This is a genomic window from Ruegeria sp. B11 (assembly GCF_056539785.1).
Map to the genome: position 1 here is coordinate 223,584 of NZ_JBQFVO010000004.1, position 54,933 is coordinate 278,516.

Consider the following 54,933-nt stretch of genomic DNA (forward strand, 5'->3'; position numbering starts at 1 on the left):
GGTTCTGGATTTCCCTGAACTGACTCCGCCCACCACGATTGCGCGGGATTTGCGAACCATCAAGGCGTTCAAGGAAAAGCATGGCGATATCATCCTCAAGCCGCTTTACGGCAACGGAGGTGCTGGCGTATTCCGTCTTGATGCGAATGACCGCAACCTGACATCGCTACATGAGCTGTTCACCGGCTTTTCTCGTGAGCCTCTGATCGCGCAGAAATTCCTGCCCGATGTGCGCAATGGCGACAAGCGGGTCATACTTGTCGATGGGGAGCCAGTGGGCGCCATCAACCGGGTTCCGGCTGAGGGCGAGACCCGCTCGAACATGCATGTGGGCGGGCGCCCCGAGAAAATCGGCCTGTCCGAGCGAGATATGGAAATCTGCGCTGCGATCGGACCGTTATTGAAGGAACGTGGTCAGATCTTTGTGGGGATCGATGTAATTGGCGACTACCTGACCGAGATCAACGTGACCTCACCCACTGGTATTCAGGAGCTTGAGCGGTTCAATAGCGTGAACATCGCCGAGAAAATCTGGCAAGCGATTGAGGCGAAACTTTAAGCTCCTGCTTTGGCGCTGATGCGAAAGCTCAGCGCCTCGGCGACATGGGGGCGGCGCACATCCGGCTCACCTTCGAGATCGGCAATGGTGCGGGCCACGCGTAGGATGCGGTGAAAGGCGCGGGCCGACAGGCCAAAGCGTTCCGCGGCTTTCAGTAATAGTTCTTTGCCCTGGGCATCAGGGGTGGCGATTTCTTCCAGCACATTGCCTTCGACATCTGCGTTTTGACGGGTATTTGGCGTGTCGCGAAAGCGATCTGCTTGTATGGCGCGCGCCGCTTCAACCCGCTCTGCGACGGTCGCAGAGCTGTCGCCGGTAGGCGGCAGGTCGAGATCGGTAAATCCGACCGGAGGGACTTCGATGCGCAAATCGAACCGGTCCATCAACGGCCCTGAGATACGCCCCAAGTAATCCTCACCACAGACCGGCGCGCGTGAACAGGCGCGGGACGGGTCCGTAAGGTATCCGCATTTACACGGGTTCGCGGCGGCTACCAGCATAAAGCGGCATGGGTATTTCACATGGGCGTTGGCGCGGGCGACCATTACCTCGCCGGTTTCAATAGGCTGGCGCAGGGTTTCCAAAACGGTACGCGGAAATTCGGGGAATTCGTCCATGAACAGGACGCCGTTATGCGCCAGTGATATCTCTCCGGGTTTCGCGCCTTTGCCACCGCCCACGATCGCGGCCATCGAAGCGGTATGGTGCGGCTCGCGAAACGGTCTGGCGCGGCTGATGCCACCTTCGTCCAGTAAGCCGCAAAGCGACTGGATCATCGATGTCTCTAAAGCTTCGACCGGGCTCAGAGGCGGCAAAATACTCGGCAGACGCGCCGCCAGCATGGATTTGCCGGAACCCGGTGTCCCGATCATGATCAAATGATGCCGCCCGGCGGCGGCGATTTCCAAGGCGCGTTTGGCGCGCTCTTGCCCCTTCACGTCCCGCAGGTCCCGTGCATTGGGTGATAGTTTCACTTCGCCCGGTGTCGCAGCGGGCAGCGCAGACTGACCGGTAAAGTGCCGCACCACATCCCCAAGCGAGCCCGCTCCGATCACCTGAGTGGCGTCAACCCACGCGGCTTCGGCGCTAGAGGCGCTGGGACAAAGCAAGCTGCGATCATCGGCGGCTGCTGTCATGGCAGCGGGCAGCGCGCCGACGACGGGTACCAGAGAACCATCCAAAGACAACTCGCCCAACGCGACAGCGCCCTCAGCAGCATCCGCTGGAATGATTTCCAACGCAGTCAACAAAGCGACGGCGATAGGCAGGTCGAAATGGCTGCCCTCTTTGGGCAGATCGGCAGGCGAAAGGTTAATCGTGATCCGTTTCGACGGCAGCGCGATCGCCATCGAACTTAGCGCGCTGCGTACCCGGTCCCGTGCTTCGGAGACTGCCTTGTCCGGCAATCCCACGATGGAAAAGGCCGGAAGGCCCGGTGAGACGGCGCATTGCACCTCGACCGGGCGGGCATCGACCCCTTGAAAGGCAACGGTGTGAGCACGGGCGACCATGGCAATCCTGTCCTTGGTTAACAGGACGTTGCTGCCATGGCTGCAGTTTAAGAATCGTTAACGTCAGCAACCATCGCCGTAAATTTCGGCCACGCCTCAGGGTCAGAAACGGTCTTGTCTCGGCAAAACGGATTACAAAAGCCCCAAATCTTGCCATCGAGTTCCAGATAGTCTTGTACAGGCTTGCCGGAATAGGGGCAGGCTGTGTTGACCGAGGGGCCTGTGCTGACTGCCAATGCCCCTGAATCCCCGCCAATTGGCCAGCTGTGTGCGGGAAGGTCTTGCGGATACGGGAAGGGCTCATACGCGACCGTCATGCCCATGGCGCGCCATTGTCGAACTGCGATATCCGAGAGCAGGTGCATGCAGTATGCGCGATTGTCTTCGGAGACTGGCAGTCCGTAGCCAATAATTCGCGCAGCGACCGGCGTGTAGAAAACATCAGCCAGAGAATAGGCACCAAACAGCGGGCCCGACGCGGCGCCAGAGACCTTCCGTGCATGGGCCCAGAGGGTTTCGATCCGCTGCAAATCAGTCATCGTTTCAGGTGAAGGTTTGAACCCTTCCCAGCAATGTTTCAACTGCATGGGGCATTGCCCCCGTAGCGCTGTGAAACCGGCAACCATTTCAGCACAAAGCCACCGGGCTGTGGCGCGGGCGGAGCGGTCTGACGGCCAAAGCCCTGCTTCGGGATGGCGTTCTGCCAATGTCTCTGCCATCGCGAGGCTTTCGCCGACCACGGTTCCATCTGGAAGACGCAGCGCAGGAACAAGGCGCGCCGGGCCCAGTGGTTCCATATCTGCCGCCATGGTGCCGGAATAAAGGCCAATCATGTGGGTGCGGTATGGCAGGCCGAATTTCTCAAGCATTAGCCATCCGCGCATGGACCAGCTGGAGAACAACCGGTCACCGATAAAGAGATCATATGTCATACAGCAACGATGTCGGACAGAGACGCGTCGGTAAATCAGAGATTTGTGCGCACACTTATCACGGTCGGTGATTAATCCGACCTACGGTCCAACCATCGTTATGGCGCGTGATCTCGGTGACGGACAGGTTGTCGATGCGGTGACCAAACGCGTGTTGGGCGTCTACGTCCAGAGCGCGTTGGACCTGAGTCAGGATCACTCCGAAATGGGCGACCAGGACTAGGTCACATCCGGTATGGACCGCGATCAGGGTGTCGACGACCCTATCGACACGCGCGCGGACCTCATTCCAGCTTTCCCCGTTTGGAGGCCTGACCTCGCCCGGATTATCCCAGTAGGCAAAGCAAAGCTCGGGATCTTCCGCCTCGATCTCGGCGAAGGGGCGCATCTCCCAGTTGCCGAAATTAATTTCGCGCAGATCGCGGTGGTGCGGAAGGCGGAGTCGCGTGCCTTGAATGGCGCTGGCCGTATCGCTGGCGCGTGACAAGTCTGATGAGATTACGACGGCATTGGAAGGCAGATGCGCATCAAGCCGTGCAATCGCGGCCTTATCACTCAAGTCGGCAGGAAGGTCGGACCAGCCTACCATAGTTTTAGCATGGGTGGGGCCGTGCCGTACCAAATGCAGGCGCGTCATAGGGGTTGCCCTTTGAGAACCAGCGGCAGCCCGGCCGTAACCTGCACCACCCGCTCTGCCTGCGCAGCCAGAGCGATGTTCAGCCGTCCCTGCGCCTCGCGGAATCGACGGGACAAGGCGTTGTCGGGGACGATCCCGTGGCCGACTTCGTTTGATACCACGACGATCTGGGCGGCACAGGTCTTCATCGCCTCAAGCAGTCCGGCCTGTGCTTCCTCTAGGTTATTCTCTGCCAGCAGGTGATTTGTCAGCCACATGGTTGCACAATCGATCAGGCAAATCTGATCATTTGTCAGCTTGGCGAGTTCCGGCGATAGATCAAATGGCGCTTCGATCGTCGTCCACCCACTGCCGCGTTGTGCAATATGTTGCCTGATTTTTAGGCGCATCTCGTCATCAAACACTTGTGATGTCGCAAGGTAAACGCGACTTTTCCCATTTGAAACAGCAAGTTGCTCCGCAAAAGCAGATTTTCCGGATGCAGCGCCGCCTAGGATAAAGGTTAAATCGGCATGCACTTTTATTACCTTTCTGGTGATCCACCCGGCTTTGTCCTGCGTATCGACCACAAGTCGGCAAGGCAAGCCCGGCCCATCGCCTGTGATAAAAGGGGAGAATTGCATGGCACTCGACAACGCACATGATTTTTCGATGTCCCGTAAGGCAATGAAGGCCGAGTTGCTGGATGCCGAGACAGAACTGAAACTGGCCTATGCCTGGCGCGATGAACGCGATGAACAGGCGCTGCATCGCCTCATTACGGCTTACATGCGGCTGGCGATATCAATGGCGGCGAAATTCAAACGCTACGGCGCGCCGATGAATGATCTGATTCAGGAGGCGGGACTGGGCTTGATGAAAGCCGCCGACAAGTTCGATCCGGATCGGGGTGTGCGGTTTTCAACGTATGCAGTGTGGTGGATCAAGGCCAGCATTCAGGATTACGTGATGCGCAATTGGTCGATGGTGCGCACTGGTTCGACCTCCTCCCAGAAATCGCTGTTCTTCAACATGCGTCGGGTACAGGCGCGTCTGGAGCGCGAAGCCGCGACTGAGGGGCTGGAGCTGGATCGCCATCAGCTGCATCAGAAGATTGCCGCCGAAATCGGAGTCCCGCTGCGTGATGTCGAGATGATGGAAGGCCGTCTGGCAGGGTCCGATTTCTCGCTGAATGCGGTGCAGTCTGCAGATGAGGACGGGCGCGAGTGGATTGATGCGCTGGAAGATGACAGCGAACAAGCCGCCGAGGTAGTAGAGAACAGCCACGACAACCAGCAACTGCGCGAATGGCTGGTGGCGGCGATGCAAGCTTTGAACGATCGCGAGCGGTTTATCGTTCGCGAAAGAAAACTGCGTGAGCCTGCCCGGACGCTGGAAAGTCTTGGGAAAGAGCTTGGCCTGTCGAAAGAGCGTGTGCGCCAGCTCGAGGCGGCAGCGTTCACAAAGATGCGCAAGAACCTTGAAGCGCAATCGCGCGAGGTGCAACACTTCTTCGCATGAAACCTCTTGCGATTCTTACAGCTTTTGTGTTGCTCGCCACTTTGCCTCAAACGGTTCGAGCTGCTGAATTTATCCCTCAGGACGTGTTGGCCGACATGCGGGCCGCGGATGTCGTCATTCTGGGCGAGATACATGACAACCCTCAGCATCATCTGGTCCAAGCCGAAGCAGTTGAGGCAATCACGCCCACGGCGGTTGTCTGGGAGATGGTGACCGAAGAAGGTGCTCAGCGGTTGGCTCAAAAAGCGGCAACCAATCCCGAGGAGCTGTCCCGAATTCTGCGCTGGGCAGAATCCGGCTGGCCGCCTCTCAGAATGTACTACCCCATTTTTCAGGCCGCGGATGTGCCGGTGTATGGCGCGATGGTTCCGCGTGAGGCGGCCCGCGCTGCTATGGAACGCGGGGCGGCCACAGCGTTGGGGGCTGATGCGGCCAGATATGGATTGACGGTACCCCTGTCGGATGAAGATCAAGCCGCACGCGAGGCTGATCAACTGGCGGCACATTGCGACGCATTGCCCGCTGAAGTTCTACCGCAGATGGTAGCCATTCAACGTCTGAGGGACGCTGTGTTGACCCGAGCCATTCTGCGCGCCACCGACGAAACTGGTGGGCCTGTCGCGGTCATCACTGGCAATGGCCATGCCCGTAAGGATCGCGGAATTCCGACTTTTCTGTCGCGACTGCGCCCCGGTTTGAAGGTCTTTGTACTTGGACAATCCGAAGATGGGGTCGTGAGCGGGGATTTTGATGCTGTTATCGATAGCCCCACAGTCGAGCGAGAAGACCCCTGCAAAGCCTTTGAGGTGCAGAATTAACTGCTGGAACTGCCCGCCAGCGTTGCCTAATGTCAGGGCCGACCGGGACGGGAAGGGCGAGCCATGCTGTCATCGAAACGTATTTTGCTGATTATCGGCGGTGGGATTGCGGCCTACAAGTCGCTGGACCTGATCCGGCGGTTGCGGGAACGTGGTGCGGCGGTCACGCCGGTTTTGACGCGTGCTGCCGAAGAATTCGTAACTCCGTTATCCGTGTCTGCCCTGGCCGGTGAAAAGGTCTATCGAGATCTCTTTGATCTGACCGATGAAGCGGAGATGGGTCATATTCAGCTTTCCCGTTCGGCTGATCTGATCGTGGTTGCTCCGGCAACGGCCGATCTGATGGGTAAGATGGCAGGCGGGTTGGCTAATGATCTGGCCTCGACCCTTTTGATGGCGACCGATACGCCGGTTCTGTGTGCGCCTGCGATGAATGTCCGCATGTGGGAGCATCCCGCAACCCGGCGTAACCATGCGCAACTGGAAGCAGACGGCGTGCGTTTTGTCGGCCCGAACGAAGGCGATATGGCTTGCGGTGAATACGGTCCGGGCCGCATGTCGGAGCCACTTGAAATTGTCGCGGCGATTGAGGCGCAGTTCGGGGATGGGCCTTTGGCTGGCAAACGTATTCTGGTGACATCGGGTCCGACACATGAACCAATTGATCCGGTACGATACATCGCCAACCGATCATCGGGCGCGCAGGGAACAGCTGTTGCACGCGCGCTATCTGCATTGGGGGCCGATGTTACATTTGTTACGGGTCCGGCTGACGTGCCTCCGCCAGACGGCATAAAGGTCGTGCGTGTAGAGACCGCGCTGCAAATGTCGGATGCGGTCGACGCGGCGCTTCCGGTGGATGCGGGGGTATTTGCAGCTGCAGTGGCCGATTGGCGGGTATCCAGTGCCTCGGACCGGAAGCTGAAGAAAAGCCGCGACGGGGTGCCCGCGCTAGAGTTTGCCGAGAATCCCGACATTTTGAAGCGCATCGCGCGAATGGGAAGTGGCAGGCCCGATTTGGTGGTGGGTTTTGCCGCCGAAACAGACAACGTGATCGAACATGCTACGGCCAAACGTGCCCGCAAGGGATGTGACTGGATCGTTGCGAATGATGTCAGCCCCGCGACAGGTATCATGGGCGGTTCTGAGAATGCGGTGATCCTGATCTCAGAGCAAGGTGCCGAAGAATGGCCGCGTATGGGCAAGGATGATGTGGCAAAGCGGTTGGCAGCCAAGATCGCCGGCGCGTTGACCAGATAGCAGCCATAAAGACAAGAGGTACAGGTATGGTGGCAATTCGCGTGATCCGAGAGGAGGGGGCTGACCCGTTGGTGCCATTGCCTTCCTACGAAACCGCGGGTGCTGCCGGGGCGGATGTGCGCGCCAATCTGCCGGATGGTGAGTCTGTTATTCTTGAACCGGGCCGTCGTGCGCTGATACCGACAGGCCTTAGGATCGAAATTCCGCAGGGGTTCGAGGTTCAGGTGCGTCCACGATCGGGCCTTGCCTTGAAACACGGGATCACCTTGCCCAACACTCCGGGTACAATCGATAGCGACTATCGCGGGCCATTGGGCGTGATCGTGATGAACGCGGGTCAGGAACCGTTCGAGATTACGCATGGCGAACGTATCGCGCAACTGATCGTCGCACCGGTGGTGCAGGCCATGTTCCAGGACGTTGAGGCACTGACCGAGACTGATCGCGGCGCGGGCGGGTTCGGTTCAACCGGGCGGGGCTGATGCTGCTGGTTCTGATCCTTGCTGCCGGGCTATGGGGTGTTGGCTATATTGCCGGGGTGTCGCGCAGCGCGCGGCTGGTTTCTGTTGGCGCGCTCCTGACAGGCGTGATTATTGCTCAACTTCTGCTGCCCGAGGGTAACCCGTTGCGTCAGGCAACCGGCGGGTCGGCAGCGATGTGGCTGATCCTCGCTGGAGCGGCTGTGCTGGTGCTGCTTTATGGGCGGGGTTTGAAGGCGTTGCGAAATCGCGCCGCGTCCGGCCAGACGTCGGAGCCCGCCAAGCCATCCGATCAGTTCAGCGAGACCGAGCTTGAACGCTATGCCCGCCACATCGTTCTGCGTGAACTGGGCGGTCCCGGCCAAAAGCGAATGAAACAGGCGCGGGTGCTTGTGATCGGGGCCGGGGGCCTTGGCGCACCCGCCCTGCAATATCTGGCCGCCGCCGGAGTGGGAACAATCGGCGTAATCGACGATGACGAGGTCGAGAACGCGAACCTGCAGCGGCAGGTTATTCACCGCGATGCTGATATCGGTATGCCCAAGGTGTTTTCAGCCCAGCAGTCTATGTTGGCGCAGAATCCCAATGTGATTGTCTTGCCTTATCATCGCCGTCTGACCGAAGAGATTGCAACAGATCTGTTCGCTGATTTCGATTTGATCCTTGATGGCACTGACAATTTCGATACCCGCTACCTGGCCAACCGAACGGCCGTTGCGTTGGGCAAACCGCTGATCTCGGGGGCGCTTTCGCAATGGGAAGGGCAGCTGAGTGTGTTCGATCCCGCCACAACCGGCCCGTGCTATCAGTGCATTTTCCCCGAAGCGCCTGCCGCCGGCCTTGCACCTTCTTGCGCCGAAGCTGGAGTAATCGGCCCACTGCCGGGTGTGGTCGGCTCGATGATGGCGGTTGAGGCGATCAAGGTGATCACCGGCGCCGGGCAGGCATTGCGAGGTGAGATGTTGATCTACGATGCGCTATACGGCGAAAGCCGCAAGATCACCCTGGCGCGTCGCACCGATTGCCCGATCTGCGGGGCATCTCATTAAGGTGGGCTCAAATTTTCGGGTAGCTCTGGATCATTTCGACGGACGGTCTTAGCTATGAGGCCAAAGGAGACCTCAATGACCAATCCGATCCTTTCTGACTGGAACACGCCTTTCGAAATCGCACCGTTTGACACAATCTCGGATGATGATTTTTCCCCCGCGCTGAAACAGGCGATGCACGCACATGATGCCGAGATTGAGGCGATAGCAGCGAGTCCGGACACGCCCACATTCGCCAATACGATCGAAGCGCTGGAGGCTGCAGGCGAGCAGATGGATAAGGTTCTGTCGGTCTTTTTCACCGTTGCAGGTGCGGACAGCAACCCCAAGCGTGAAGAACTGCAACGCGAATTTTCGCCCAAGCTGGCGGCACACTACTCGCGCATCTCATCAAACAAAGCACTGTTTAAGCGCGTGGCGGATTTATGGGACCGGCGCGATAATCTGGACCTGACCGATGAACAAGCGCGCGTTTTGATGCTGTCTCATCGCGGGTTCGTGCGGGCGGGGGCGGCGTTGACCGGCGACGACGATGCGAGAATGCAAGAGATCAAGGCCCGTTTGGCGTCTCTGGGCACGTCCTTCACGCAGAACTTGCTGGCGGATGAACGCGACTGGTTCATGGATTTGACCGAAGAAGACCTGCAAGGCTTGCCGGACTTTGTTATCGATGCAGCGCGCGCAGCGGGTCAGGAAAAGGGGGCGGATGGCCCGGTGGTGACCCTCTCTCGGTCGATTATCGTGCCCTTTCTGCAATTCTCGCCCCGCCGGGATTTGCGTGCAAAGGCTTATCGCGCGTGGACTGCACGGGGGGCAAATGGAGGTGAGACCGACAACCGCGAGATTGCGGCGGACATCCTGCGCCTGCGCGAAGAACGCGCCAAGCTGCTGGGGTATGCCAGCTTCGCCGCCTACAAGCTTGAGACCGAGATGGCCCGCACACCAGATCGCGTGCGAGAGCTGCTGCTGGATGTGTGGGAGCCCGCCAAATCCCGCGCCGACGCAGATGCCGAGGTGCTGACGGCAATGATGCAAGAGGATGGCGTAAATGGCCCGCTGGAGGCGTGGGATTGGCGCTACTATGCCGAGAAACGCCGCAAGGCCGAACATGATCTCGATGAAGCGGCGCTGAAGCCGTACCTGCAACTGGACCGGATGATCGAGGCGTCTTTCGCCTGCGCCACACGGCTGTTCGGGCTGGAGTTCGCGCCGCTTGATGTGCCGCTCTATCATCCCGATTGCCGTGCATGGGAGGTGACCCGTGACGGGCAGCATATTGCGGTGTTCATCGGTGACTACTTTGCACGCGGATCGAAACGGTCGGGTGCATGGTGCAGCGCAATGCGCGGGCAGGCGAAATACCCGAAAGAACAGGCTCCGGTCGTGATCAACGTCTGTAACTTTGCCAAAGGTGAACCAGCGCTTTTGTCCTATGATGACGCCCGAACGTTGTTTCACGAGTTCGGCCATGCCCTGCACCAGATGCTGTCCAATGTGACCTATGAGAGTATCTCGGGCACCTCGGTGGCGCGTGATTTCGTTGAACTGCCCAGCCAGCTTTACGAACATTGGCTGGAAGTGCCCGAGATATTGGCTGAGTTCGCCACTCATGCCGAAACGGGCGCATCGATGCCGCAAGAGATGTTGCAGAAGGTGCTACAGGCCGCCAATTTCGATCAGGGGTTCCAGACGGTGGAATATGTTGCCTCGGCCCTGGTCGATCTGGCGTTTCATGAGGGGGCTGCCCCCGCTGATCCGATGGAGAAACAGGCCGAGGTGCTGGCCGAAATCGGCATGCCTCGGGCCATTGGAATGCGCCACGCCACCCCGCATTTCGCCCATGTCTTTGCGGGCGACGGTTATAGCTCGGGCTATTACAGTTATATGTGGTCCGAAGTCATGGATGCCGACGCCTTTGCCGCCTTTGAAGAAGCGGGCGGTGCGTTTGATCCCGAACGCGCCAAGGCACTGGAGGAACACATCCTGTCAACTGGCGGATCCCGCGAGGCGGAAGAGCTGTATCTGGCCTTCCGTGGACGTCTGCCTGGCGTCGAAGCCTTGCTCAAAGGCCGCGGGCTGATCGCGGCCTAGTACCCAAGCTTTCGGTCGACGAGGTGGAGAAAGGGTTCACCCGCTTCACCTCGGCGAATGTTCTCGCAGATCACCTGAGCCGCGGTAACAGGTCTGGTTTCCGAGGCTATATGTGGCGTCACCGTCACACTGGGATGTGCCCAATAGGGATGCTCGGTCGGCAGGGGTTCGGTGCGGAAGACATCCAGCGTGGCGTGCCCGACCTGCCCTGAATTCAGCGTGGCCAGCAGGGCCTCATCATCGATAAGCGGCCCGCGACCCGGGTTGATGATCTTGGCCCCTTCCGGCAACAGCGCCAGTGTTTCGGCGTTGAGCGTGTTTTCGGTCGCCGGAGTATCTGGCAGCAGCAAAACCACTATCTCGGCCTGGGACAGTGCATCGCGCAGCCCGTTCTTACCATGCAGACAGGTCACGCCGGGAATAGTCTTGGCGGTACGGCTCCAACCGATGACATGGAAATTCAACGCTGCCAACGCGTGGGCCGATGCTTCACCCAATGCGCCCAAACCCAAGATGCAGACGGTGCGTTGCTGGGCCAGTGGTGGCGCATCAGGTGTCCAGACCCCATCCTGTAGCGTAATGTGTTGGTCCATCCCAAGGTGATAGCGCAGCACATGGCCCACCACCCATTCCGTCATGCCTTGCGTTAACCCCCCGTCAACCATACGCGCCAGCGGAACGGTCAAGGTTTCATTGCCCGAGATTTTCTCAACCCCCGCCCAGAGGCTCAGCACTGCCTTGAGCCGTGTGAAGGGGGTGAAATCCTGCACCCCTCCGTTCGGGGCGTAAACGATGTAGTCGACCTGATCTGCAGGGATGTCCGTGGCCAGATGAAAATCTAGCCCTGCGTCCGACAAGTATTGATGCATCAGAGCTTCATACTCAGGCCACAACTCAGGGCGCGCGGAAAACAGGACATTCACGGGCATGGAAAACCTTTCAGCGGGGACGATGTATATGGGCGCTTTGAACGATGCCAAAGGCGGCCATCAGGACCAGCATGGCCGAGCCGCCATAACTGACCATCGGCAGCGGTACTCCGACCACAGGGGCCAGCCCCATCACCATCGACATATTGACGGCAAAGAACAGGAAGAAATTCAGCGCGATCCCAAGTGTCACCAGAGACGAGAAACGATCCTTGGTCGACAGCGCCGTGACCATGCAGAAGATCAGGATCAGACCGTAAAGGATCAACAGTGTGATGCCGCCGACAAAGCCGAACTCTTCGGCCAAGGTGGTGAAGATGAAATCGGTGTGTTTTTCGGGCAGGAAGTTAAGACGTGATTGCGTTCCCTGCATGAAACCGCGCCCATTCCAGCCCCCCGAACCCAGAGCGATCTTGGATTGCGTGATGTGATATCCCGCTCCCAACGGATCGGTTGAAGGATCCAGAAACGTATCGATGCGTCGGAACTGGTAATCTTTGAGCAACTGCCATTCTGTCCCTCGGCTGTTGAACACCGCAGCTATCAGGCCAACCCCCGCTGCAATCACGGCAGCGAAATAGGCCCAATGCACCCCGGCAAGGAACATCAGACCACCACCAGCAGCCAATAACAGGATCGATGTGCCTAGGTCGGGCTGGCGCAGCACCATGAATGTCGGGATCAGAATCAAAATGACCGGGATAATCACCCAGAGCGGGCGCGACGTTTTGTGCGCCGGCAGCCAGTCGTAATAAGCGGCCAGCACCATCACCAACGCCACTTTCATTACTTCTGAGGGTTGCAGCCGCATGAAGCCCAGATCAATCCAGCGCTGCGCCCCCATGCCGATCGTTCCAAACAGTTCGACCACGATCAGTAGACCGATCGCGCCCAGATAGGCCACAACCGACATGTTCCGCCAGAACCAGATAGGCACAAGCGCGATGATAAACATGGCTGCCAAGCCCAGACCGAACCGTTCCATTTGCGGTTCCGCCCACGGCATCCAGGATCCACCCGCGACCGAGTAGAGCATCAGGAACCCCGCGCTTGCCACGCTGATCAGCAATAGGGTGAGCGGCCAGTTCATATAAAGGAACTTGCGAAACCCCGACGGCGTGGATTTGACGGCATATTCAAGATAGCTCATGCGCGATCCTTCTCGTCAGGACGCGCTTTGGGGCGACGGTCACCCTCCAGCCGTTTCTGTTGTTCTTTGATGCGCTCTCGGTCTCCGGCCGGATACGCCTCGAGCGGTGGCGTGCCATCGTAGAGTGCCTGCAGCATGATATCGCGCGCCACTGGCGCCGCGGCTTTGGAGCCGCCGCCGCCGTGTTCCACCACCACAGCCACAGCGTATTTCGGATTGTCATAGGGGGCGAAGCTGACGAACAGGGCATGGTCTCGACGCTCCCATGGCAGGTCTTCGTTTCGGATCACACCTGCGGCGCGTTCTGCCTTGGTAATATTGCGCACCTGACTGGTGCCGGTTTTGCCTGCCATGCGGAACTCATCGGCGATGATGCGACTGCGATACGCGGTGCCACGCCTGTTATTCGAGACTGTGAACATGGCTTTGCGCACTTGCTCAAGGTTGTTGCGGTTCACCTGCAGCGGTTCACCCGCGCCCGAGGGCTGTTCAACCCCATTGATTGTTCGAACAAGGCGTGGTTGCACGGCGCGACCTGTCGCCAAACGCGCCGTCATCACGGCCAATTGAAGCGGTGAGGCAAGCATGAACCCCTGACCGATCGAAGCGTTTGCAGTGTCACCCACCAGCCAGTCCTGTCCGTGAACCCGCTGCTTCCATTCCTGATTGGGGGCAAGCCCGGCAGCAACGGCAGACATCGGAATGTCATGTTTGATACCCAGTCCGAAGGTGCGTGCCATCTCGGAAATCCTGTCGATCCCGACACGTATTGCCACGTCGTAATAGTAGACGTCGCAACTGCGCTTCAGCGAAGTTTCAAGGTCGACCGTCCCGTGCCCGCCGCGTTTCCAGCAGTGAAAGCGGCGGCTGCCCACTTTCATGTGACCCGGACAGTACACCGTGCTGGAAGGGCTGATCACCCCGGCTTCGAGCGCAGCCATGGCTGTGATCATTTTGAAAGTCGATCCAGGAGGGTAGGTGCCCTGTACTGTCTTATTGGCAAGCGGGCGATACTTGTCCTGCGTCAGCATCTGGTAGTCCGCCACCGAGATCCCACGCACGAACAGGTTCGGATCGAAGCTGGGGGCCGAGCTGATGGCGCGGATGTCGCCGGTTTCGCAATCGATCACGACCGCAGCGGCGCTTTCCCCAGCCAATCGCGCCTGCGCGTATTGCTGCAGATTGGCGTCGACTGACAATTGCAAATCTGCCCCGGCTTCGCCGACCTGGCGGTCCAGCTCGCGCATCACCCGGCCTGTGGCGTTGACCTCAACCCGCTTGGCCCCGGCCTTGCCGCGCAAGGTGATCTCTTGCTTGGCTTCCAGCCCGACCTTGCCGATCTGGAACCGTGGGATGCGCAGTACCGGCTCGGGGTCTTCAATCTGGCTCAGATCATAGTCGCTGACCGGGCCGACATAGCCGACCACATGGGCGAAATCTTCATAGCGCGGATACTGGCGTGTCATGCCGACCTCGGGCGTGACACCAGGCAGTGCGGGGGCATTGACCGCGACTTTCGAGATATCCTCCCACGTTACTTGATCGGCCAGCGTGACCGGCAGAAACGGGGCCGATCGACGCATCTCGGTTTTGGCACGTTCGATCTCATCCTCGGTCAATGGGATCAGTTCCGAAAGCTTGGCGATAACCTTGTCGATATCGCCTGCATCCTCGCGCACGATGACGATGCGATAGGACTGAGAGTTTAATCCTATGATCTGCCCGTTCCGGTCATATATCCGGCCCCGGGTTGGTGGGATCAGACGGATGTTGATCCGGTTTTCTTCGGCCAGCAGACGGTATTCATCCGCTTGATCCACCTGCATGAACCGCATCCGGGCTGCCAGCCCCCCGATAAAGGCCGCTTGTAGCCCACCGAGGATCAAGGCGCGACGCGGCAAACGTTTGTAAGCAAGGCCCTTGGGCTTTGGTTTGCGCTGCTTCATGACCGCACCCGTGGCATCGTGCTGTCGGCAACAGATTTGCGCCTAACGCCAAACACAGTTTGGCTCATCAAAACCATCACAGGATAGATTGCGATTGTCAGAATAACTTGCACCACTACCGGTCCCAGAGTTGCCTGTTGCACCGAGAGGATAGCAAGAATGAGTCGATTGAGCACAAACACAACCGTGATCACGGCCCCGACGGTTGCCCATTCGCCCACAAACCCGCTGTCTTTCATGCCAGCTGCAGTGGAATGAAGATAGGCTGCACCCAGAACCACTAACGCAGCAAGCAACCCCGGTGGGCGTTGCAACAGCAAATCGGCCATGAACATGACCATGGCAATGATCAGGATCGGAATATATTCCGGCCGCCGCAGCACCCATGCGTAGGTAAGAGCGATCAGTAGGTCAGGAAAGGGCAGGCGATCAGGTTTTGTATCCAGCGGCAACAGGTGCAGAAACACCACAAATACCGCCAGCGCGACATAGAGACCGCGCTTGGCCCACAGATTTGAGACCGACCTATCCATCATTGACCTCGGATGGGGTCAAGGATGCTTCGGGTTGACGGGGGCCGACGATATCACCGGATTCCGTGATCGGTGGGGCCGACTGATAGCGTAGTACGCGCAGAAACTCGAGCCGCTCGAAATCTGCCGACAGCCGCACGCGCAACCTGCCACCGGGATCAACCGTGATTTGACCGATCAGCAAGCCACCGGGGAACACGCCACCATCGCCTGATGTAACGACCCGGTCGCCCGGTCGCACGAGTTCCCGGTTTTCCAGAAACTCCACTGCAGGGGCCGAAGTATTGTCACCTGCGATCAGCGCCGTCTGCCCCGAAGGCTGGATCGTCGCCGGGATCGCGCTTGAGGCATCGGTCATCAGGATCACGCGCGCGGTATCCGGGCCCACGCCCGAGATGCGCCCGACCACTCCGATCCCGTCCATCGTTGCCCAACCATCCACGATCCCGTCACGCTCGCCTACGTTCAACAGCACAGATTGCCTGAAGGGTGAGCCGCTATCCGCCATCACCACCCCGGTGACATAGGTCAGGCGCGGATCGAGCCGTACGTTGTTGAGATCCAGCAGGCGGGCGTTTTCCTGTTCCAGCTGCAGCGCGGCCTCTTTCCAGGCGCGCATCAGGCGCAGCTCGCTGCGCAATTCCTGGTTCTGCTCGCTGAGCCGCTGATAGCTTTGGAAATCACGAGACAAGTTCACCAGCGCAGTGACCGGAACCATTGCCCACTCCATCGAGGGGACAACCGTATCCACCACCTGCGCGCGGAACCGTTCGACGCGCGGGCTGTCGATGCGCCAGATCAGGAAGATACCCAGCAGGCACAGGACCACGATCCCCAGCAGCAGGCGGCGCAAAGGGGTCGTGTATTCATCGCGCTGTGATCGGTCCTTTGCCACAGGTTACCTTCCCGTGCTGCTCGTGCCCGAGTTCTCACCCCATCAGGGTGCGCGCCTTAGCTTTCGTAGTCAATCGCGTGGCGCAGTTGTTTTTCGTATTCGAGTGCTTTGCCCGTGCCCAAAGCCACACAATTCAGGCTTTCATCAGCAATAGAAACTGCCAAACCGGTTTGCTCGCGCAGCGCCAGATCCAGATCACCCAGCAGCGCACCGCCACCGGTCAGCATCACGCCCCGGTCCACGATGTCCGCCGCCAGATCGGGCGGCGTGGTTTCCAGCGCGGTCATCACCGCCTCGCAAATCTGCTGCACGGGTTCAGACAGCGCTTCGGCCACCTGAGCCTGGCTGATCTCGATTTCCTTGGGCACACCGTTCAGCAGGTCGCGACCCCGGATATGCATCGACTGGCCACGCCCGTCGTCTGGCATCCGTGCGGTACCGATGGTGGTCTTGATCCGTTCCGCAGTTGATTCACCCACCAGCAGGTTCTGTTGACGCCGCAGGTACGAGATGATCGCTTCGTCCATCCGGTCTCCACCCACGCGGACCGAGCGGGCATAGACGATGTCGCCCAGCGACAGAACTGCAACCTCGGTGGTCCCGCCGCCGATATCCACAACCATGTTGCCAGTTGGATCGGTAATCGGCATTCCTGCACCAATCGCAGCAGCAATCGGTTCGGCAATCAGGCCGGCGCGGCGCGCGCCTGCAGACAGAACCGATTGGCGGATTGCGCGTTTTTCAACCGGGGTTGCGCCATGAGGGACGCAAACGATGATCTTGGGTTTCGAGAATGTCGAGCGTTTATGCACCTTGCGGATAAAATGCTTGATCATCTCTTCGGCGGTGTCGAAGTCCGCGATGACACCCTCGCGCATCGGACGGATGGCTTCAATGGAGCCCGGGGTCCGGCCCAACATCAGCTTGGCGTCCTCGCCAACAGCAAGGACTTTCTTGACCCCATCCTTGACGTGGTAGGCAACGACCGAGGGCTCAGATAGGATCACTCCACGCCCTTTGACATAAACCAGCGTGTTCGCTGTTCCAAGGTCGATAGCCATGTCCGCTGTGAACAGGCCGCCCAGATTGCCAAAGATGCCCATATTTCCCTGATCCCGTTTGTCAGAATTTCCACTGCCCGCGACTCGACGGTTCCGGGACGGATGCCTTATAGGGTGCCAACTCGCCCGGTTAAAGGGCTGATTCCGCGACAGTCAGCACCTTTCCGCCTTATTGATGGGGACTTTAGAAGGCAAGATGCTCTCATATCAACACATTTACCACGCAGGAAATCTGGCTGATGTACAAAAGCACGCTTTATTGGCGTGGACGCTGCGTTATTTGACCCAAAAGGACAAACCCCTCAGCTATATCGAAACGCACTCCGGGCGTGGACTATATCACCTTGACGCGGCTGAGGCGGTTCGAACGGGTGAAGCTGTCGCCGGGATCGGGCGCGTCAGGCGCGAAGGTTGGTTTGATTCCGATCATCCAATGGCGCGGGTGCTGGATACCATACAGGCCAGTCACGGCGTGCAAGCGTATCCCGGTTCACCTCTGATTGCGGCCAACCTGCTGCGAAAACAGGATAGCTTGCATTTCGCCGAGCTGCATCCGCAGGAACATACGGCACTTTCACTGGCGCTGTCTCCTTTCGGGGCGAAGGTCTATCGGCAGGATGGGTTTGAGTTGGCCCAATCGTTGCTGCCTCCGACCCCGAGGCGGGGCATGATGCTGATCGATCCCAGTTATGAAGTGAAAGCCGAGTATGACCGTTTGCCTGGGGTGATCGCGAAGCTGCACCGCAAATGGAATGTGGGTGTGATCGCACTTTGGTATCCAATCCTGACGGATGCACGTCACAAGGCTATGATTTCGTCTCTGAAATCCGCTGGATATCCCAAAACGATTTGCCATGAGGTCACGTTCCCTCCGGCGCGGGAAGGTCATCGCATGGTCGGATCAGGTATGTTCATGTTGAATGCACCCTTCGGGATCGAAGACGAAACGCGCCGCTTGTCGGAGCTGTTCGCTCAGCTTTGATAAGCAAGAATTACGCAGGGAAAGCTCCCGTCCTGTTTGCCCGCATCAAAGATGCCGTCAAACGCGTTGGGCCCGGCAGAGCGCCAGAGGCGAGCTGCCGGGCCCAAAACCCAAGAAGGGTCGGCGAAGCCGGGCCGCCGCGGGTGCGGGAGCCATTCGCCTTACCCTTCAATCAGGTCAGGTCTTTGTAGCTGATCTCGCGTGTATCTGCCCCCGGACCGGCCTTTTCACGACGCATGATCAGGCGGTTCAGCGCGTGGATATAGGCTTTGGCCGACGCAACCACCGTATCTGTATTTGCAGACTGACCGGTGGCGATCATACCATCCTCTTCCAGACGGACCGAAACCGTGGCTTGCGCGTCCGTGCCTTCGGTTACCGCATGCACCTGATACAGTTGCAGCCGCGCAGTGTTGGGATAGATCGCCCGGATCGTCCGGAAGGTTGCGTCGACTGGGCCGTCACCGTTTTCCGTGGCGATCCTGTCTGCACCCTCTACTTCCAGCTCGACCGTCGCTTCGGCCTGACCTCCGGTACCGCAGGTCACTTTCATCGACACCAGTTGCAGGTGATCGTCCGCTTCGTCGTCGACGCTCATCAACGCGATGAGGTCATCGTCAAAGACTTCTTTCTTGCGGTCGGCCAGATCCTTGAAGCGCACGAAAATGTCTTTGAGCTGGTTGTCACCAACCTCATACCCCAGCGTTTCAAGCTTATCGCGCAGTGCAGCGCGGCCCGAATGCTTGCCCAGCGGCAAAGAGGTGCCAGAGAGCCCAATGTCTTCAGGGCGCATGATCTCGAAGTTTTCGCGGTTCTTCAGCATGCCATCCTGATGGATGCCGCTTTCATGGGCAAAAGCGTTCTTGCCGACAATGGCCTTGTTGAACTGCACCGGAAATCCGGCCACGGTCGCGACCCGGCGCGAAATATGCATGATCTTGGTGGTGTCGATGCCAGTATGCCACGGCATGATGTCGTTGCGTGTGCGCAACGCCATCACAACTTCTTCCAGCGCGGTGTTGCCTGCGCGTTCACCCAACCCGTTTATGGTGCATTCGATCTGACGCGCACCACCTGCGACAGCTGCCAGAGAGTTCGCTGTCGCCATGCCAAGGTCGTTGTGGCAGTGGGTGGCAAAGATTACCTCATCCGCGCCTGGAACCGTCTCAATCAGGCGCTTGATCAGATCTGCAGACTCGACCGGGGCAGTATAACCGACAGTATCGGGGATATTGATCGTGGTGGCGCCAGCCTTGATTGCAATCTCGATCACGCGGCACAGATAATCCCATTCGGTCCGGGTCGCATCCATCGGCGACCACTGCACGTTTTCGCAAAGGTTGCGCGCGTGGCTGACCGTTTCGTGGATCTTGTCGGCCATCTCGTCTTGCGTCAGATTTGGTATCGCCCGGTGCAGCGGAGAGGTTCCGATAAAGGTGTGGATCCGGTTCTTCTCGGCGTGTTTCACCGCCTCCCAACACCGATCGATATCGGCGAAATTGGCGCGGGCCAGACCACAGATGCGGCTGTTCTTCGAGCGCTCGGCAATCTCGGACACCGCTTTGAAGTCGCCTTCCGATGCAATGGGGAATCCGGCTTCGATGATGTCGACGCCCATCTCATCCAGAAGCTCGGCAATTTCGAGCTTTTCGTTGTGGGTCATGGTCGCGCCGGGGCTCTGCTCGCCGTCGCGCAAGGTGGTGTCGAAGATCACGACGCGGTCTTGATCGGTCACGTTTGTCATGGGGTTCTCTTTCTTCTTCTGTCCTAAAGCCTCTTGGCGCGCGGGCGTCCTCCTCTGAGCGGGCGCGCCGGATGGCACGCTCAGAGGCGGATTAGGATCAGTAGACCACGCAACAACGCACCGCTGGGTGCGGCGTTTGCAAAAGCGATATCTGCGCGGTTGATCATGGAGATCAGCTTATACAGGGCGCGCGGCGAATGAAAAGCGGGAAATTTACGGGGGAACAAAATTGACGGTGGAGTTGAAGCGATGAAGCTTTCGGCTAACTTCTCGTGCATGAAAACTGCATTAATCATCGGAGCTTCTGGCGGTATCGGGCGCGCTTTGAATGACCACCTGACAACGGATGGTGTCAAAGTCACCCGACTGGCCAGATCAACGGATGGGTTTGACCTGACCGACCCGGATGGCGCAGAGCGTATGCTGGCGTCCCTTTCTGATCCGTTTGATCTGATCCTTGTGGCCTCAGGGGCGCTTGAGATTAACGGTATGGGTCCGGAAAAATCTATGCGCACCTTGTCGGCGAAGGCGATGATGGACCAGTTTGCACTGAACGCAGTTGGCCCGGCCTTGGTGTTGAAGCACGTGCACCGCCTGCTGCCACGCGACCGCAGATCGGTGATCGCCGTGCTGTCGGCCCGGGTTGGTTCAATCGGGGACAACCGGCTGGGTGGGTGGGTCAGTTATCGTGCGGCCAAGGCGGCTGTGAATCAGATAGTACATACGGCTGCCATCGAATTGGCGCGCACGCACAAACAGGCCATATGTGTCGCTTTGCACCCCGGAACAGTCAAAACGGCCTTTACCGAAAAGTACCTTGCCCGCCACCCGGCTGTTGAACCCGTTGAGGCCGCGGCCAATCTGCTGTCCGTCATCAATGGACTCACCCCCGCTGACTCGGGCAGTTTTTACGATTGGGCTGGCAAGCGCGTGCCCTGGTAGGGCTGATTTAGCCGTCGTTTATATCCGGGTCTGTCGCGTCAGGGGCGGGCGCGTCGGGGGTAGAGTCTGGCTCAGTGGTTTCAGCACCCGCAGCGGGGGTTTCGGGGGCAGTCTCTGTTTCGGTCGCCAGCGTGTCATTTTCCCAGACGCCGATCTCAACCTCGCCGCCCGCGAAACGCATCGTGCCGTCACCGTGGCGTTTATTTTCCAGAAAATTGCCCTCATAGACATCACCGGTCTCATAGGTGGCGGTTCCAAATCCAGTGATCTTGCCGTTGGCCCAGTCGCCTGTGTAGCTATATCCGCCCGGTCGGGTCAGTGTTCCCTTGCCGTGACGCTTGCCATTCAGAAAATCGCCTTCGTAAATGATCCCGTCCGGAAACGTAGCCTTGCCCTTCCCCTGTCGGACACCGTCTACCCAATCGCCATCATAGCGATAGCCATTTGCAAAGGTCAGAATACCTTTGCCGTCGAAGCGGGCGTTTTTGAACTGGCCCGTATAAGCCGTTCCGTTGGGATAGGTTGCCGTGCCGGTGCCCTCAAAAATCCCGGCGATCCAGTTGCCGTCGTAAATTGATCCGTCGGGGTATGTCGTTTGCCCCTTGCCATGAGGCAGGTCATCCAGAAAGTCGCCGATATAAACCGAACCATCGGGATAGAGCATCTCACCCAGGCCCTCAATCTGGCCCTTTTGCCAGGCACCTGTGTACGCAAACCCGTCGCTGCCCTTGTAGGTGCCCTGACCATGGCGCTGGTCGTCAGAATAGTCGCCTTCATAGGTCGCACCGTTGGCGTATATGGACTTGCCTTTGCCCTGTCGGCGATTTTCGACCATTTCGCCTTCGTAGACATCTCCGTTGGGTTGAACCAAACGGCCTGTTCCGGCCATCTGATCGTTGGCCCATGACCCGGCATAGGTCATGCCGTCGACCCAGACTTGACTGCCCTGACCATGCCGTTGCCCGCCATTCAAGTCGCCCTCATAGGTACTTCCATCGGCGTAGGTGATCTTGGCGCTGCCGGTTTTCTGGCCGTTTACCCAGTCGCCCTCATAAACCGAGCCATCCGGGCCGGTCAGCACGCCGTGACCGTGATATCTGGCGTCCTTGAAGCCGCCCTCGTATCGCGAGCCGTTGGAATATGTCGCAATACCGGTTCCGTTTATCGTGCCGTTGGCCCACTCGCCCTCATAGGACTGGCCATCAGAATAGACGATTTTGCCGCGCCCTTCTGGTTGGCCCTTGGTGAATGTCCCTTCATAGACAGAGCCATTGGCGTAGCGCGCGGTGCCTTGCCCTTGAATCTCGCCCTCGACCCATTGACCGGAATATTCAAAACCGTTCGGCAGGCGGTAAGTGCCGGTGCCATGGCGCAGCCCGTTTTCGAACGTGCCCTCGTAGACACCTCCGACATCATCATCAGCGATGACAATCTGACCGTCCTGTTGGGCGATCACAAAAGATGCCAGCATTGTAAGCGTTGCAGCGGTAAGGGATGTGCGGATCGCTTTCATTTTTGTACCTGCCTGCGGTGTTTGTGTTGGCGCAAAACTAAGATACCGCCGAGGGCAGAGCAACGGCTTTTGGCGCATTTGCCTTTCACTCGCGGTGTGATCTGCTAAATCCCTGAAAGACATGAGGGCAAGAGGGCAAAAATGGCCGATCGTTTCCGCATCACTCTGGCGCAATTGAACCCAATGGTTGGGGATATCGACGGTAATGCCGCCAAGGCTGCTGCAGCCTGGCAGCAAGGGCGCGCGGCGCAGGCCGATCTTGTGGCGCTGCCCGAGATGTTCATAACCGGCTACAATACCCAGGATCTGGTGATGAAGCCCGCGTTTCATCGGGCCGCGATGAATGCGGTGCAGGCGTTGGCTGAAGACTGTGCCGACGGCCCGGCGTTGGCCATCGGCGGTCCTTGGGTTGAAGATGGGAAGCTTTATAACGCCTACCTGATCCTTAAAGGTGGGCGGATTGTCAGCAAAGTTCTTAAACATCATTTGCCCAATGAAACCGTCTTTGATGAAGTACGCCTTTATGATGCGGGTCCTATGGGCGGCCCTTATGCGGTTGGAAATGTTCGTATCGGTAGCCCGATTTGCGAGGATGGGTGGCACGAGGATGTCTCCGAGACACTGGAAGAAACCGGGGCCGAGTTTCTGCTGATCCCCAACGGCTCGCCCTATTTTCGAAACAAATACGATATCCGGTTGAACCACATGGTGGCTCGCACGGTCGAAACGGGTCTGCCGGTAATCTACCTGAACATGGTCGGCGGGCAGGATGATCAGGTTTTCGACGGTGCTACGTTTGGATTGAACCCGGGTGGAGAGCTTGCGTTCCGCATGCCCGTCTTCGATGAGGCCGTCAGCCATATCGATCTGTCGCGCCAAGATGACGGATGGCGTATTGTGGCTGGTGAAGTCGTGCCGCAACCCGACGAATGGGAGCAGGATTATCGCGCGATGGTGCAATCTCTGCGCGATTACATGGGCAAGACGGGGTTTGGCAAAGCTGTGCTGGGGTTGTCGGGCGGCGTCGACTCGGCGCTGGTGGCCGCAATAGCCGTGGATGCGATCGGTGCGGAAAATGTACGCTGCGTAATGCTGCCTTCGGAATATACAAGCCAAAGTTCTTTGGATGATGCCGAAGCCGTCGCCAAGGCGCTGGGCGTGCACTACGACTTTGTGCCGATCTCTGAGGGACGCGCAGCGGTAACCAACACTTTGGCTCCGCTTTTTGCAGGGCGGAATGAGGACCTGACCGAAGAAAATGTCCAGTCTCGCCTGCGCGGTCTTCTGCTAATGGCGATCTCGAACAAGTTTGGCGAGATGCTGCTGACCACCGGCAACAAGTCCGAGGTCGCAGTCGGCTACGCCACTATCTATGGTGACATGAACGGTGGCTATAACCCGATCAAGGATCTGTACAAAACCCGCGTGTTCGAGACCTGCCGCTGGCGCAACGCCAATCATCGCGATTGGATGATGGGTCCCGAGGGTGAGGTCATACGCCCTTCGGTGATCGACAAGCCGCCAAGTGCTGAATTGCGTGAAGACCAGAAAGACAGCGACAGCCTGCCGGACTACCCCGTTCTCGATGCGATTCTTGATATTTTGGTGGATCAGGATGGCTCAATCGCCGACTGCGTTGCAGCCGGATTTGACGAGGCCGAGGCCCGGCGGGTCGAACATCTGATTTACATTAGTGAATACAAGCGCTTCCAGTCCGCGCCTGGCACACGGTTGACACCGCGGGCCTTCTGGCTGGATCGCCGCTATCCGATTGTAAATCGCTGGCGGGATAGAACGTAAGCACCGCTCTGATTGAAGAATTTACCATTGTTTCGAAAGTGCATGGTAATGTGGATTTCTGCGGCAGTTTGTTTATCCATTTCAGCCAGTTGTGCGATGAAAAGACTATGTTTCGCTTGTACGTGCGTCCTTTTTTTGCCACATTTACGACAGGGGTCTGCCTCATATGGGGCGGATGTGACGCAATCCGGTAGGTTGGCCTGCCATTTTCAGAGCCGATGACCGGGATTGTGGAACTGGGAAAAGGCATCCGTGTTTGGGATGTCAGTAAAGGTATTGGTGGTCAAATGACGAATGGATACGATAAGCCGCTTCATTCTCCGTTGCAGTTGAAGCCTATGGAATCAGCGCCGCGCAAGTTGGATGAACAGGCGCTGGATGCTGCGATTGCAGACATTATGAGCCAGGAAGAGCCGACGCCCGGCGCGGTGGCAGGCCCGGTTCCGTTGCGATCGGAATTTCCGGTGTTGCAGCCACAGGAATCGCTTGCATCAAAGTCCGATCCCAAGCTCAGCACGGTACTGCGCCAGAAATGGGCGCAACTTTCCGGGGCGGCGTAATCTGAACGCATCTGCGCGGCGTTATTCGCCGCGCATTGGCCAATTGGCCACAGGTTCCGGCAATTGCCCGGGACCAACCGTTTTCTACATTGCCAGTGAAATCGCCTTCAGGCTGGATGTCGCTCCGATGAACGAGCACCGAGCGGTTAATGCCAGGCCCCACACCGACACCCGTCGAATCTGATCTCACACTTCCCAAACACGTAGATGTTGTCGTCATAGGTGGTGGAATCATCGGGGCTTCGGCAGCCTTCGAGCTTGCTGAGCGAGGTGCTTCCGTTTTGTTGTGCGAGAAGGGCCGGATTGCGGGCGAGCAAAGCTCGCGCAATTGGGGCTGGGTGCGCCTTGGGACACGTGATCCGCGCGAGATCCCCCTGATGCAAGAGGCGCTTAGAATCTGGCAAGGGCTGGATGCGCGATTGGGACGCGCCACAGGCTATGTTCAATCAGGAATCGTGTTTGGCGCATCTGGCGCACGAGACGATGAAAACCTGACGCGATGGCTGGACCATGTTGAAGGGCTGCAAACAGGTGCTCGCATGGTATCCGGCCCTGAACTGGACGGGTTGCTGTCGGATAACAGTATGAAACTGCGCTCAGCGCTTTACATGCCGCAGGACGGGCGAGCCGAGCCGCAATGGGCGGCCCCCGCATTCGCCGAGGCGGCGCGCGACCGTGGGGCCGCGATCATGACGCAATGCGCGGTGCGAAGTGTCGATGTTGCTGCGGGCCGGATCGCAGGTGTTTTCACCGAACGCGGCCGCGTAAGGTGTAGTCAAGTCGTACTTGCAGGCGGAGCCTGGTCTCGGCTGTTTGCGGGGAACGCTGGAATCGCTCTGCCACAGCTCAAAGTGCTCAATACGGTCATGCGGACCTCTCCGGTTGCAGAAGGGCCAGAGGTGTCGCTTTGGAGTGATGATTTTGCCATTCGAAAGCGCTCGGACGGGGGATACACCATAGCTTCGGGTCACGAGAATACGGTGGATATCGTTCCCGACAGTTTCCGACTCGGGTTGCAGTTTCTGCCCGCATTCCGGCAAGAGTGGCGGTCCTTAAGGTTTCGCCTTTCGAGACGCTGGATGGTCGAGGCGAATGAAGACCGAAGCTGGCTGCCGACCGATGTGACACCGTTTGAACATTGCCGAGTACTCGACCCGGAACCTTCCCAGAAAGTGATGCGAAGGGCGTGGGCCAACGCCCGCAAGGCGTTGCCTGCGCTTGATAGTGCGGAGATCGTGCAAAGCTGGGCCGGCCTGATCGATGTGACCCCGGATGCGATCCCGGTCATCTCGAAAGTGGACGCGGTGCTGGGCCTTCATATTGCGACCGGTTTCTCCGGCCACGGTTTTGGCATCGGTCCTGCCGCAGGTCGATTAGTGGCGGACCTTGTTACGGAAAGCACGCCTTGCGTTGATCCGACCGCCTTTCGCCTGTCCCGTTTCACGGATGGGTCAAAAGTGCGGCCGGATGCTGGTTTTTAGCTCCTAGCCCATCATTTGATAGCTGACCGGCACGAACCGGAACCCGTCGCCACGGGATTCGACATAACCAGCGGCTGGGAAAGGCATGTGATAGCCGATCATAGGCACTTTGTCCGCAGCCAGCATGCCCAGCACATTCCGGCGCGATTCCGTTGCAGCGGCTTTGTCCATGTCGAATCGCACTTCCCATTCAGGATGTGCAAATGACCAGACATAGTGATTTGCAAGATCCGCCGTCAGGACCAGACGCTGACCGTTGCTTTCTAGGTGATAGACCATATGGCCCGGAGTATGCCCAAACGCTGCCATACCGGTGACGCCGGATGCGACTTCACCACCATCCCCGATAAAGGTCATCTTCTCTGCCATCGGGGTGACTTTGGCTGCAACCATATCACCCACTCGGTTGCCCGCGTCTTGCGCTGACCAAAAGTCGTATTCGGGTGCTGCTGTTACATAACGCGCATTGGCAAAAGTCGCGGCATCATTGGTTGTCATACCACCGATATGATCGGGATGCATGTGGGTAATGACCACCACATCGATCTGATCAGGCGTTACGCCGGCGTCGGCCAACGCGGCCTGAATTCCACCTTGGCCAAGCCCAGTATCAAACAAGATCATCTCGGACCCCGTATTAACCAGCGTTGGTGTGAAGAAGAACTGCGCAACATCTGGCGAGATGAAGTTGTCAGCCGATACACGGGCGAAATCTTCATCCGAGGCGCCGCCGCCGAAAATGTCTTGCGCACCATCACGAGGCAGGCTGCCATCCAACAAGGTGGTGACGGTGAAATCGCCCAGTTGAAACGATCTTGCTATTGTAGAGTTGGCTTTGGTCTCGGTACCTGCGGCCAGAACAGGCGAAGTAGCTGCCGCAAGCGGCAGAGCCGCAACCGTTCCAAGCGCCGCCCGGCGAGTCAATCTGATGGTCATGGTCGTTCTCCCTGTCAGAGCATGTTTGACTGAATTAGGTCAGTCTGGGCCTGTGGCCATACTATGGCACTGTTATATGGGCTGCGTGGTTGAACATTACGTGTTAATTTTTGTTCATGCCGCGATCTGCGAATAAAACCGTACCCACCGAGCAAAACGTTGCTGATTTTCTGGCGAGTATTCAGCCGACCCGCAAGGCGGAGGAGGCGCACGTGCTGGACAGGCTGTTTCGTGAAACCACAGGTTATGCGCCAGTAATGTGGGGCCCGTCGATCATTGGCTATGGTCGATATCATTATCGCTATGCGTCAGGGCGCGAGGGCGACTTTCTCGCAACTGGGTTCTCTCCGCGTAAGGCGGCGCATTCCATCTACATCATGCCAGGGTATGCCGACTTCGGAGATATCTTATCGAGACTGGGCAAGCACAAGCTGGGTAAATCCTGCCTATATGTGAATAAGCTACCGGATATTGATCTCGACGTGCTTCGTGAACTCATCAAAGCCGGGCTCGAACGCTTAGATGGCATTTGGCCGGTTGAACCGACCTGAAAGCCCCTGCTGGACAAAATCGCGCCCATGTGAGATGAGCCGCGCCAACAGGAGACTTCCATGACCACGACCCGTTTTGCCCCGTCGCCCACCGGTTACATCCATGTGGGCAACCTGCGCACCGCCCTGATGAACTATCTGATCGCCCGCAAGGCTGGCGGTACGTTCATTCTGCGCATTGATGACACCGATCCCGAGCGGTCTAAGGAAGAATATGTCGACGCGATCAAGCAGGATCTGGAGTGGTTGGGCCTGCATTGGGACCGGGTTGAGCGACAGTCGGAGCGTCTGGACCGCTACGCCGAGGCCGCCGATAAGCTGCGCGAGATGGGCCGGTTCTATGAGGCGTTCGAGACGCCCACCGAGCTGGACCTCAAGCGCAAGAAGCAACTGAACATGGGCAAGCCGCCGGTCTATGACCGTGCAGCGCTGAACCTCAGCGATGCCGAGAAAGAAGCCCTGCGCGCTGAGCGTGGCAATGGCGTCTGGCGGTTCAAACTGAACCACGAGCGTATCGAATGGAACGATGGCATTTTGGGCGACATCTCGATCGATGCAGCTTCAGTATCCGACCCGGTGCTGATCCGGGGCGATGGTCAGGTTCTCTATACGATTGCCTCTGTGGTCGATGACACCGAGATGGGCGTAACCGATGTCGTGCGCGGCTCGGACCATGTCACCAACACCGCAACGCAGATTCAGATCATCGAGGCGTTGGGCGGCACCTGTCCGCGTTTTGCGCACCACTCGTTGCTGACTGGCCCGCAGGGAGAGGCGTTGTCGAAACGCTTGGGCACTCTGGCCTTGCGCGATCTGCGAGAGCAGGGCGTGCAGCCAATGGCCTTACTGAGCCTGATGGCGCGTCTGGGGTCGTCAGATCCGGTTGAGTTGCGCTCGGATATGTCAGAGTTGATCGACGGCTTTGATGTTACACGCTTCGGTGCGGCCCCAACCAAGTTCGACGTGCAGGACCTGTTCCCGCTGACCGCGAAGCACCTGCAATCGCTACCGCTGGCCGATGTGGCCGATGCCGTTGCTAAAGCAGGTGTACCTGCTGAACTGGCCGAGCCTTTCTGGACCATGGCGCGCGAAAACATCACGACGCTGAGCGATCTCGAGGGATGGTGGGAATTGTGTCGTGATGGGGCCGAACCCCTGATCGCTGACGAGGACCGTGAGTTCATCGCTCAGGCTGTCTCATTGCTGCCCGAAGGCCCATTCGATGGGGAAACTTGGGGCACATGGACCAAGGCCGTGAAAGAGGCCACAGGCCGCAAGGGCAAAGGCCTGTTCATGCCGCTGCGCAAAGCGCTAACGGGGATGGAGCGCGGGCCCGAAATGGCGACCTTGCTGCCGCTGTTGCAGGTGATCCGCGCTCGCGGCTGACTTCAGGGTCAGAGCTTTAGAACACGAAGGAGGCAGGTAAATCACCTGCCTTTCTTTGTTCTCCGGGTCGCAAAACTTGCGCCGAAACGCGTTGCAGGCGGTCATCCACGAATTCGGTCTCGGCCTGCTTCAATTGTTGGTGACGGGGATAACGGGGCTCGGCGCGGTCGTTCAAAATCGGAGCATCCCAACCATCGGTTGTTGCAAAGAAGCGATCGGCGCCCTCTGGTCCAAAAGCCCGCAGATACCCTTGCACGACAACATCAATATAGCTGAGCAATAGGGGATGGTGATTGCTGGGCGCGGTGTGTCGATCATGCGGGACTGCGTAGACAGCGATTTCCACCTCTTGCGTCAGAGTGTGCGTGACCGACCGTGTGGCTGGAACGCGGTCATAGGCCCATTCTCTTTCATCCAACGCGGCCCAGTCGTTTTTAGGAACATGGGCGATCATACCATCGATCTCGGAATCAGCATCCGGCACAGCGGTCAAAAACGCCACCGGGCGCAGATCCGTGTGCCGCCATGCGCGTCGCCAACCTTTCAGTCGCGCTGGGCGCGGGTCGGGGAAATCATGCGTCGACAGGTTCACGAGGCTGCCATAGCCGAAGAAATAAGGGTCTGCCATGCGGGTCGCGTCCTTCTTTGACGATTGATGTATGTCAAACAGTCTTTTTACGAGACATGCAATAAAGCTTCACCTTGAGATTCGGGAGGCCCTAATGCGGATTACCAAACGGACGAATATCGCGGTGCGTGTTTTGATGTATTGCGCCGCACATCAGGAACGGCTGGTCACGAAGGCCGAGATCGCCGATGTCTGTAATATTTCAGAAAACCATCTGGCACAGGTGATCAACCAACTGAGCCAGCTAGACTATCTCAGCACACAACGCGGCCGCAATGGCGGCATGACGCTGGCACGCCCGGCGGATCAGATCCGGGTCGGGTCCGTGTTTCGCCATGTCGAAGGCGGGTTGCCGATTGCCGAGTGTTTTGCGGATGCTGACAACACCTGCCCACTGACCGATGCCTGCCGCCTCCGGTTGGCGCTGCAAGATGCGGCTGAGGTGTTTTATGCGTCGCTGGACGAAATCACGCTCGATGCGTTGGTTTGCGACAATGACCAATTGCTGAAAATATTGCAGCCTGTCGCTTGTATGCGCTGAACTCAGTCGCTGGCGCGCAGTATACGCGCAGGGCGTACTGAAAGCGGGCGCAGGGCAAAGACCATCCCCGCGCCTAAGGTAACGCCAACACCGGCGATGACGATCCCAAGCGCGGATGGCCAGATGACCGCGAACTCTGTGTCGAATATATAAGTAGCCACGGCCCAACCGCCCAGAATTCCGGTCAGCAAAGCAACGCAACCTGCGGCTGCTCCCAAAAGGATTGCCCGCAGGGCAAAGCTGCGCAATATGCGCCCACGGTTGGCACCCAGAGTCTTGAGGATCGCTGCCTCGTACCTACGCGCCGGTTCGCCCGCTGCCGCCGCACCGATCAACACTAAAAACCCGGTCAACAGAGAAACCCCTGCGCCATATGACGTGGCTGCTGCAAGCCCTGCCAGCAGGCCTGATACCCGGTCGATGGCGTCTCTGACCCGGACTGCCGTGATGTTGGGGAATTGACTGGCCAAATCACGCAGAATGGCGGCCTCGGCCTGTTCTTCGGCATAGACGGTAGCGATGAAGCTATGCGGGGCACCAGCCAAGGCAGAGGGGTTCATCGACATGACAAAACCCATTCCTGCAGTGGAGAAATCAACTTCGCGCAGCGATGTGAGTTCAGCTGTGATATCGCGGCCCAGGATATTAACGGTCAACTCATCGCCCAGTTTCAGGCCCATCTCGTCGGCCTCTTCTGCGGCAAAGCTGACTTGCGCTGGGCCGCTGTAGTCCTCTGGCCACCAAACCCCGTCAGTCACGCGGGCATTCCGTGGGGGGCGGGCAGAGTAGGTTACGCCTCGGTCGCCGTCCAGAACCCAGTGATCGCCTGCAATCTCGCGCGCGGGTCGGCCATTGATTTTGGTAATGATCCCACGCAGCATCGGAGCGCTTTCTACCCGACTGACGGCAGGGTCGGTGTCGAGACGTTCGCTGAACCCGGGCATCTGATCCTTCTGGATATCGACGAAGAAATACGAGGGTGCGACCTCGGGCAAGTTGCCCGAAATCGCATTGCGTAGCGTGCCGTCGATCTGCCCCACCGCCGCAAGGACCGAAAGGCCGAGCCCAAGGGACAGGACCACCGATGCTGCGCCTTCGCGTGGGTCAGAGATGGCGGACAACGCCCACCGCAGGGCTGGACGCCCTCTGGCCCAAGGAGCGCCCGCGCGGGCCAATTTGCGAATGGCAATGGCAGAAAAGGTCAGCAAAGTGAGCGCCCCCGCCAGACCTGCGCTTGTCCAGAGGGTCAACCGGGTTGAACCGCTGAACCAAGCGGCGGCTCCGATCAGTACGGCCAGGCCAATTGCAGTCGCAATTACATAGATCAAGCGCGGGAAGCTGCTTGCCGAAGTCAGCGCATCCCGGAACAATGTTGCCGCACGCACCTCCTCGGTTCTGGCCAGAGGCCAAAGCGTAAACAGGAACGCGGTTAGCACACCATAAAGTGCGGCCTCGAACAGGGGCTGCGGATATAGCGAGAATACAGCAGGGATCGGCAGTTGGGTTTCGATAACCGGTGCCAGCAGCATTGGAAGCGCCGCGCCCAGGGTCAAACCCATGACGATACCAACGCCTGAAAGAACGGCGATCTGGATCATGTATGTCTGAAAGATTGTGGCCCGATCAGCGCCCAAAGTCCGCAATGTCGCAATGGTTTCCGTTTTCTGGGACAGATAGGCGCGCACGGCAGCCGATACGCCGATCCCCCCAACCGCCAATCCGGACAGACCAACCAGCACCAGAAACGCGCTGAGGCGCCCTACAAACTCGGATATCCCGGGCGCACCATTGCGGGCATCAGTCCAGCGCATGCCGGTTCCCTCGAAGGCCTGCCTGGCCTGCTGCGACAGCGCCTCCAACTCGGCGGTTTGCGGCAAGTTCATCCTGTATTTGGTGGAAAACAAAGTACCCGGAGCCAGCAGGCCCGATGATTGCAAATCCTCGGTTCGAACCAACGTGCGCGGTCCCAGCGAGAACCCATCTGCCGCACCATCCGGTTCGTGTTCCAGCGAGGCCATCAAAACGAACCTCTGCGTGCCGAGATCAAATTGGTCCCCAATCGCAAGGTTCAGGCGGTCAATCAGGGACGGAGCCATCACGGCGCCGGGCAGCCCATTGGCGCCCGCCAAGGCCTCGGGCAAAGAAACTGCGGGTTCCAGAGCCACCGATCCCAACAGCGGATAGGCCCCGTCCACGGCCTTCACCTGAGTTAACGCCCGTTGCGCGCCTGCGCCATCACCCGTGACGGCCATGGACCTGAAATCGACGACCTCCGACACTGCTTGCGCGGTGTCCGCCATCCAGTCACGTTCCTCATCGTTTGCAAAGCGATAGGTGAACTCCAACTGGGCATCGCCGCCTAAGAGCGACGCGCCCTCTTGTTGCAATCCGGTCTGAATGGCTTGGCGCACCATGCCAACCGCAGCAATTGCTGCAACACCCAAAGCCAGGCAGGCCAGAAACACCCGAAACCCGCGCAACCCACCGCGCAGTTCGCGCCGGGCCAGGCGACCGGCCAGACGCAGGCTCATTCGGCGGCCTCACGCTGGGATTCCTCGGCGATACGCCCATCGCGCAAGCGCACAACGCGGTCGCATTTCTGAGCCAGCGTATGGCTGTGCGTGACCAGAACCAGAGTTGCCCCGTGACGGTCCCGCAGTCCGAATAACAGATCAATGATTGCTGAACCGTTGGTTTCATCCAGATTTCCCGTTGGTTCATCTGCCAGTAATATATGCGGGCGCGGGGCCGAAGCGCGGGCCAGCGCCACACGCTGTTGCTCGCCGCCGGACAACTGCGCCGGGTAGTGATCGATACGATGTGAAAGGCCCACGGCCTCCAACTCGGCCGCGGCGCGCTGGAAAGCATCTTTGTGTCCAGCGAGTTCTAACGGGGTCGCCACGTTCTCAAGCGCGGTCATCGTCGGAATCAAGTGGAAATTCTGAAACACTACGCCCATGGCATCTCTTCTGAACCGTGCCAGCGCATCCTCGCTCATTTTCGTCAAATCTTGGCCCAATGCGGTAACGCGTCCACCGGTTGCCTGTTCTAAGCCGCCCATCAGCATCAGTAGCGAAGACTTTCCGGAACCAGAGGGACCGATCAGCCCCAGAGTTTCACCCTTGCTCACAGTCAAAGTGATGTCGTGCAGGATATCCACTCTTCCGGCATTGCCATCCAGCGATAATGCGGCATCTTGGAGGGTGAGAACGGGTGTCGTCATCGATCAGGCCATCAAGAGGGGTACAGTCCATTGGGATATGGCGCGATACAGAAGCTGCGCAAGGGTTTGATGTCAGGCGTGTTCATCTGTTGCGGATTTGCCGCGACGGCTGAGCCGGTGGTGATTGCGGCGCTCGGAGATTCCCTGACACAAGGATATGGACTTCCGCAACAAGACGGGTTTGTGCCCCAACTGCAACGCTGGTTGCAGGAGGAAGGGGCGGATATTCAGCTTATCAACGCCGGTGTTTCCGGGGATACGACCGCAGGAGGAGCCTCCCGCGTTGATTGGACTCTGACGCCAGAGGTCGATGGCATGATTGTAGCCCTCGGCGGCAATGATCTGTTACGCGGTATCGATCCGGATGTGTCGCGCGCCAATCTTGAGGCAATCCTGAACACCGCTGAAGCTGCGAATGTCGAAGTTCTGCTGATCGGCATGCAAGCCCCCGGGAACTATGGGTCGGATTACAAGCAAAGTTTCGATGCCATGTATCCGGAACTGGCGCAGCAGTATGGCGCGATCTATGCGGAAAGCTTCTTTGACGGGCTCACGACCGAGGGCGATCCTGCAGTCGCGCGCCAGTTCATGCAATCTGATGGCATCCATCCAAATGCCCAAGGCGTTGCGCTGATCGTTGACGCGCTAGGACCTTTTGTACTGGCTTTAGCGGAGCGCGCTACCGATTAGGAGGGGTCCTATGCCAGGCCGGTTTTTTCTCACACGACCAATTGGCGAGATAGTTAAGTTCCTGAATGTGAAAGATAACGTAGGGCCTCAGCCCCCGCGCAGAAATATTCAACCGGGTCAGGAGGTGACGGTATTGACCGGTGAAGGCTTGAAGATGATGCGATGGGGGATGATCCCGGTCGGCAGGGTCAATGCGCGCGGACGTCCGGTGATGGAGACCATTATCAACGCTCGCTCTGAAACGGTTTTTGACAAAAGCGCATTCGAAGGTGTTGGGCGCGCAGTTATACCAGTTGATGGCTGGTACGAGTGGACCGGAGAGAAACGGCGCAAAACTGCATGGCGTATCGCAGCGAAGGATGGCATACCGCTGTTATTTGCTGCAATTACGGATAGTTGGGAGGCCCCTGGTGGGCAGCGTGTGGATCAGGTCGCCGCAGTCACCTGCGAGCCAAATGCCGATGTAAAGCCGATCCACCACCGTATGGGTGTGTTGCTGGGGTCGCAGGATGTGGATTGCTGGTTACATGGATCCGAAGAAGAGGCACAGAAGCTGATGCGCCCATGGCCAAAAGGTCGCCTGAGGATTGAACAAGCCGACGATGTGGATTGGTCGGCGGCTTAGACCACGGTCACCACGGTTCCAATCGGCACCCGGTTGTACAGATCGATTACATGCTCATTCAGCATCCGTATGCAGCCGTTCGAGGCCGCGCGACCGATGGTTTGCGGTTGTGTGGTGCCATGGATGCGGAAATAGGTGTCGACTCCGTTTTGGAACAGATACAAAGCGCGCGCGCCCAGTGGATTATCGCTCCCTCCGGGTTGGACATAGTCGTTGTCCTTGAACCGACCATAGGCCACCGGGTCGCGTTCGATCATCTCATCGGTCGGTCGCCAGGTGGGCCATTCCTTCTTTACGTCGATAGTTGCGGTTCCTGTAAACTCCAGTCCGGCTTTGCCGACGCCGCAGCCATAGCGGATCGCTTTGCGGGGTTCGGTTATGTAATAAAGGTAGAAGGAACGGGGAACGACCAGCAGCTGACCGGGTAGGAATTGCTTTTTGACCCGCACGAATTGTGGCGTGGGATCATACTCGACCGCTTTCTTGGCGCTGACAACGCCCGGAAGCAGGCTGACGGCAGTACCGGCCAGAAATACGCGGCGTGTGAACATGGTGACATCCCTCAAATGACCAAAGAAATCATAACGCTAGTTTTGAAATGATAGCGGATTTGGTCAATCACCGGGGAGGAATAACCCGATTGTGATGTATTCCCTATGCCACACACGGGGCGCGGGCATAGCGGAGAGGGCGGGAAAAATCCCGCCCTTTGAATGGCTTAGGCCAGTTCGATATTGTCGGCGCTTTCGCGGCCGTCACGACCAGCGCGCAGCTCGTACGTGACCTTCTGGTTGTCGGCCAGACCGGTGAGGCCCGAACGCTCGACAGCCGAGATGTGTACGAAGATGTCTTTGCCGCCATCTTCGGGTGCGATAAAGCCATAGCCTTTGGTGGTGTTGAACCATTTTACGGTGCCTGCGGGCATATCCGTTGTCTCCTGTTTAGTGCTGCCCACGTGGATGCGGCAGCCCGGCGTCGTTGTCTGTATCGATAGACTGAGCGCCGTAGAAGGAGACTGCAGGTCGAAATAGAAAAACGTAAGCCTCTTGGATATGGCATCGGTCAGACGGTGTGGCAAGGGCGGATTGTATGGATTGTACAAGGGTTTGAGGCGGAATCGTCCGTCTTGTACAAAAATCCGCCGATGGTTCTGGTTATTAGTTAGCAGAGCTTTGATAAGGTCCGGTTATTTATCTGGCGCGTCGGAGTGGCATTCAGAATCCGTTAACCCTCGTCATGATCAAGTTACAGCATGAGCGATTATCGACGCGTCCGCATTCCCGGGGCCAAGTATTTTTTCACCGTGTCTTTGGCCGACCGGTCGTCGGATTTGCTGGTGCGAGAGGTGGCGCATTTGCGGGCCGCCTTTGCAGTGACCCAGAGGGAGCGGCCGTTCTGGTGCGATGCGCTTGTGGTGTTGCCGGATCATTTGCACGCGGTGTGGACCTTGCCGCCGGGGGATGCGGATTATTCGACACGGTGGGGTGCGATTAAGGCGCGGTTTACGCGTGGGGTGAAGGCGTCGGGAGTGGTGGAGTGGAACCCCACCTTACGCACAGATTCGAAAATTGCGAAAGGGGATGCCGGGATTTGGCAGCGCCGGTTTTGGGAGCATGCAATTCGGGATGAAACGGATTATCGCAATCATATGGCATATTGTCGGGGGAATCCGGTGAAGCACGGGTTGGTCGAGCGCCCCACCGATTGGCCGTATTCGTCAATCCATCGCGATATTCGTGCAGGTCGGGTTGATCCGGAGTGGAGCGGTGTGGTCACCGATGGCACGTTCGGAGAGCCGTAGGTTGGGGTCTTACCCCATCATTTGAGAGGTTGGAGTTTGCAAGTGGTTTGGTGCGCGGGAACAGATCGTGCGAGTTTTCGGGTATGATCGTTGAGTGCGTGATGGGGTGAAACCCCATCCTACGCTTGCTTCGGCGTTACGTATTTGTCGTGGTTGGCAATCAGAGAAACAAGTTGGGTGGTTGTGCCTAGAAGATCTTGAGCTTCATCAATGGTATAAAACTTGTCGGGGTGAGCTACAGGATTTCTAAAACCGCTTCTGAAATTGTCCAGAGTTCCGCTCAAGGCATCGTCAAGTGCTTTGCGCTCTGATAGCGCTTTTACCATTGGGCCCCACATTGGTTTGCTCAATCTTTTTTGTTTGATAACAGAGAAATACAAATGCTTTAGGCAACATTCTGAACCGCGCATCAAGTGATAAGCAGCAGCTGTTCCGCGTCCAAGTACTATGCACATGCCGGCTTCTTGGAAGTCTTTCTGTGCGTTTTCCGGCAATCGACCAAAGGTTTCTCTGCCAAATATTCCAGAGATATCTTCGAACAAAAGGTCGGTATTGTATCTTCTTTCATCAGGGAAGAACGCGGATAATTCTTCTGCTTCGGCAAGTATAACTCTTTGTAGAACATTGATCTCCTCAAATAGTGCCTTGCCGTCGGGAGCCTCTAAGTTCGAACCATCTTTATATTTGTTGTCAAATTCCGCCTTCATTTCTTTGAGTTTTTTTGACGCATTGTTTGAAACTTTGAGATTTAGTTCTTCGATGTAACTAAATACTCGTTCCAAATTTTGTTGGATATATCCCTCTCCGATGTAGGGCAAACTATCCTCTGCATTGCTTCGAACGAAAAGCAATACTGCGCCAAAATGGATGTATTTTCTTAGATTGTTTTTTTCCAATCAAATCACCGCGCAAACTTCTTGTGCTTCAACCGCTTGGGCTCCAGCGCGTCCGGTCCCAGACGGCGTTTTTTGTCCTCTTCGTAGTCCTCGAAGTTGCCCTCGAACCACTCCACATGGGCATCGCCCTCGAAGGCCAGAATATGCGTGCAAATCCGGTCAAGGAAGAAGCGGTCGTGGGAGATCACCACGGCGCAGCCGGCGAAATCGACCAGCGCGTCTTCCAGTGCGCGCAGGGTTTCAACGTCCAGGTCGTTGGTTGGTTCGTCGAGCAGCAGGACGTTGCCGCCCTCTTTCAGCAGGCGGGCCATGTGGACACGGTTGCGCTCACCACCCGACAGTAGAGAGACCTTCTTCTGCTGGTCGCCACCCTTGAAGTTAAACGACGAGCAATAGGCGCGGGAATTGACCTGCGCGTCGCCCAGTTGGATGATCTCGGCGCCGCCGGTGATCGCCTCCCACACGGTGTCGTTGTCTTTCAGGTCGTCGCGGGACTGGTCGACATAGGACAGCTCGACCGTGTCGCCCAGCGTGATGGTGCCGCTGTCGGGCTGTTCCTGACCGGTGAGCATCTTGAACAGGGTCGATTTACCGGCACCGTTGGGGCCGATGACGCCGACGATGCCGCCGGGTGGCAGGGCAAAGTCCAGCCCTTCGATCAGTTGCTTGTCGCCCATGTGTTTCGACAGGCCCTCGACCTCGATCACCTTGCCGCCAAGGCGCTGGCCGTTGGGGATGACGATCTGGGCACGGGTCAGCTTTTCGCGTTCGGACTGTTCGGCCAGCTCATTATAGGCGTTAATCCGGGCTTTGGATTTGGCCTGACGGGCTTTCTGGCCCTGACGCATCCATTCCAGTTCGCGTTGCAGGGTCTTCTGCTTGGACTTGTCTTCGCGGGCTTCCTGCTCCAGCCGTTTGGCTTTTTGTTCCAGCCATGCGGAATAGTTCCCCTCGTACGGAATGCCGCGACCGCGGTCGAGTTCGAGGATCCAGCCGGTGATGTCGTCCAGGAAATACCGGTCGTGGGTGACGATGAGGATGGTGCCCTTGTAGTCGATCAAGTGCTGTTGCAGCCAGGCGATGGTCTCGGCGTCGAGGTGGTTGGTTGGTTCGTCGAGCAGAAGCATATCGGGCGCTTCGAGCAGCAGCTTGCAGAGCGCCACGCGGCGTTTCTCACCGCCCGAGAGGTTGGCAATGTTGGTATCGTCCGGCGGGCAGCGCAGCGCCTCCATCGAGACGTCGATCTGGCTGTCGAGGTCCCACAGGTTCTCGGCGTCGATCGCGTCCTGCAGGGTGGTCATTTCCTCCATCAGCTCGTCCGTATAGTTCTCGGCGATCTCCATGGCAATCTCGTTGAACCGGTCGACCTTGGCCTTTTTCGCGGCCACGCCCAGCATGACGTTCTCGCGGACGGTCAGCGATTCATCCAGTTGCGGCTCCTGCGGCAGATAGCCGACCTTGGCGCCCTCGGCCGCCCATGCCTCACCGGTGAAGTCGGTGTCGAGGCCGGCCATGATCTTCATCAGCGTCGATTTACCCGCGCCGTTGACACCGACAACACCGATTTTCACACCGGGCAGAAAGCTCAAGTGGATGTTTTCAAAGCACTTCTTGCCACCGGGATAGGTCTTGGAGACACCCTGCATGTGGTAGACATATTGATAGGCGGCCATGTCGCGTCCTCTGGGTCGGGGAAATCAAGTTGGAACGCTGGATATCCGAGGCGAGCGGGCGGGGCAAGCTGGTGGTTTTGTGAATTTTCTGTGGTCGTTTGATCCGGTAGAACCAACACGACAAGGAGTGGTGGGGTTTTGACAGAACTTGCGGAACTGATTGCCGGTTGGGCGCAACCGGGCCGGGTGACATGGATCGGTTTACGTCCCGGCCGCAGAGCGGAATTGGATGGGCGCAACGAGGTTTGGGTCTCAGCCGATGGGCTCGACGGCGACCGCAGCCGGGCGGGCAAGCGGGCGGTGACTTTGATCCAGCAGGAACATCTGGCGGCGATTGGCTCTTATCTGGGGCAAGGATCGGTTATGCCTGAGATCCTGCGGCGCAATCTGGTGGTTTCGGGGATCAATCTGGCGGCGCTAAAGGGGCGGGAGGTGCAGGTCGGGGAGGCCGTTTTGCGCTTTACCGTGATCTGCGCTCCATGCAGTCGGATGGAGGAGGCGTTGGGCAAAGGCGGCTATTCTGCTGTGCGGGGGCATGGGGGATGGTGTGCCGAAGTAGTGCAGCCGGGGCAAGTCAGGCTTGGCGATGTGGTGCAGCCGATTGATTGACAACACCTCTCAGTTCTGAACATCAGCAGAGGATGGAACGCAGTACCATTCCATATGCGGGGCCCGGGCAGGTCGTGGGGTTGTTCGGAGGGTCATTTGATCCTCCGCATCAAGGTCATGTGCATGTGACGCGCGAAGCGATGAAGGCGTTCGGGCTGGATCGGGTGTGGTGGCTGGTGTCTCCGGGGAACCCTCTTAAGGAGCGGGGGCCTGCGCCTCTGGCGCGGCGGGTTGAGGCGGCGCGGGACGTGATGCAGCATCCGCGCGTTGAGGTCACGGATATCGAGGCTCTGACGGGGACGCGGGCGACGGCGGATACGCTGGCGGCGTTGCGGCGGCTTTATCCTCAGGTTCGGTTCGTTTGGCTGATGGGCGCGGACAATCTGGCGCAGTTTCACCGCTGGAAGGACTGGCGACAGATCATGGACAGCGTGCCTGTGGGCGTTGTGGCGCGGCCGGGGGATCGGATCTCGGCGCGGATGTCTCCGGCGGCTCGGCTTTATGCCAAGTACCGTATCGACGGGCAGGCGCGGCATTTGCTGGGGCGGGCGGATGCTCCGGCGTGGTGTTTTGTGAACGTGCCGATGGTTGACGTCAGTTCGACCGAGTTGCGCAATCGCGGGAATTGGAGCGATGGGGTGTTGCCCGAATGACTCCACTTGGCGCATAATCTTAATCAAGTGATTGTCTGCATTTAAGCTCTGGGATTCTAATAGACCCATGGTCGATCGAATTTCGCGTCGTTTGTTTCTGGGTGGATTAGGGGCGTCTCTGGTTCCGGGCACAGGTCTGGCCGAGGCGCCTTTGGTGTCTCTGCGCCCTGTGCTGCGTGGCCCGCAGCCCAGCGGGGCCGAGCGACTGGTTCAGGCAGCGGGGCTGAAGGGCGAGGTTGTTTTTGCCGTGGCCGACGTGGAAACTGGAACGCCGCTGGAGGTGTTCGGCGAGGGCCAAAGCCTACCACCAGCCAGCGTCGCCAAGGCGCTGACCGCGCTTTATGCGCTGGATGTGCTGGGTCCGGAGTATCGGTTCGAAACGCGCTTGATCGCGGATGGACCGGTCGAGAATGGCATTCTGAAAGGCGACCTGATCCTTACGGGTGGCGGTGATCCGCTGCTGGATACAGACGCGCTGGCCACAATGGCAGCCAATCTGCGCAAGGCCGGGATCACCGAGGTGAAGGGCGCGTTCAAGGTCTATGATGGTGCGCTGCCCTACGTCTTCAGCATTGATCCGGGGCAGCCGGATCATCTGGGCTATAGCCCGTCGATCAGCGGGATTTCCCTGAATTTCAACCGTGTGCATTTCGAGTGGAAACGCGAGGGCACCGGCTATGACGTGACCATGGATGCGCGCAGCGCAAGTTACAGGCCGTCGGTGGATATGGCATCAATGCGGGTCGAGAACCGCAGCCTGCCGATCTACACCTATCAGCCAAGCGCGCGGCAGGATCGCTGGACCGTGGCCAAAGGCGCGCTAGGCAATGGCGGGGCACGCTGGCTGCCGGTACGCAAGCCTGCGCTTTATGCCGGAGATGTGTTCCGCACGCTGGCACGCGTGAATGGGATCGTGCTGGGCCGGGTGCAGGTGACGCGGCAAGCACCGCAAGGGACCGAACTGGTGGTGCATCAGAGCGATCCGTTGGAAAGCATCCTGAAGGGGATGCTGAGATATTCGACCAATATAACCGCCGAAATGGTGGGTTTGGCGGCCACCAAGGCGCGCGGGGTTGCGCCGCAGAGCCTTGAGGACTCGGCCGCAGAAATGAACCTGTGGGCGGCAGAGCGTTTTGGCGCAGATGGGATCGCGATGGTAGATCATTCCGGACTTAGCGGTTCCTCACGTATGGCCCCCTCCGGTCTGGTCAATTCGCTGGTGGCGGCGGGGCAATCAGAGGAGCTGCGGCCGTTGCTTCGGTCCTTTACGCTGGCCGACAAAAACGGGCAGCCGGTCAAGGATCATCCGATCAAGGTCGACGCAAAAACGGGTACTTTGAACTTCGTCTCGGGTCTTGGCGGTTACATGACAACGGCAGATGGAGTGGATCTGGCGTTTGCAATCTTCACCGCCGACACCGCGCACCGCGCCACGATCCCGCGTGCGTCGCGCGAGCGCCCGAACGGCGCGCGGGCCTGGAACCGACGGTCTCGCACTTTGCAGCGCAATCTGATTGAGCGGTGGGGTACGCTCTACGGCAGCTAGGTCGTATGCCGCGCCCGTGCCCCGCGTTCGATAGCGGCAGCGTGCAGGCGGTCGATGCTCAGCTCGTACCGGATTTCTTCCAGCAGGCGCAGTTCGGTTTCGGCCAGAGTGCCGTCAGCGGCGGCGACATCACAGGCCAGCGCGTAGGCGGTTTCGTTCAGGCGTTCGGGCAGGTTGTCACGGATCAGTCCGAACAGGGCATCCAGCCCGTCCACCTGCTCAAACAAATCAAACACGATCTGCGAGACGCGGCGGGTTCGGTCGATGTCGTAGCCTGCAAACACCGGCAGCATGTTGACCGCGCCTTCAATCTTGACCAGCTCTGCGGTTCGGATGTTCTCGTCCGAGGCGGAAATCGCCACCATGATCGCCACAAGGCAATCCTGCGGGGACATCGGGTGTGGGGTTTGCTCGGTCATGGTGTCGTCCTGAATGAAACGTTTGTTGCCGCACGATAGGAGCGGGTGCAAGGAGGTTCAACTGGTAGTTTTGGGGTGCAATGAATGCGATCGGTGAGGGTGGGTGATTTCGGCTGTGATGTAAACGCCCGTTGAAAACTCAATCTGACATCGGCGTTTCATTATGCGGACCAATAGTTATGGTGCAAAAGAGGTGAGATCGGCTCGTACTCTTGGATTAAATCTATGCCAGCAGTCCAATGAACTCACCACACAAAGTTATTTCGTTTTCGGAGAACAACTTGACCAATCATATAACTCTTAGAGATGGCAGAACGCTTGCATTCAGCACTTACGGCGATCCAGATGGAACGCCAGTGATTTTCAGCCATGGGTTTTCCGACTCTCACGTAATTCGTCATCCTGACGACAGTCTGACCGCTTCGCTCGGCGTACACTGGATTTCCGCCGACGAACCGGGTGTTGGAGGGTCGAGCCCGAAGAAGGATCGGAGAATGGTGGATTGGGGCGCTGATATGGAGGATCTGGCGGATCAACTTGGCCTCGATACATTCAATGTAGCGGGCCATTCCGGAGGCGGCCCCCACGCTTTGGCTGTAGCATTTCACATGCCTGAACGTGTGCGTAAAGTTGCGCTCGCTTCTCCTGTGGCACCATTCGATGAGCCCGGTGTCACCAAGATGCTGGTACTGAAGGATCTGAAAACCATCGCAAAATTGCGCCACCTGAGCTTACTGATCCGATGGGCAGAGCGTGTTGGCGCTAATAGTGCTTTGAAAAACATCCCTTCATATGTGGAGTCTGTCGTTGACCAAATGCCCAATGAAGCCAGAACAATGCTCCGCAATCCAGAGCAGCAAGCCTTGTTCGAAGAGAACTTTCGTCTTGGTTATCTGCAACACGAGGAAGGAGTTTTCGAAATGACGATGGCCCTTTGGGACTGGGGCTTTTCGCCAGGTGACATCCAGCAACCGGTGGAAATGTATTATGGTACGGCGGACGACATTATCTCGCCGGATATGCCGCGACGCCTTTGCTCCGAACTTCGCGACTGCACAGCGCATGAGTGGTCGGGTGCGGGACATTATGGCTTTGTGGATCGCGAGCGGTGGACCGAATTTGTCGGCGCGGTCGCTAGTTTGTCTTAGCAAGTCAAAGGCGGCAATCCCACGTTGCGGATATTCGTAATTCAGAGCAGATATTGATGGCATGGTATTCATGCTCATAGAGGCATGAAAATCACCACCCTTTATTGACTCATACTGCACCTGCACAATAACAGGGGCCGGTCCGGGCGCATGGGGTGTCTGGCACGTTTCCCGATGGAGTATCCAAATGTCTGACCTGCGTGAAACCGCGATGACGTCCAAGGCGTGGCCGTTTGAAGAGGCGCGGCGGTTGCTCAAACGGTATAAGCATGGCGCTCCGGAGAAGGGATATGTGCTGTTTGAGACGGGCTATGGCCCCTCAGGTCTGCCGCATATCGGCACCTTTGGTGAGGTCGCGAGGACCACGATGGTCAAGCGCGCGTTTGAGGCGCTGTCGGATATCCCGACCAAGCTGATCTGTTTCTCGGACGATCTGGATGGGATGCGGAAAGTGCCCAGCAATGTGCCGAACCCCGAGGCTCTGCAGGATTATCTGCAATGTCCGCTGACCTCGGTGCCGGACCCGTTTGGTGAATATGACAGCTTTGGTGAGCATAACAATGCGATGCTGCGCCGGTTCCTCGATACTTTCGGGTTCGAGTATGAGTTCTATTCGGCGCGTGAGTTTTACCGCTCGGGCCAGTTCGACGAGATCCTGAAGCGCGCCGTTGAGAAGTATGACGACGTGATGGCCATCATGCTGAAAAGCCTGCGGGAAGAACGTCAGCAGACCTACTCGATCTTCCTGCCGATCCATCCCGAGACCGGGCGGGTTCTGTATGTACCGATGAAGAAGGTTTGCGCCGAGACCTACACCGTCACCTTCGATGACGAGGATGGCAAGGAATGGACGCTGCCCGTGACTGGCGGCAATGTGAAGCTGCAGTGGAAGCCTGATTTTGGCGCGCGCTGGGCCGCTTTGGGCGTTGATTTCGAGATGTATGGCAAGGAACATGCCACTAACGAAAAGATCTATGACGCGATCTGCCGGGCCTTGGGCGGTCGTGCGCCGGAACATTTCAGCTATGAACTGTTTCTGGATGAGAACGGCCAGAAGATTTCGAAGTCGTCGGGCAATGGTGTTTCGATCGATGAATGGCTGACCTATGCGCCCACCGAGTCGCTGGCCTATTTCATGTATCAAAAGCCCAAGACCGCGAAGCGGATGCATTTCGATGTGATCCCAAAGGCGTATGATGAATATCATCAACAGTTGCGGGCCTATCCGGGACAGGACCTGAAGGCGCAGCTGAACAATCCGGTGTGGCATATCCACGGTGGGAATGTGCCCGTATCCACGCTTATGGTTCCTTTTGCGATGCTGTTGAACCTAGCGTCTGTTTCGGGGGCCGAAGACAAAGAGGCGCTGTGGGGCTTTATCCGCCGCTATGCGCCTGAAGCCACTGCCGAGACGCACCCCGATTTGGATCAAGCGGCGGGCTTTGCGGTGCGGTATTTCAACGATTTTGTCAAACCGACGCGCAAGCACCGCGCGCCGACAGAGCAAGAGCACGAGGCGCTGGAGGCGTTGAAGGCGGCGTTGGAAGCCTATGATGGCCCGATGGAAGACGAGGCACTGCAATCGGTGGTCTATTCCATCGGGCGCGAGCGGTTTGATCCGATGCGCGGCTGGTTCACGGCGCTTTATGAGGTGCTGCTGGGGGCGTCGCAGGGTCCTCGGTTCGGTGGGTTCATCGCGCTTTATGGCGTACCGGAGACGATAGCTCTGATCGACAAGGCGCTGGCCGGAGAACTGGTCTGATTTGACCTGATCCCGTGTGGGGCTACTCTTGATTCAGGAGGTGGCCCCATGCGTCGACTATTGCTTGCCCTATCCCTGAGTGCCGGACTGGCATCCGGAGCTTTTGCTCAGAGTGACGAGATCGAGGCCAATATCTCGGCCCAGATACAGGCGTTCAAGGCGGATGACTTTGCCACCGCGTTCACTTTTGCCAGCCCGAATATCCAGCGCATGTTTGGCGACCCGGATAATTTCGGGGTCATGGTTCGGCGCGGTTATCCGATGGTCTGGCGGCCAGCGGAGGTGCGGTTTCTGGAACTGCGCGAGGTCGCCGGGAACCTGTGGCAGAAGGTCATGATCACCGATGGCGAGGGTCGCGTGCATTTGCTGGATTACCAGATGATCCAGCAAGAGGGCCTTTGGAAGATCAATGGCGTGCAGTTGCTGGGTAATTCTGACCCGGCGGCCTGAGGCAACACCACCGTCACGGTGGTAAGAGCCGCGATTAATCCCTTTTCGATACTCAGACCCATGCGCTTGGGCTCAGGGCCCGGGCGGTATCGGGTTTTGGCGCGCGTGCTTGGCGCGATTGGGAAAGGGATTTTACATGAACAAGGCAATCACCGACGGCATCGTGTTCATGCCGCCCGCCTATGCGGCTGGTCTTGGGGTCTGGTCCAGCGGCGACGGCACGCCGGGCTCTCCGACCTATGAGGGGTCGGGCACGGGTGTGTTTGTTCCTGCGGATGCGGATTTTGCAGGCTGTCTGGAGATTTACAAGACGGCAGAACCGCAGCGGCTGCGGTATATGGGGCAGACGCCCTTGTTGCCGGGCTGCTATCTGCAGATCAAGGCGCGGGTGAAGGCGATCAGTGGGCCATTGCCCGAGGTGCGGATCGCGGGCTGGGCCGGTGGTGCCGGAGATGCGCATGTGGACGGGTTGGTCGAGCAGGGCTCGGCGGTGCAGCTGACCGGCTATGGCACCGTCCATGAGGTAACGGCCATCGTGGGCACGGGGCTGCGCCCCGGTGTGGATATGCCGTGGGGCAATGCGGCGCTTTACGGTCACTTTGGTCTGGATATCGAAGGCACCAACGGCGCGGTGGTGCGGGTGGATGATATCGAGATCGCGGATGTGACCTCGGTCTTCCTGCGCGACATGATCGGTTTGGTCGATGTGCGTGATTTTGGGGCGGTCGGGGATGGTGTCACCGATGACTCGGCAGCGTTTGAGGCAGCGGATCAGGCGGCGAACGGTCGCAAGGTTTACGTGCCGCAGGGTGAGTTCCGGCTGGAAGAGAACACCAATATGGCGTCCGAGATCTCGTTCGACGGAACTGTCACGATGCCGATCGACAAGATGCTGCTGCTGACCAAGAATTTCGATCTGCCCACCTATATCACCGCCTTCGGCGATGAAATGCTGGCGTTCAAGAAGGCGTTTCAGGCGCTGCTGAACAGCTCGGACCATGAATCGCTGGATCTGGGCGGGCGCAAGATCGCGGTGACCGAGCCCATCGATATGGCAGCGGCTGTGCCGAACCGGACGGGCTATGCCACCCGTCGCGTGGTGCGCAACGGGCAGTTTGACGTCAAAAGCAGCTCGACCTGGGATACCGAGACCTTCACCTCGATCGCGACCTACAGCCCGTCTGATCCTGATACGCTGACCAACGTGGCCAATGTGGCGAATATACCGGTGGGTTCGCTGGTCACCGGCAGCGGGGTCGGGCGTGAGGTTTATGTGCGGTCGAAAAACGAAAGCACCGGTGAAATCACGCTGAGTGCGCCGACTTATGATGCCGCAGGGACGCAGACCTTCACCTTCACATCGTTCAAGTACCTGCTAGATTTCAGCGGCTTCAGTGCGCTGCAGAAGTTCAACATGGAAGGGATCGAGTTCCAGTGTAACGGTCGGTGCAGCGCGATCCGGTTGTCTCCGGGCGGGAACACTTTTGTACTGAAAGACTGTTTCATCAGTCGCCCGAAGGACCGGGGTATCACATCAATCGGGCGCGGATGTCAGGGGATGCTGATCGATGGCTGTCAGTTCCTATCGACCGAGGAAAGTCTGGACGTGCCGGACCGAAGCTCAATCGCGCTGAACGCCAATGCCAACGACGTCAAGCTGCGCCACAACCGGGCCACGCGGTTCCATCATTTCGCGGTGCTAAGTGGGGACAACAATCTGGTGCTGGGCAACCACTTCTTCCAGGGCGACAACGTCGCGAACGGGGTGCGCAACGCTGGGTTGGTGATCATCGGCGGCTATAACAGTTCGTCCATCGCCGAGAACTATGTCGATAACTGTTTTATCGAATGGACCAACGAGCACGATGCCAACCCGGATTACTTCACCAGCTTCTCGTTCAGCGCGCTGAGCATCACTGATAACATCTTTTATGCCAGCGATGTTGCCCCCTGGTTCAGCTATCTGGTGATCCGCCCCCATGGCACAGGGCATTTCTTGAACGGGCTGACCGTGACCGGCAACAAGTTCCGCGTCAACAACGTGCGGATCGACCGAGTGGACCGGGTCGATACCAGTTTTGCCGATCTCGACCCGGAAAGGCACAAGAGGGTGTGTTTCGAGAACAATACGTTCCATGGCATCGATACGCCTTGCGCCAATCCATTGCGGCTGCAGCACACGCAAAGCTCACCGTCATCAGCCTGGACCGTCAGTTCGCAGGGGCGGTTGCCGTTTGGAGGCAGGGCGCGCGGGTGTGATGCGGTTGTTGCTCTGGGAAGCCTCAGGACATCGTTGAATGCGGTGCGCTATACCGCGCCATATGTCGAGTTGCGACAGGGATCGGGCCAGAGCGATATCCGCCTGCGCTGGTCCGAAGGCTTGCGTGGTGCGGTTTCGACCATTCTGCGGATTGATACCTGATTGATGTGGTGGGCCGCCTTTATGTAGGCGGCCCATCTTTAATAGCTGCGCCACAATCCAAATTTGATCCCGATGTTATCATCAGCCGAATTGCGCTCGGCACCCAGAATCCAGGTGAGTTTGCCCGTCTTTGGGCGATACATCAGCGAAGGTCGCAACCTCCAGTACCATGGTCGGTCCGAAACATAAGAAGTTTCGATCTGCAGGAGCGGGTCAAACCGTCGACCCGAGGACAGACCGGCCGTGAAATCCAATTTGCGGATCACTGTCTCATGGGTGCGGTTTTCGAGCGCTGCGTCGACATTGATCCATCCACCTCCCAATCCGGTTTGAATGCTTTTGCCGTAGGAAAGTGTTGCTTTGTACATTGCCCAACTACTGTACTGGCGATGGTGCGCGCCAACGCCGAACTCGGCCGCCAAACGCCCTGCTGACCCCATGTCTGCAACCGGCACGCGGGCAAAGACCAGCGCGTGCCCATACAAATCCTGATGCTCCTCGGCATCCAGTCCGATCGTGAGTTTCGGTCGCAATCCCCACTCGGTATAAAGCGAGGATTTGTACTTGTAGACGTCTTCCTCTTTGAAAGCGGTCACAGATAACGCGGTGAAGCTTGACCCCTTCTCGCGGAGCCACGCACCGGACCATGCCGGAGTGCACACCATAAAAAGCAGCGGAATGACGAGAACCAGACGAGCCATGGGGGCAGCATCGGCAGACATGGTTAACGGATGGTTAGTTTCTTGTTCATCTTCGAGAAAGATTTTTTGATCCAAAAACATTGTCTATGTGCAGGAAAAGGGTGGCGTTTTCAAAAGCTGTGCTAGGCTCGGGTCAGCTTTAAAGGAGGAGCCTTATGCCGCAGATTTCCAAAACCAACAGCTATCAGACTGTCATCACCACCTTCGAGATGACCCCCGGAACCTGCCAGGACCTTCTTGAGGCGCTGACCGATGCTTATGCCGAGTTCATTTCGAAACAGCCGGGTTTCATTTCAGCCGGATTGCATGTGAATGATGCCCAGACGCGGATTGCCAATTATTCACAATGGGAGCGCCGCGAGGATTTCCTGGCGATGTTGCGCACACCGGAAATGCGAGAGCGGAATCGCAGGGTTAACGAGCTGTGCAAGAGCTTTGAACCCGTGATGTACGACGTCGCCGAGACATTCGGTGAGACCTGATCTGAGTCAATGCACGGCCACCACCGGTCGCGCAGTATAGCGGCACAACTACGGAGGCGCGAGCCATGTATCATAACATTCTTGTTCCCATTTCCTTTGATGCTGAACGGGACAGCTCGGCAGCGTTGAAGCTGGCAGAACTACTGTCGACGCCCGAGGCTGCGGTTACGCTGCTGCATGTGGTAGAGCACATTCCGGATTATGCGATCTCGTACATGCCTGCCGAGTATCTGTCCGAAGCCCGCAAGGCCATTCAGACCGAGCTTGATGCTCTGGCGGCGCGCGTCCCGAATGCGAAGGGGCTGGTGGTTGAAGGCCATTCCGGGCGAACGATTCTGGACTGGGCCGAAGTGAATAAGCCCGACCTGATCATCCTGGCTTCGCACCGCCCGGGGATGCAGGACCTGTTGTTGGGTTCAACCGCGACCCATGTGGTGCGCCACGCCAAATGTGCCGTGCATGTGGTGCGATAAGGTCGAGCTTTTTCCAAGCCGACCCCGATTGCGGCCATGGCTTTGCCACATACCGCGTGTAAGACCTATGGCATGACAACCGGGAAACAAACGAAAGACACCGATCCGAACCCTCGTCTTACACGGCGGCAACGGCGGGCAGACGCGTTGCGCAGGCAGGCTCTGTCCCCGGTGCGTATTCTACTGATGGTGCTGGCCTTGCCCTTAACCACAGGAATGATCGCAATCGGTGTCTACCTGCGCGTTTCAGACTACGAACGTCATGAAGCGGTGATCCATCTGGTGGCGCTGGCTGGGTGTGATGCGGTGGAGATGCTGGGTTTCGGGCCTTTTCGCGAAGGAAGGCCCGGATATCATAAGCGCAATGACCCCGATGGCGATGGTGTCGCCTGTGGCTCGTTTGCCTTGCAGAAACCACGCAATGTCGCGATGCCGGGAGATATCCAAGCCAATCCCCGGAATCTTCAGACCCCGAAACAGCGCACTGTCGGAACGGCAAAGTTTTTGAAGCCTTGAATCGGTGGGGGGCGAAATCTTGAAAAGATTTCGGGGCGCTTTCTTTTCAAGAAAGCGTTGCGTGGCTCAGGTGAGCCAACGCACGGGTGCGCGGTTGCAGAAGATTACGATCTGGCCCGAGTTTTCCGCCACTTGATAACCGCGACGATTGATTTCGGCCATAAAACGCTCCATCCCGGCAAAGCGCTCTATATCGCGCGCCTTGCGACGGATTACGCCACCTTGCTGCACCGCCTTGGAGGCGAATAGATCACGGAGCCAAACCTCAGGCGAGAGGGGAGAATTACAGTTATACATCACCTATGATTTGGCGCAGCTAGGTTAATGCCGGGTAAAGAAAGTTGCGCCCGCAAAGCGGGTCTTGCCTTGTCCTGACCAGAGCGCCACAGTCGCCGCGATGACTCGTGATGAATTCAATGCCTTTTGCTCGGACCTCAAAGCCACCAGCCATGTCGTGCAGTGGGGCAACGCAGATGTCTGGAAAGTAAGCGGCAAAGTCTTTGCCATCTGTGGTTGGAACGACGGAAAGGATGCGTTTACCTTCAAGGCTACCGATCTAGCCTTTGAGGTCCTCGGAGATGAGCCGGGTATCCGCCCAGCGCCTTATCTGGCATCGCGAGGTATGAAATGGCTGCAGGTTTACGATGAACGTGGCATGAGCGACGCGTCGCTGCGAGATCATATTGTAATCTCATACGATCTGGTCGTAGCTAAGCTGACCAGAAAGGCGCGGGCAGAGCTGGGCCTTTAAGGCGGTCAGTCTTTCATGGCGTGCAGCAGCTCAAGCAGTTTTTTCCGGTCATCATCGTCGGCATAGTCTCCGCTGGCCAGCCGTTCGGCGATGCTCAGGCGCAGACGGTCATGTTGTGTGCGAACCTCTTCGCCCGCCGTTTCAGCGAGGGTCTTCATGATCACTGCCACCGCCTGCTGCCGTTTGGTGGTGGGATTGGCGATGTAGTCCACAAGGCTTTGCTGTCCGGAATCAAGGATGTTTTCGGCCAGATCACGCAGTTGATCCCCATTTGGAAGCAACGGCGTAGGGGCATCTTGCGGTGGCAGAATCTCAGGCGGGTTGCGCGGGGTTTCCGCTAGCGCATTGGTGCCGTCAACAAAGGCTTCGGTGATCATCCGCGTGATCCTGATCGCGCGCGGATCTTTAAACAAAGTCGAGGCAATAGCTACGCCGTAGTCGGTATAGACCCACGGATTGACCCGTCGGCCACCGCGGCCTTCGGGTTTTGAGATCACATTCTGTGATTGCAAATCCGCGACCTCAGCGTCGGAAAGCTGAAAGCGGTAGCCTTCGAACAGATCCTTATTGCGCGAGACGGCCTGATTGAAGGCGCTGACGGATTTTCCGTAAAACTGCGCCAGATCTTCTGCCAGAACCACGCGTACACCGCGCACCCGATGAATGGCGTTTTGGACCTCTTGAGGGCTGGGCAGGTTTTCCGGGTTCGTCATCATATCCGTTTGGAATCACAATTTGTGATTTCAAACGTGACGCAGGGCGCGCTGGGCTGCAAGTTTGAACTGCAGGTAGGTTCAATGTCTCTTGCCGAGAGGTCTACCAGATTCGGCCAATACCCTGATGGAAATAACCTTTTTGAAAGAACAAGCTTGCCCCCTATCAAGTTGACAATCCTAATGGATTGACTGATACAAACGGAACAAGACCGGGCCGTTAGCTCAGCTGGATTAGAGCAGGGAACTTCTAATTCTCAGGTCGGGGGTTCGAGTCCTCCACGGCTCGCCATTTTTTCAGATGTTTTTCGAAACGGGGCAAGGGTACGGCCCTTATATCTGAATTCAAAGCGGTCGGTCAGACTGCACCAAGCGGGTGCTTTCAGCTTTTCCCTCAGTGTTTTGGGCTGAACGTAAGGTCCAACCGCATAAACGCGCTGTTTGGATCGGCGTCATAGCCGTAGATCGGACCGCAATAGGAATATCCCAATGTTTCATATAGCTTGCGTGCTGCGTCATATTCCGAGAGATGATTTGCGCCAGTTTCCAGGACAAGTGCGGAAACGCCCTCGGCTCGGGCCAGATCGGCAAGATGGTTCATGATCACACGCGCCAATCCTCGGCCGCGCGCAGCAGCAACCACGTGCACCGATTTAACTTCGGCAGTGCCATCCGGCAGCGCCTTAAGCGCACCACAACCCAAGGGCTTACCCGCCTCATAAATAGCCCAAAAGCGAATGCCCGGCTCGCGCAGGGCATCAATGTCCAGCGTATGATTTGAGGTTTGCGGTGTCGCGTCCCAGCTATGGGCGAGATGCGCTTGAATGATCGGGCGCAGATCCTTGGCGCCGGGGTCTGCTTGGCGGATGTCGATCATTCACAGGGCCTTGTCAGTGGGTCCAGGGAGCGCGCCGGTCAGTGGCGAAATTCTCACCATAGCCGCGCGCCCGCAGGTTCGGCTTGCGCTCGTGCGGCTCGCATACCTGCGCGTCGATGCCGTTGTCTTTGGCATAGTCCAGCGCCTCTTCCTTGGTATCGAACTTCAGACGCACCTGCGTTTGGGTGTCATTGGACGAGGTCCAGCCCATCAGCGGATCGACCTCACGCGCAGAAGCCGGGGCGTATTCCAGAACCCATTTGCGGGTTTTGGCCATCCCCGAGGTCATCGCGTTTCGCGAAGGCTGGTAAATCCGTGCGCGCATGTCGCCTCTCCGTACTCACTTGGCTGAAGCTGTTTATGCGTCAGAGCGCGCGCCGGGACAAGATGACAATTGTCGCGGGTCGCATGGACTGCCTAATGACAGGTATTGTCATTAGTTCGGGGTAGAAAGCGCGCAGACATAAAAGGACAGCAGGATGCTTCACCAAGAACGCCACCTCGACATCAACGCCCGACCCAATGAGATTTGGGCTATCCTCCGCCGCTTTATGCATATCGATGAGTTTACCCCGCAGGTGACATCGGTTGATGCTTTGACTGCCGGATCGGATGGTGTTGGGTCACAGCGCCGGTGTCACTTCGCGAACGGCACATCATTGGTCGAAGAGGTGACGGATTGGCAGGTTGACCGCGGCTACACCGTACGGTTGTCGCAGATGGCGATGCCTCTGCGCGAAGCACAGGCGGCGATTGCCATCACACCGCTGTCCGACACGCGCAGCCGTGTTATCTGGAGTATGGATTTTCGTATGAAATATGGACCGTTGGGCTGGTTAATGGGACAAACCCTGTTGAAGATGATGATGGGTTGCGTACAGGCCGAGAACCTGTCGGCCTTGGCGGCGAAGGTTCAAACGCACCCCGACGCCCAACCCCGGACCGCTTAGCTGAAAATGAATCCAGATCAGCCCTTGCAGATGGACAAAATAAGAACAAATGTAGGGGCCTGACCCGGAGCCCGCCCATGCCTTATGCCCATTCCGACAAGACTCAACTGACCGCAGACGACGTGCGCGCGCGTCTGAAACTGGAGGGCGGCAAGCAGTTCGTCATGCACACCGAGTTCGCCCCGGCTGGCGACCAGCCGACGGCGATTAAGGAGCTGGCAGGCGGTGTGTATGATGGTGAGCGAGATCAGGTCCTGCTGGGTGCGACCGGGACGGGCAAGACCTTCACCATGGCCAAGGTGATTGAAGAAACGCAGCGGCCTGCGATCATCCTGGCGCCAAATAAGACGCTGGCAGCGCAGCTGTACGGGGAATTCAAGGGCTTCTTCCCAGAGAACTCGGTCGAGTATTTCGTTTCCTATTACGACTATTACCAGCCAGAAGCCTATGTGCCGCGGTCGGACACGTACATCGAAAAAGAATCGCAGATCAACGAACAGATCGACCGGATGCGCCACTCGGCCACGCGGGCGCTGCTGGAACGCGATGACGTGATCATCGTCGCCTCGGTCTCGTGCATCTACGGTATCGGTTCGGTCGAGACCTATGGAGCGATGACACAGGATCTGAAGGTGGGTCATGAGTATGACCAGAGGCAGGTGATGGCTGATCTGGTTGCCCAACAGTACCGCCGCAACGATCAGGCTTTCCAGCGCGGGTCCTTCCGGGTGCGTGGCGATTCCCTGGAAATCTGGCCGGCCCACCTTGAGGACCGTGCTTGGAAATTCTCGTTCTTCGGCGAGGAACTGGAAACCATCACCGAGTTCGACCCGCTGACCGGTGAACGTGCCGCGACGATGGAACAGGTGCGCGTCTATGCGAACTCGCACTACGTGACGCCGAAGCCGACGATGAACCAAGCGATCATTGGGATCAAAAAGGAACTCCGCATCCGGCTGGATCAACTGGTCGGAGAGGGCAAGCTGCTGGAAGCTCAAAGGCTGGAACAGCGTACGAACTTCGATCTGGAAATGCTCGAGGCCACCGGCGTCTGCAACGGGATCGAGAACTACTCGCGCTACCTCACGGGCCGTGCGCCGGGCGAACCGCCGCCAACCCTGTTCGAATTCATTCCGGAC

General features: G+C 58.1%; 57 protein-coding genes and 1 tRNA gene (2 of these 58 running past the window's edge). 32 read left to right on the forward strand and 26 right to left on the reverse strand.

Going from position 1 to position 54,933, the window contains the following annotated elements; all coding sequences use genetic code 11:
• Positions 1-559 carry the 3' portion of a glutathione synthase gene (gshB, locus tag ACR0I1_RS15560; protein ID WP_480707143.1) on the forward strand. It extends 374 nt beyond the left edge of the window, so only the last 559 of its 933 coding nucleotides appear in the window; its start codon lies beyond the left edge, outside the window; its stop codon occupies positions 557-559.
• Here the strand turns inward: gshB and ACR0I1_RS15565 are convergent.
• From ACR0I1_RS15565 to cobU, 4 genes are read right to left on the reverse strand one after another with little or no spacing between them, the layout of a single operon-like run.
• The gene (locus tag ACR0I1_RS15565; protein ID WP_480707144.1) at positions 556-2,070 is read right to left on the reverse strand and encodes a YifB family Mg chelatase-like AAA ATPase; all 1,515 of its coding nucleotides are present in this window, start codon (positions 2,068-2,070) and stop codon (positions 556-558) included. The two genes, gshB and ACR0I1_RS15565, sit on opposite strands and share 4 nt — an antisense overlap.
• A 47-nt stretch (positions 2,071-2,117) precedes the next feature.
• The gene (locus ACR0I1_RS15570) at positions 2,118-3,002 is read right to left on the reverse strand and encodes a glutathione S-transferase N-terminal domain-containing protein (protein WP_480707146.1); all 885 of its coding nucleotides are present in this window, start codon (positions 3,000-3,002) and stop codon (positions 2,118-2,120) included.
• 58 nt (positions 3,003-3,060) lie between these two features.
• Positions 3,061-3,639: a histidine phosphatase family protein gene (locus tag ACR0I1_RS15575; RefSeq protein ID WP_480707148.1), complete on the reverse strand. Its 579-nt coding sequence runs from the start codon at positions 3,637-3,639 to the stop codon at positions 3,061-3,063.
• The gene (cobU, locus tag ACR0I1_RS15580; RefSeq protein ID WP_480707227.1) at positions 3,636-4,157 is read right to left on the reverse strand and encodes a bifunctional adenosylcobinamide kinase/adenosylcobinamide-phosphate guanylyltransferase; all 522 of its coding nucleotides are present in this window, start codon (positions 4,155-4,157) and stop codon (positions 3,636-3,638) included. The genes ACR0I1_RS15575 and cobU overlap by 4 nt, the downstream gene beginning before the upstream one ends.
• 103 nt (positions 4,158-4,260) lie before the next feature.
• On the opposite strand from cobU, the gene ACR0I1_RS15585 reads away from it, so the two are divergent.
• The 6 genes from ACR0I1_RS15585 (at position 4,261) to ACR0I1_RS15610 (ending at position 10,836) form a co-directional block, all read left to right on the forward strand.
• The gene (locus ACR0I1_RS15585; RefSeq protein WP_170566354.1) at positions 4,261-5,139 is read left to right on the forward strand and encodes an RNA polymerase factor sigma-32; all 879 of its coding nucleotides are present in this window, start codon (positions 4,261-4,263) and stop codon (positions 5,137-5,139) included.
• Positions 5,136-5,957 (forward strand): ChaN family lipoprotein, encoded by an 822-nt coding sequence (locus ACR0I1_RS15590; protein ID WP_170395880.1) that lies wholly within the window; start codon positions 5,136-5,138, stop codon positions 5,955-5,957. Before ACR0I1_RS15585 ends, ACR0I1_RS15590 begins: the two co-directional genes overlap by 4 nt.
• A gap of 63 nt (positions 5,958-6,020) precedes the next feature.
• A complete protein-coding gene (coaBC, locus tag ACR0I1_RS15595; RefSeq protein WP_170423774.1) occupies positions 6,021-7,217 on the forward strand; it encodes a bifunctional phosphopantothenoylcysteine decarboxylase/phosphopantothenate--cysteine ligase CoaBC in 1,197 nt (398 codons plus the stop codon).
• Positions 7,218-7,243: 26 nt separating this feature from the next.
• Positions 7,244-7,699, forward strand: a complete 456-nt coding sequence (gene dut / locus ACR0I1_RS15600) for a dUTP diphosphatase (RefSeq protein ID WP_170408302.1) — start codon at positions 7,244-7,246, stop codon at positions 7,697-7,699.
• Entirely contained in the window at positions 7,699-8,745 is a 1,047-nt protein-coding gene (locus ACR0I1_RS15605; RefSeq protein WP_480707151.1) for a HesA/MoeB/ThiF family protein, read from the forward strand. The genes dut and ACR0I1_RS15605 overlap by 1 nt, the downstream gene beginning before the upstream one ends.
• A gap of 75 nt (positions 8,746-8,820) precedes the next feature.
• Positions 8,821-10,836 carry a M3 family metallopeptidase gene (locus tag ACR0I1_RS15610; protein WP_480707153.1) on the forward strand — a complete coding sequence of 672 codons (2,016 nt, stop codon included), beginning with the start codon at positions 8,821-8,823 and terminating at the stop codon, positions 10,834-10,836.
• Here ACR0I1_RS15610 and ACR0I1_RS15615 read toward each other — a convergent pair.
• The 6 genes from ACR0I1_RS15615 to ACR0I1_RS15640 are packed head-to-tail and all read right to left on the reverse strand — an operon-like array spanning position 10,833 to position 17,392.
• On the reverse strand, positions 10,833-11,765 hold the full coding sequence (locus ACR0I1_RS15615; protein WP_170626147.1) for a 2-hydroxyacid dehydrogenase: 933 nt from the start codon (positions 11,763-11,765) through the stop codon (positions 10,833-10,835). The two genes, ACR0I1_RS15610 and ACR0I1_RS15615, sit on opposite strands and share 4 nt — an antisense overlap.
• Positions 11,766-11,775: 10 nt before the next feature.
• A complete protein-coding gene (gene rodA / locus ACR0I1_RS15620; protein ID WP_170395892.1) occupies positions 11,776-12,915 on the reverse strand; it encodes a rod shape-determining protein RodA in 1,140 nt (379 codons plus the stop codon).
• Entirely contained in the window at positions 12,912-14,861 is a 1,950-nt protein-coding gene (gene mrdA / locus ACR0I1_RS15625) for a penicillin-binding protein 2 (RefSeq protein WP_170647095.1), read from the reverse strand. Before mrdA ends, rodA begins: the two co-directional genes overlap by 4 nt.
• Entirely contained in the window at positions 14,858-15,394 is a 537-nt protein-coding gene (locus tag ACR0I1_RS15630) for a rod shape-determining protein MreD (RefSeq protein WP_480707155.1), read from the reverse strand. The genes mrdA and ACR0I1_RS15630 overlap by 4 nt, the downstream gene beginning before the upstream one ends.
• Positions 15,387-16,289, reverse strand: coding sequence for a rod shape-determining protein MreC (gene mreC, locus ACR0I1_RS15635; protein WP_170423788.1), 903 nt, complete (start codon positions 16,287-16,289; stop codon positions 15,387-15,389). The genes ACR0I1_RS15630 and mreC overlap by 8 nt, the downstream gene beginning before the upstream one ends.
• Before the next feature lie 56 nt (positions 16,290-16,345).
• Entirely contained in the window at positions 16,346-17,392 is a 1,047-nt protein-coding gene (locus tag ACR0I1_RS15640) for a rod shape-determining protein (RefSeq protein WP_039523195.1), read from the reverse strand.
• A 154-nt stretch (positions 17,393-17,546) separates the two neighbouring features.
• On the opposite strand from ACR0I1_RS15640, the gene ACR0I1_RS15645 reads away from it, so the two are divergent.
• Positions 17,547-18,332, forward strand: a complete 786-nt coding sequence (locus ACR0I1_RS15645) for a 23S rRNA (adenine(2030)-N(6))-methyltransferase RlmJ (RefSeq protein ID WP_170612941.1) — start codon at positions 17,547-17,549, stop codon at positions 18,330-18,332.
• A 172-nt stretch (positions 18,333-18,504) separates the two neighbouring features.
• Here ACR0I1_RS15645 and ACR0I1_RS15650 read toward each other — a convergent pair whose 3' ends face one another.
• A complete protein-coding gene (locus ACR0I1_RS15650; protein WP_480707158.1) occupies positions 18,505-20,076 on the reverse strand; it encodes a 2-isopropylmalate synthase in 1,572 nt (523 codons plus the stop codon).
• Between the two features lie 80 nt (positions 20,077-20,156).
• A complete protein-coding gene (locus ACR0I1_RS15655) occupies positions 20,157-20,372 on the reverse strand; it encodes a hypothetical protein (RefSeq protein ID WP_480707159.1) in 216 nt (71 codons plus the stop codon).
• Between ACR0I1_RS15655 and ACR0I1_RS15660 the strand changes: the two genes are divergently transcribed.
• On the forward strand, positions 20,353-21,018 hold the full coding sequence (locus ACR0I1_RS15660) for an SDR family NAD(P)-dependent oxidoreductase (RefSeq protein WP_480563058.1): 666 nt from the start codon (positions 20,353-20,355) through the stop codon (positions 21,016-21,018). The genes ACR0I1_RS15655 and ACR0I1_RS15660 overlap by 20 nt on opposite strands.
• Before the next feature lie 7 nt (positions 21,019-21,025).
• Here ACR0I1_RS15660 and ACR0I1_RS15665 read toward each other — a convergent pair whose 3' ends face one another.
• Positions 21,026-22,531: an MORN repeat-containing protein gene (locus ACR0I1_RS15665; RefSeq protein ID WP_480707161.1), complete on the reverse strand. Its 1,506-nt coding sequence runs from the start codon at positions 22,529-22,531 to the stop codon at positions 21,026-21,028.
• A gap of 141 nt (positions 22,532-22,672) precedes the next feature.
• Between ACR0I1_RS15665 and ACR0I1_RS15670 the strand changes: the two genes are divergently transcribed.
• From ACR0I1_RS15670 to ACR0I1_RS15680, 3 genes are all read left to right on the forward strand, one after another.
• Entirely contained in the window at positions 22,673-24,331 is a 1,659-nt protein-coding gene (locus ACR0I1_RS15670; RefSeq protein WP_480707163.1) for an NAD+ synthase, read from the forward strand.
• Between the two features lie 218 nt (positions 24,332-24,549).
• On the forward strand, positions 24,550-24,891 hold the full coding sequence (locus ACR0I1_RS15675) for a hypothetical protein (protein WP_170395910.1): 342 nt from the start codon (positions 24,550-24,552) through the stop codon (positions 24,889-24,891).
• A gap of 149 nt (positions 24,892-25,040) precedes the next feature.
• On the forward strand, positions 25,041-26,372 hold the full coding sequence (locus ACR0I1_RS15680; protein ID WP_480707164.1) for an NAD(P)/FAD-dependent oxidoreductase: 1,332 nt from the start codon (positions 25,041-25,043) through the stop codon (positions 26,370-26,372).
• A 3-nt stretch (positions 26,373-26,375) separates the two neighbouring features.
• Here ACR0I1_RS15680 and ACR0I1_RS15685 read toward each other — a convergent pair whose 3' ends face one another.
• Complete coding sequence (locus ACR0I1_RS15685; protein ID WP_480707166.1) at positions 26,376-27,308, reverse strand: MBL fold metallo-hydrolase; 933 nt, start codon at positions 27,306-27,308, stop codon at positions 26,376-26,378.
• Between the two features lie 116 nt (positions 27,309-27,424).
• Between ACR0I1_RS15685 and ACR0I1_RS15690 the strand changes: the two genes are divergently transcribed.
• A complete protein-coding gene (locus ACR0I1_RS15690) occupies positions 27,425-27,859 on the forward strand; it encodes a DUF1801 domain-containing protein (RefSeq protein WP_480707167.1) in 435 nt (144 codons plus the stop codon).
• 60 nt (positions 27,860-27,919) lie between these two features.
• Positions 27,920-29,245, forward strand: a complete 1,326-nt coding sequence (gene gltX / locus ACR0I1_RS15695; protein ID WP_170818627.1) for a glutamate--tRNA ligase — start codon at positions 27,920-27,922, stop codon at positions 29,243-29,245.
• A 16-nt stretch (positions 29,246-29,261) separates the two neighbouring features.
• Here gltX and ACR0I1_RS15700 read toward each other — a convergent pair whose 3' ends face one another.
• The gene (locus ACR0I1_RS15700) at positions 29,262-29,873 is read right to left on the reverse strand and encodes a gamma-glutamylcyclotransferase family protein (protein WP_170514025.1); all 612 of its coding nucleotides are present in this window, start codon (positions 29,871-29,873) and stop codon (positions 29,262-29,264) included.
• Between the two features lie 94 nt (positions 29,874-29,967).
• Here ACR0I1_RS15700 and ACR0I1_RS15705 point away from each other — a divergent pair, with 94 nt between their 5' ends.
• Entirely contained in the window at positions 29,968-30,414 is a 447-nt protein-coding gene (locus ACR0I1_RS15705) for an RrF2 family transcriptional regulator (protein ID WP_170395922.1), read from the forward strand.
• Between the two features lie 2 nt (positions 30,415-30,416).
• Here the strand turns inward: ACR0I1_RS15705 and ACR0I1_RS15710 are convergent, their stop codons facing one another.
• Both ACR0I1_RS15710 and ACR0I1_RS15715 read right to left on the reverse strand, forming a co-directional pair.
• On the reverse strand, positions 30,417-32,945 hold the full coding sequence (locus ACR0I1_RS15710; protein ID WP_480707170.1) for an ABC transporter permease: 2,529 nt from the start codon (positions 32,943-32,945) through the stop codon (positions 30,417-30,419).
• The gene (locus ACR0I1_RS15715; protein ID WP_170395925.1) at positions 32,942-33,637 is read right to left on the reverse strand and encodes an ATP-binding cassette domain-containing protein; all 696 of its coding nucleotides are present in this window, start codon (positions 33,635-33,637) and stop codon (positions 32,942-32,944) included. The genes ACR0I1_RS15710 and ACR0I1_RS15715 overlap by 4 nt, the downstream gene beginning before the upstream one ends.
• A 69-nt stretch (positions 33,638-33,706) precedes the next feature.
• Between ACR0I1_RS15715 and ACR0I1_RS15720 the strand changes: the two genes are divergently transcribed.
• Positions 33,707-34,327 (forward strand): arylesterase, encoded by a 621-nt coding sequence (locus ACR0I1_RS15720; RefSeq protein ID WP_170733641.1) that lies wholly within the window; start codon positions 33,707-33,709, stop codon positions 34,325-34,327.
• Positions 34,328-34,337: 10 nt separating this feature from the next.
• Entirely contained in the window at positions 34,338-34,952 is a 615-nt protein-coding gene (locus ACR0I1_RS15725; RefSeq protein ID WP_170733614.1) for an SOS response-associated peptidase, read from the forward strand.
• On the opposite strand, the gene ACR0I1_RS15730 is transcribed toward ACR0I1_RS15725, so the two are convergent.
• Complete coding sequence (locus ACR0I1_RS15730) at positions 34,949-35,503, reverse strand: L,D-transpeptidase (RefSeq protein ID WP_170395928.1); 555 nt, start codon at positions 35,501-35,503, stop codon at positions 34,949-34,951. The two genes, ACR0I1_RS15725 and ACR0I1_RS15730, sit on opposite strands and share 4 nt — an antisense overlap.
• Before the next feature lie 167 nt (positions 35,504-35,670).
• Positions 35,671-35,877, reverse strand: a complete 207-nt coding sequence (locus tag ACR0I1_RS15735) for a cold-shock protein (protein ID WP_010442474.1) — start codon at positions 35,875-35,877, stop codon at positions 35,671-35,673.
• 327 nt (positions 35,878-36,204) lie between these two features.
• Here ACR0I1_RS15735 and ACR0I1_RS15740 point away from each other — a divergent pair, with 327 nt between their 5' ends.
• On the forward strand, positions 36,205-36,753 hold the full coding sequence (locus tag ACR0I1_RS15740) for an REP-associated tyrosine transposase (protein WP_480707172.1): 549 nt from the start codon (positions 36,205-36,207) through the stop codon (positions 36,751-36,753).
• A gap of 119 nt (positions 36,754-36,872) precedes the next feature.
• On the opposite strand, the gene ACR0I1_RS15745 is transcribed toward ACR0I1_RS15740, so the two are convergent.
• Together ACR0I1_RS15745 and ettA are read right to left on the reverse strand one after the other, a co-directional pair.
• Positions 36,873-37,649 carry a hypothetical protein gene (locus ACR0I1_RS15745; RefSeq protein ID WP_480707174.1) on the reverse strand — a complete coding sequence of 259 codons (777 nt, stop codon included), beginning with the start codon at positions 37,647-37,649 and terminating at the stop codon, positions 36,873-36,875.
• A gap of 5 nt (positions 37,650-37,654) precedes the next feature.
• A complete protein-coding gene (ettA, locus tag ACR0I1_RS15750) occupies positions 37,655-39,322 on the reverse strand; it encodes an energy-dependent translational throttle protein EttA (RefSeq protein ID WP_480707176.1) in 1,668 nt (555 codons plus the stop codon).
• A 138-nt stretch (positions 39,323-39,460) separates the two neighbouring features.
• Here ettA and ACR0I1_RS15755 point away from each other — a divergent pair, with 138 nt between their 5' ends.
• The 3 genes from ACR0I1_RS15755 to dacB all read left to right on the forward strand — a co-directional run bounded on the left by ACR0I1_RS15755 (position 39,461) and on the right by dacB (position 42,130).
• Positions 39,461-39,931 (forward strand): MOSC domain-containing protein, encoded by a 471-nt coding sequence (locus tag ACR0I1_RS15755; RefSeq protein ID WP_480707177.1) that lies wholly within the window; start codon positions 39,461-39,463, stop codon positions 39,929-39,931.
• Between the two features lie 32 nt (positions 39,932-39,963).
• Positions 39,964-40,584 (forward strand): nicotinate-nucleotide adenylyltransferase, encoded by a 621-nt coding sequence (locus ACR0I1_RS15760; RefSeq protein WP_480707179.1) that lies wholly within the window; start codon positions 39,964-39,966, stop codon positions 40,582-40,584.
• 67 nt (positions 40,585-40,651) lie between these two features.
• A complete protein-coding gene (gene dacB / locus ACR0I1_RS15765) occupies positions 40,652-42,130 on the forward strand; it encodes a D-alanyl-D-alanine carboxypeptidase/D-alanyl-D-alanine endopeptidase (RefSeq protein WP_480707181.1) in 1,479 nt (492 codons plus the stop codon).
• Here the strand turns inward: dacB and ACR0I1_RS15770 are convergent.
• Complete coding sequence (locus tag ACR0I1_RS15770; RefSeq protein ID WP_170395941.1) at positions 42,127-42,549, reverse strand: tellurite resistance TerB family protein; 423 nt, start codon at positions 42,547-42,549, stop codon at positions 42,127-42,129. The genes dacB and ACR0I1_RS15770 overlap by 4 nt on opposite strands.
• Before the next feature lie 239 nt (positions 42,550-42,788).
• Between ACR0I1_RS15770 and ACR0I1_RS15775 the strand changes: the two genes are divergently transcribed.
• From ACR0I1_RS15775 to ACR0I1_RS15790, 4 genes are all read left to right on the forward strand, one after another.
• Complete coding sequence (locus ACR0I1_RS15775) at positions 42,789-43,697, forward strand: alpha/beta fold hydrolase (protein ID WP_480707183.1); 909 nt, start codon at positions 42,789-42,791, stop codon at positions 43,695-43,697.
• 187 nt (positions 43,698-43,884) lie between these two features.
• Positions 43,885-45,459, forward strand: a complete 1,575-nt coding sequence (locus ACR0I1_RS15780) for a lysine--tRNA ligase (RefSeq protein WP_480707185.1) — start codon at positions 43,885-43,887, stop codon at positions 45,457-45,459.
• A 48-nt stretch (positions 45,460-45,507) separates the two neighbouring features.
• A complete protein-coding gene (locus ACR0I1_RS15785; RefSeq protein ID WP_480707186.1) occupies positions 45,508-45,909 on the forward strand; it encodes a DUF4864 domain-containing protein in 402 nt (133 codons plus the stop codon).
• Between the two features lie 136 nt (positions 45,910-46,045).
• Complete coding sequence (locus ACR0I1_RS15790; protein ID WP_480707188.1) at positions 46,046-48,331, forward strand: glycosyl hydrolase family 28-related protein; 2,286 nt, start codon at positions 46,046-46,048, stop codon at positions 48,329-48,331.
• Between the two features lie 38 nt (positions 48,332-48,369).
• On the opposite strand, the gene ACR0I1_RS15795 is transcribed toward ACR0I1_RS15790, so the two are convergent.
• Entirely contained in the window at positions 48,370-49,053 is a 684-nt protein-coding gene (locus tag ACR0I1_RS15795; protein ID WP_480707189.1) for a hypothetical protein, read from the reverse strand.
• 134 nt (positions 49,054-49,187) lie between these two features.
• On the opposite strand from ACR0I1_RS15795, the gene ACR0I1_RS15800 reads away from it, so the two are divergent.
• From ACR0I1_RS15800 to ACR0I1_RS15815, 4 genes are all read left to right on the forward strand, one after another.
• On the forward strand, positions 49,188-49,514 hold the full coding sequence (locus ACR0I1_RS15800) for an antibiotic biosynthesis monooxygenase family protein (protein ID WP_170395957.1): 327 nt from the start codon (positions 49,188-49,190) through the stop codon (positions 49,512-49,514).
• A 65-nt stretch (positions 49,515-49,579) separates the two neighbouring features.
• On the forward strand, positions 49,580-49,987 hold the full coding sequence (locus tag ACR0I1_RS15805) for a universal stress protein (RefSeq protein WP_170395959.1): 408 nt from the start codon (positions 49,580-49,582) through the stop codon (positions 49,985-49,987).
• 72 nt (positions 49,988-50,059) lie between these two features.
• Positions 50,060-50,503 (forward strand): excalibur calcium-binding domain-containing protein, encoded by a 444-nt coding sequence (locus ACR0I1_RS15810; protein ID WP_255612008.1) that lies wholly within the window; start codon positions 50,060-50,062, stop codon positions 50,501-50,503.
• Positions 50,504-50,900: 397 nt separating this feature from the next.
• Complete coding sequence (locus tag ACR0I1_RS15815; RefSeq protein ID WP_170514068.1) at positions 50,901-51,254, forward strand: MmcQ/YjbR family DNA-binding protein; 354 nt, start codon at positions 50,901-50,903, stop codon at positions 51,252-51,254.
• 5 nt (positions 51,255-51,259) lie between these two features.
• On the opposite strand, the gene ACR0I1_RS15820 is transcribed toward ACR0I1_RS15815, so the two are convergent.
• A complete protein-coding gene (locus ACR0I1_RS15820) occupies positions 51,260-51,970 on the reverse strand; it encodes an ORF6N domain-containing protein (RefSeq protein WP_255612009.1) in 711 nt (236 codons plus the stop codon).
• A gap of 211 nt (positions 51,971-52,181) precedes the next feature.
• Between ACR0I1_RS15820 and ACR0I1_RS15825 the strand changes: the two genes are divergently transcribed.
• Positions 52,182-52,259: transfer RNA gene (locus ACR0I1_RS15825), tRNA-Arg, on the forward strand.
• A 102-nt stretch (positions 52,260-52,361) separates the two neighbouring features.
• Here ACR0I1_RS15825 and ACR0I1_RS15830 read toward each other — a convergent pair.
• The gene (locus ACR0I1_RS15830; protein WP_480707191.1) at positions 52,362-52,844 is read right to left on the reverse strand and encodes a GNAT family N-acetyltransferase; all 483 of its coding nucleotides are present in this window, start codon (positions 52,842-52,844) and stop codon (positions 52,362-52,364) included.
• 13 nt (positions 52,845-52,857) lie between these two features.
• On the reverse strand, positions 52,858-53,169 hold the full coding sequence (locus ACR0I1_RS15835; RefSeq protein WP_480707192.1) for an ETC complex I subunit: 312 nt from the start codon (positions 53,167-53,169) through the stop codon (positions 52,858-52,860).
• A gap of 154 nt (positions 53,170-53,323) precedes the next feature.
• Between ACR0I1_RS15835 and ACR0I1_RS15840 the strand changes: the two genes are divergently transcribed.
• Complete coding sequence (locus ACR0I1_RS15840; RefSeq protein ID WP_480707194.1) at positions 53,324-53,794, forward strand: SRPBCC family protein; 471 nt, start codon at positions 53,324-53,326, stop codon at positions 53,792-53,794.
• Between the two features lie 77 nt (positions 53,795-53,871).
• Positions 53,872-54,933: the 5' portion of an excinuclease ABC subunit UvrB gene (gene uvrB / locus ACR0I1_RS15845; protein WP_480707196.1), read on the forward strand. Its footprint extends 1,125 nt past the window's final position; the window shows 1,062 of its 2,187 coding nt (coding positions 1-1,062); the start codon lies at positions 53,872-53,874; the stop codon falls past the right edge of the window.

Bases quoted from the DNA above. Each gene is read 5' to 3' on its own strand.
- ACR0I1_RS15565 (WP_480707144.1), bottom strand. From the start codon at position 2,070: ATGGTCGCCCGTGCTCACACCGTTGCCTTTCAAGGGGTCGATGCCCGC.
- ACR0I1_RS15570 (WP_480707146.1), bottom strand. From the start codon at position 3,002: ATGACATATGATCTCTTTATCGGTGACCGGTTGTTCTCCAGCTGGTCC.
- ACR0I1_RS15575 (WP_480707148.1), bottom strand. From the start codon at position 3,639: ATGACGCGCCTGCATTTGGTACGGCACGGCCCCACCCATGCTAAAACT.
- ACR0I1_RS15585 (WP_170566354.1), top strand. From the start codon at position 4,261: ATGGCACTCGACAACGCACATGATTTTTCGATGTCCCGTAAGGCAATG.
- ACR0I1_RS15590 (WP_170395880.1), top strand. From the start codon at position 5,136: ATGAAACCTCTTGCGATTCTTACAGCTTTTGTGTTGCTCGCCACTTTG.
- coaBC (WP_170423774.1), top strand. From the start codon at position 6,021: ATGCTGTCATCGAAACGTATTTTGCTGATTATCGGCGGTGGGATTGCG.
- dut (WP_170408302.1), top strand. From the start codon at position 7,244: ATGGTGGCAATTCGCGTGATCCGAGAGGAGGGGGCTGACCCGTTGGTG.
- ACR0I1_RS15605 (WP_480707151.1), top strand. From the start codon at position 7,699: ATGCTGCTGGTTCTGATCCTTGCTGCCGGGCTATGGGGTGTTGGCTAT.
- ACR0I1_RS15610 (WP_480707153.1), top strand. From the start codon at position 8,821: ATGACCAATCCGATCCTTTCTGACTGGAACACGCCTTTCGAAATCGCA.
- ACR0I1_RS15615 (WP_170626147.1), bottom strand. From the start codon at position 11,765: ATGCCCGTGAATGTCCTGTTTTCCGCGCGCCCTGAGTTGTGGCCTGAG.
- rodA (WP_170395892.1), bottom strand. From the start codon at position 12,915: ATGAGCTATCTTGAATATGCCGTCAAATCCACGCCGTCGGGGTTTCGC.
- mrdA (WP_170647095.1), bottom strand. From the start codon at position 14,861: ATGAAGCAGCGCAAACCAAAGCCCAAGGGCCTTGCTTACAAACGTTTG.
- ACR0I1_RS15630 (WP_480707155.1), bottom strand. From the start codon at position 15,394: ATGGATAGGTCGGTCTCAAATCTGTGGGCCAAGCGCGGTCTCTATGTC.
- ACR0I1_RS15640 (WP_039523195.1), bottom strand. From the start codon at position 17,392: ATGGGCATCTTTGGCAATCTGGGCGGCCTGTTCACAGCGGACATGGCT.
- ACR0I1_RS15645 (WP_170612941.1), top strand. From the start codon at position 17,547: ATGCTCTCATATCAACACATTTACCACGCAGGAAATCTGGCTGATGTA.
- ACR0I1_RS15650 (WP_480707158.1), bottom strand. From the start codon at position 20,076: ATGACAAACGTGACCGATCAAGACCGCGTCGTGATCTTCGACACCACC.
- ACR0I1_RS15660 (WP_480563058.1), top strand. From the start codon at position 20,353: ATGAAAACTGCATTAATCATCGGAGCTTCTGGCGGTATCGGGCGCGCT.
- ACR0I1_RS15655 (WP_480707159.1), bottom strand. From the start codon at position 20,372: ATGATTAATGCAGTTTTCATGCACGAGAAGTTAGCCGAAAGCTTCATC.
- ACR0I1_RS15665 (WP_480707161.1), bottom strand. From the start codon at position 22,531: ATGAAAGCGATCCGCACATCCCTTACCGCTGCAACGCTTACAATGCTG.
- ACR0I1_RS15670 (WP_480707163.1), top strand. From the start codon at position 22,673: ATGGCCGATCGTTTCCGCATCACTCTGGCGCAATTGAACCCAATGGTT.
- ACR0I1_RS15675 (WP_170395910.1), top strand. From the start codon at position 24,550: ATGACCGGGATTGTGGAACTGGGAAAAGGCATCCGTGTTTGGGATGTC.
- ACR0I1_RS15680 (WP_480707164.1), top strand. From the start codon at position 25,041: ATGCCAGGCCCCACACCGACACCCGTCGAATCTGATCTCACACTTCCC.
- ACR0I1_RS15685 (WP_480707166.1), bottom strand. From the start codon at position 27,308: ATGACCATCAGATTGACTCGCCGGGCGGCGCTTGGAACGGTTGCGGCT.
- ACR0I1_RS15690 (WP_480707167.1), top strand. From the start codon at position 27,425: ATGCCGCGATCTGCGAATAAAACCGTACCCACCGAGCAAAACGTTGCT.
- gltX (WP_170818627.1), top strand. From the start codon at position 27,920: ATGACCACGACCCGTTTTGCCCCGTCGCCCACCGGTTACATCCATGTG.
- ACR0I1_RS15700 (WP_170514025.1), bottom strand. From the start codon at position 29,873: ATGGCAGACCCTTATTTCTTCGGCTATGGCAGCCTCGTGAACCTGTCG.
- ACR0I1_RS15705 (WP_170395922.1), top strand. From the start codon at position 29,968: ATGCGGATTACCAAACGGACGAATATCGCGGTGCGTGTTTTGATGTAT.
- ACR0I1_RS15710 (WP_480707170.1), bottom strand. From the start codon at position 32,945: ATGAGCCTGCGTCTGGCCGGTCGCCTGGCCCGGCGCGAACTGCGCGGT.
- ACR0I1_RS15715 (WP_170395925.1), bottom strand. From the start codon at position 33,637: ATGACGACACCCGTTCTCACCCTCCAAGATGCCGCATTATCGCTGGAT.
- ACR0I1_RS15720 (WP_170733641.1), top strand. From the start codon at position 33,707: ATGTCAGGCGTGTTCATCTGTTGCGGATTTGCCGCGACGGCTGAGCCG.
- ACR0I1_RS15725 (WP_170733614.1), top strand. From the start codon at position 34,338: ATGCCAGGCCGGTTTTTTCTCACACGACCAATTGGCGAGATAGTTAAG.
- ACR0I1_RS15730 (WP_170395928.1), bottom strand. From the start codon at position 35,503: ATGTTCACACGCCGCGTATTTCTGGCCGGTACTGCCGTCAGCCTGCTT.
- ACR0I1_RS15735 (WP_010442474.1), bottom strand. From the start codon at position 35,877: ATGCCCGCAGGCACCGTAAAATGGTTCAACACCACCAAAGGCTATGGC.
- ACR0I1_RS15740 (WP_480707172.1), top strand. From the start codon at position 36,205: ATGAGCGATTATCGACGCGTCCGCATTCCCGGGGCCAAGTATTTTTTC.
- ettA (WP_480707176.1), bottom strand. From the start codon at position 39,322: ATGGCCGCCTATCAATATGTCTACCACATGCAGGGTGTCTCCAAGACC.
- ACR0I1_RS15760 (WP_480707179.1), top strand. From the start codon at position 39,964: ATGGAACGCAGTACCATTCCATATGCGGGGCCCGGGCAGGTCGTGGGG.
- dacB (WP_480707181.1), top strand. From the start codon at position 40,652: ATGGTCGATCGAATTTCGCGTCGTTTGTTTCTGGGTGGATTAGGGGCG.
- ACR0I1_RS15770 (WP_170395941.1), bottom strand. From the start codon at position 42,549: ATGACCGAGCAAACCCCACACCCGATGTCCCCGCAGGATTGCCTTGTG.
- ACR0I1_RS15775 (WP_480707183.1), top strand. From the start codon at position 42,789: ATGAACTCACCACACAAAGTTATTTCGTTTTCGGAGAACAACTTGACC.
- ACR0I1_RS15780 (WP_480707185.1), top strand. From the start codon at position 43,885: ATGTCTGACCTGCGTGAAACCGCGATGACGTCCAAGGCGTGGCCGTTT.
- ACR0I1_RS15785 (WP_480707186.1), top strand. From the start codon at position 45,508: ATGCGTCGACTATTGCTTGCCCTATCCCTGAGTGCCGGACTGGCATCC.
- ACR0I1_RS15790 (WP_480707188.1), top strand. From the start codon at position 46,046: ATGAACAAGGCAATCACCGACGGCATCGTGTTCATGCCGCCCGCCTAT.
- ACR0I1_RS15795 (WP_480707189.1), bottom strand. From the start codon at position 49,053: ATGTCTGCCGATGCTGCCCCCATGGCTCGTCTGGTTCTCGTCATTCCG.
- ACR0I1_RS15800 (WP_170395957.1), top strand. From the start codon at position 49,188: ATGCCGCAGATTTCCAAAACCAACAGCTATCAGACTGTCATCACCACC.
- ACR0I1_RS15805 (WP_170395959.1), top strand. From the start codon at position 49,580: ATGTATCATAACATTCTTGTTCCCATTTCCTTTGATGCTGAACGGGAC.
- ACR0I1_RS15810 (WP_255612008.1), top strand. From the start codon at position 50,060: ATGACAACCGGGAAACAAACGAAAGACACCGATCCGAACCCTCGTCTT.
- ACR0I1_RS15815 (WP_170514068.1), top strand. From the start codon at position 50,901: ATGACTCGTGATGAATTCAATGCCTTTTGCTCGGACCTCAAAGCCACC.
- ACR0I1_RS15820 (WP_255612009.1), bottom strand. From the start codon at position 51,970: ATGATGACGAACCCGGAAAACCTGCCCAGCCCTCAAGAGGTCCAAAAC.
- ACR0I1_RS15830 (WP_480707191.1), bottom strand. From the start codon at position 52,844: ATGATCGACATCCGCCAAGCAGACCCCGGCGCCAAGGATCTGCGCCCG.
- ACR0I1_RS15835 (WP_480707192.1), bottom strand. From the start codon at position 53,169: ATGCGCGCACGGATTTACCAGCCTTCGCGAAACGCGATGACCTCGGGG.
- ACR0I1_RS15840 (WP_480707194.1), top strand. From the start codon at position 53,324: ATGCTTCACCAAGAACGCCACCTCGACATCAACGCCCGACCCAATGAG.